The organism is Shewanella sp. BJSY2023SW005, assembly GCF_047314585.1.
Taxonomy (GTDB): Bacteria; Pseudomonadota; Gammaproteobacteria; order Enterobacterales; family Shewanellaceae; genus Shewanella; species Shewanella algae.
The window spans coordinates 1-55,571 of record NZ_JBKORJ010000055.1; the positions used below are offsets into that span (position 1 = coordinate 1).

General features: G+C 52.9%; 56 protein-coding genes and 1 pseudogene (1 of these 57 running past the window's edge). 40 read left to right on the top strand and 17 right to left on the bottom strand.

Going from position 1 to position 55,571, the window contains the following annotated elements; genetic code table 11:
• Positions 1-1,621 precede the first annotated feature (1,621 nt).
• From ACMHXI_RS17555 to ACMHXI_RS17575, 5 genes are all read left to right on the top strand, one after another.
• The gene (locus tag ACMHXI_RS17555; protein WP_368883010.1) at positions 1,622-2,440 is read left to right on the top strand and encodes a pentapeptide repeat-containing protein; all 819 of its coding nucleotides are present in this window, start codon (positions 1,622-1,624) and stop codon (positions 2,438-2,440) included.
• Complete coding sequence (locus ACMHXI_RS17560) at positions 2,440-3,069, top strand: nucleotidyltransferase domain-containing protein (protein ID WP_368873263.1); 630 nt, start codon at positions 2,440-2,442, stop codon at positions 3,067-3,069. The genes ACMHXI_RS17555 and ACMHXI_RS17560 overlap by 1 nt, the downstream gene beginning before the upstream one ends.
• The gene (locus tag ACMHXI_RS17565; RefSeq protein WP_368873262.1) at positions 3,062-3,349 is read left to right on the top strand and encodes a hypothetical protein; all 288 of its coding nucleotides are present in this window, start codon (positions 3,062-3,064) and stop codon (positions 3,347-3,349) included. Before ACMHXI_RS17560 ends, ACMHXI_RS17565 begins: the two co-directional genes overlap by 8 nt.
• 69 nt (positions 3,350-3,418) lie before the next feature.
• Positions 3,419-3,709, top strand: a complete 291-nt coding sequence (locus ACMHXI_RS17570; protein ID WP_039034289.1) for a hypothetical protein — start codon at positions 3,419-3,421, stop codon at positions 3,707-3,709.
• A 179-nt stretch (positions 3,710-3,888) separates the two neighbouring features.
• On the top strand, positions 3,889-4,251 hold the full coding sequence (locus tag ACMHXI_RS17575; RefSeq protein WP_345855833.1) for a hypothetical protein: 363 nt from the start codon (positions 3,889-3,891) through the stop codon (positions 4,249-4,251).
• 602 nt (positions 4,252-4,853) lie between these two features.
• On the opposite strand, the gene ACMHXI_RS17580 is transcribed toward ACMHXI_RS17575, so the two are convergent.
• The 3 genes from ACMHXI_RS17580 to lolB all read right to left on the bottom strand — a co-directional run bounded on the left by ACMHXI_RS17580 (position 4,854) and on the right by lolB (position 7,427).
• Complete coding sequence (locus ACMHXI_RS17580) at positions 4,854-5,801, bottom strand: ribose-phosphate pyrophosphokinase (RefSeq protein ID WP_028779717.1); 948 nt, start codon at positions 5,799-5,801, stop codon at positions 4,854-4,856.
• 79 nt (positions 5,802-5,880) lie between these two features.
• Positions 5,881-6,759: a 4-(cytidine 5'-diphospho)-2-C-methyl-D-erythritol kinase gene (ispE, locus tag ACMHXI_RS17585; RefSeq protein ID WP_144136037.1), complete on the bottom strand. Its 879-nt coding sequence runs from the start codon at positions 6,757-6,759 to the stop codon at positions 5,881-5,883.
• Positions 6,756-7,427: a lipoprotein insertase outer membrane protein LolB gene (gene lolB, locus ACMHXI_RS17590; protein ID WP_413735634.1), complete on the bottom strand. Its 672-nt coding sequence runs from the start codon at positions 7,425-7,427 to the stop codon at positions 6,756-6,758. The genes ispE and lolB overlap by 4 nt, the downstream gene beginning before the upstream one ends.
• A 238-nt stretch (positions 7,428-7,665) precedes the next feature.
• Here lolB and hemA point away from each other — a divergent pair, with 238 nt between their 5' ends.
• The 8 genes and pseudogenes from hemA to ACMHXI_RS17630 form a co-directional block, all read left to right on the top strand.
• Positions 7,666-8,916: a glutamyl-tRNA reductase gene (hemA, locus tag ACMHXI_RS17595; RefSeq protein WP_028779720.1), complete on the top strand. Its 1,251-nt coding sequence runs from the start codon at positions 7,666-7,668 to the stop codon at positions 8,914-8,916.
• 14 nt (positions 8,917-8,930) lie between these two features.
• Positions 8,931-10,016, top strand: coding sequence for a peptide chain release factor 1 (gene prfA, locus ACMHXI_RS17600; RefSeq protein ID WP_025011691.1), 1,086 nt, complete (start codon positions 8,931-8,933; stop codon positions 10,014-10,016).
• A gap of 11 nt (positions 10,017-10,027) precedes the next feature.
• Complete coding sequence (gene prmC / locus ACMHXI_RS17605; protein WP_219001877.1) at positions 10,028-10,873, top strand: peptide chain release factor N(5)-glutamine methyltransferase; 846 nt, start codon at positions 10,028-10,030, stop codon at positions 10,871-10,873.
• A gap of 156 nt (positions 10,874-11,029) precedes the next feature.
• The gene (locus tag ACMHXI_RS17610) at positions 11,030-11,425 is read left to right on the top strand and encodes a SirB2 family protein (protein ID WP_025889918.1); all 396 of its coding nucleotides are present in this window, start codon (positions 11,030-11,032) and stop codon (positions 11,423-11,425) included.
• Complete coding sequence (locus ACMHXI_RS17615; protein ID WP_096140857.1) at positions 11,425-12,216, top strand: tetratricopeptide repeat protein; 792 nt, start codon at positions 11,425-11,427, stop codon at positions 12,214-12,216. The genes ACMHXI_RS17610 and ACMHXI_RS17615 overlap by 1 nt, the downstream gene beginning before the upstream one ends.
• Before the next feature lie 79 nt (positions 12,217-12,295).
• Entirely contained in the window at positions 12,296-13,567 is a 1,272-nt protein-coding gene (locus ACMHXI_RS17620; RefSeq protein WP_371872575.1) for a DUF819 domain-containing protein, read from the top strand.
• A gap of 44 nt (positions 13,568-13,611) precedes the next feature.
• Complete coding sequence (gene kdsA / locus ACMHXI_RS17625) at positions 13,612-14,460, top strand: 3-deoxy-8-phosphooctulonate synthase (protein WP_345860776.1); 849 nt, start codon at positions 13,612-13,614, stop codon at positions 14,458-14,460.
• A 133-nt stretch (positions 14,461-14,593) separates the two neighbouring features.
• Positions 14,594-14,967 (top strand): annotated as a pseudogene (locus ACMHXI_RS17630) (EamA family transporter); the annotation flags it as partial.
• A gap of 1 nt (position 14,968) precedes the next feature.
• Here the strand turns inward: ACMHXI_RS17630 and ACMHXI_RS17635 are convergent.
• The gene (locus ACMHXI_RS17635) at positions 14,969-15,754 is read right to left on the bottom strand and encodes a substrate-binding domain-containing protein (protein WP_045283501.1); all 786 of its coding nucleotides are present in this window, start codon (positions 15,752-15,754) and stop codon (positions 14,969-14,971) included.
• Positions 15,755-15,839: 85 nt separating this feature from the next.
• Entirely contained in the window at positions 15,840-17,609 is a 1,770-nt protein-coding gene (locus ACMHXI_RS17640) for a flavocytochrome c (protein ID WP_144380435.1), read from the bottom strand.
• 285 nt (positions 17,610-17,894) lie between these two features.
• Between ACMHXI_RS17640 and ACMHXI_RS17645 the strand changes: the two genes are divergently transcribed.
• The 3 genes from ACMHXI_RS17645 to ACMHXI_RS17655 all read left to right on the top strand — a co-directional run bounded on the left by ACMHXI_RS17645 (position 17,895) and on the right by ACMHXI_RS17655 (position 21,140).
• Entirely contained in the window at positions 17,895-18,911 is a 1,017-nt protein-coding gene (locus tag ACMHXI_RS17645; RefSeq protein WP_240539408.1) for a porin, read from the top strand.
• A gap of 112 nt (positions 18,912-19,023) precedes the next feature.
• Positions 19,024-19,932: a LysR family transcriptional regulator gene (locus ACMHXI_RS17650; protein WP_107005946.1), complete on the top strand. Its 909-nt coding sequence runs from the start codon at positions 19,024-19,026 to the stop codon at positions 19,930-19,932.
• The gene (locus tag ACMHXI_RS17655) at positions 19,929-21,140 is read left to right on the top strand and encodes a DUF819 domain-containing protein (protein ID WP_413735639.1); all 1,212 of its coding nucleotides are present in this window, start codon (positions 19,929-19,931) and stop codon (positions 21,138-21,140) included. The genes ACMHXI_RS17650 and ACMHXI_RS17655 overlap by 4 nt, the downstream gene beginning before the upstream one ends.
• Here ACMHXI_RS17655 and ACMHXI_RS17660 read toward each other — a convergent pair.
• Positions 21,126-22,043: a ketopantoate reductase family protein gene (locus ACMHXI_RS17660; protein WP_413735641.1), complete on the bottom strand. Its 918-nt coding sequence runs from the start codon at positions 22,041-22,043 to the stop codon at positions 21,126-21,128. The two genes, ACMHXI_RS17655 and ACMHXI_RS17660, sit on opposite strands and share 15 nt — an antisense overlap.
• Before the next feature lie 5 nt (positions 22,044-22,048).
• On the bottom strand, positions 22,049-22,381 hold the full coding sequence (locus ACMHXI_RS17665; RefSeq protein ID WP_210736175.1) for a VanZ family protein: 333 nt from the start codon (positions 22,379-22,381) through the stop codon (positions 22,049-22,051).
• Positions 22,382-22,553: 172 nt separating this feature from the next.
• On the opposite strand from ACMHXI_RS17665, the gene ACMHXI_RS17670 reads away from it, so the two are divergent.
• On the top strand, positions 22,554-23,039 hold the full coding sequence (locus tag ACMHXI_RS17670) for a YajQ family cyclic di-GMP-binding protein (protein ID WP_028779730.1): 486 nt from the start codon (positions 22,554-22,556) through the stop codon (positions 23,037-23,039).
• On the opposite strand, the gene ACMHXI_RS17675 is transcribed toward ACMHXI_RS17670, so the two are convergent.
• The 4 genes from ACMHXI_RS17675 to ACMHXI_RS17690 form a co-directional block, all read right to left on the bottom strand.
• Complete coding sequence (locus ACMHXI_RS17675; protein WP_413735643.1) at positions 23,036-24,721, bottom strand: MFS transporter; 1,686 nt, start codon at positions 24,719-24,721, stop codon at positions 23,036-23,038. The two genes, ACMHXI_RS17670 and ACMHXI_RS17675, sit on opposite strands and share 4 nt — an antisense overlap.
• Positions 24,722-24,882: 161 nt before the next feature.
• On the bottom strand, positions 24,883-25,203 hold the full coding sequence (locus ACMHXI_RS17680; protein WP_025011704.1) for a hypothetical protein: 321 nt from the start codon (positions 25,201-25,203) through the stop codon (positions 24,883-24,885).
• Positions 25,204-25,270: 67 nt separating this feature from the next.
• Positions 25,271-25,855: a peptidylprolyl isomerase gene (locus ACMHXI_RS17685; RefSeq protein WP_123116771.1), complete on the bottom strand. Its 585-nt coding sequence runs from the start codon at positions 25,853-25,855 to the stop codon at positions 25,271-25,273.
• Between the two features lie 65 nt (positions 25,856-25,920).
• On the bottom strand, positions 25,921-26,487 hold the full coding sequence (locus ACMHXI_RS17690; protein ID WP_025889928.1) for a YajG family lipoprotein: 567 nt from the start codon (positions 26,485-26,487) through the stop codon (positions 25,921-25,923).
• Positions 26,488-26,649: 162 nt separating this feature from the next.
• Between ACMHXI_RS17690 and ACMHXI_RS17695 the strand changes: the two genes are divergently transcribed.
• The 4 genes from ACMHXI_RS17695 (at position 26,650) to grxB (ending at position 30,015) form a co-directional block, all read left to right on the top strand.
• Positions 26,650-27,234: a porin family protein gene (locus ACMHXI_RS17695; RefSeq protein WP_413735646.1), complete on the top strand. Its 585-nt coding sequence runs from the start codon at positions 26,650-26,652 to the stop codon at positions 27,232-27,234.
• A 127-nt stretch (positions 27,235-27,361) separates the two neighbouring features.
• Positions 27,362-28,423: a DUF2804 domain-containing protein gene (locus tag ACMHXI_RS17700; protein WP_345849289.1), complete on the top strand. Its 1,062-nt coding sequence runs from the start codon at positions 27,362-27,364 to the stop codon at positions 28,421-28,423.
• Between the two features lie 21 nt (positions 28,424-28,444).
• The gene (locus tag ACMHXI_RS17705) at positions 28,445-29,365 is read left to right on the top strand and encodes a sterol desaturase family protein (protein WP_052248094.1); all 921 of its coding nucleotides are present in this window, start codon (positions 28,445-28,447) and stop codon (positions 29,363-29,365) included.
• Positions 29,365-30,015, top strand: a complete 651-nt coding sequence (grxB, locus tag ACMHXI_RS17710) for a glutaredoxin 2 (protein WP_413735648.1) — start codon at positions 29,365-29,367, stop codon at positions 30,013-30,015. The genes ACMHXI_RS17705 and grxB overlap by 1 nt, the downstream gene beginning before the upstream one ends.
• A 141-nt stretch (positions 30,016-30,156) precedes the next feature.
• Here grxB and ACMHXI_RS17715 read toward each other — a convergent pair whose 3' ends face one another.
• The 4 genes from ACMHXI_RS17715 to ACMHXI_RS17730 form a co-directional block, all read right to left on the bottom strand.
• Positions 30,157-31,539, bottom strand: a complete 1,383-nt coding sequence (locus tag ACMHXI_RS17715; RefSeq protein ID WP_413735650.1) for a DUF3300 domain-containing protein — start codon at positions 31,537-31,539, stop codon at positions 30,157-30,159.
• 767 nt (positions 31,540-32,306) lie between these two features.
• A complete protein-coding gene (locus ACMHXI_RS17720) occupies positions 32,307-33,656 on the bottom strand; it encodes an ATP-binding protein (RefSeq protein WP_413735652.1) in 1,350 nt (449 codons plus the stop codon).
• Positions 33,656-34,345 carry a response regulator transcription factor gene (locus ACMHXI_RS17725; protein WP_413735654.1) on the bottom strand — a complete coding sequence of 230 codons (690 nt, stop codon included), beginning with the start codon at positions 34,343-34,345 and terminating at the stop codon, positions 33,656-33,658. Before ACMHXI_RS17725 ends, ACMHXI_RS17720 begins: the two co-directional genes overlap by 1 nt.
• 13 nt (positions 34,346-34,358) lie before the next feature.
• Complete coding sequence (locus tag ACMHXI_RS17730) at positions 34,359-34,697, bottom strand: PepSY domain-containing protein (protein WP_025011880.1); 339 nt, start codon at positions 34,695-34,697, stop codon at positions 34,359-34,361.
• A gap of 516 nt (positions 34,698-35,213) precedes the next feature.
• Here ACMHXI_RS17730 and ACMHXI_RS17735 point away from each other — a divergent pair.
• Entirely contained in the window at positions 35,214-36,056 is an 843-nt protein-coding gene (locus ACMHXI_RS17735; RefSeq protein ID WP_219159870.1) for a choice-of-anchor H family protein, read from the top strand.
• A 106-nt stretch (positions 36,057-36,162) separates the two neighbouring features.
• Here the strand turns inward: ACMHXI_RS17735 and ACMHXI_RS17740 are convergent, their stop codons facing one another.
• On the bottom strand, positions 36,163-37,293 hold the full coding sequence (locus tag ACMHXI_RS17740; protein WP_025887783.1) for a methyltransferase: 1,131 nt from the start codon (positions 37,291-37,293) through the stop codon (positions 36,163-36,165).
• Between the two features lie 151 nt (positions 37,294-37,444).
• On the opposite strand from ACMHXI_RS17740, the gene ACMHXI_RS17745 reads away from it, so the two are divergent.
• The 17 genes from ACMHXI_RS17745 to dinB all read left to right on the top strand — a co-directional run bounded on the left by ACMHXI_RS17745 (position 37,445) and on the right by dinB (position 54,553).
• Positions 37,445-38,107 (top strand): alpha-ketoglutarate-dependent dioxygenase AlkB family protein, encoded by a 663-nt coding sequence (locus tag ACMHXI_RS17745; RefSeq protein WP_144380332.1) that lies wholly within the window; start codon positions 37,445-37,447, stop codon positions 38,105-38,107.
• Between the two features lie 75 nt (positions 38,108-38,182).
• Positions 38,183-38,482, top strand: coding sequence for a BolA family protein (locus ACMHXI_RS17750; RefSeq protein ID WP_413735657.1), 300 nt, complete (start codon positions 38,183-38,185; stop codon positions 38,480-38,482).
• A gap of 124 nt (positions 38,483-38,606) precedes the next feature.
• Entirely contained in the window at positions 38,607-39,116 is a 510-nt protein-coding gene (gene luxS / locus ACMHXI_RS17755; RefSeq protein ID WP_025011876.1) for an S-ribosylhomocysteine lyase, read from the top strand.
• 132 nt (positions 39,117-39,248) lie between these two features.
• Complete coding sequence (locus ACMHXI_RS17760) at positions 39,249-41,294, top strand: TonB-dependent receptor (protein ID WP_101058201.1); 2,046 nt, start codon at positions 39,249-39,251, stop codon at positions 41,292-41,294.
• Between the two features lie 371 nt (positions 41,295-41,665).
• Positions 41,666-42,997, top strand: a complete 1,332-nt coding sequence (locus ACMHXI_RS17765; RefSeq protein ID WP_044735907.1) for a Na(+)-translocating NADH-quinone reductase subunit A — start codon at positions 41,666-41,668, stop codon at positions 42,995-42,997.
• On the top strand, positions 42,994-44,193 hold the full coding sequence (locus ACMHXI_RS17770; RefSeq protein ID WP_096140833.1) for an NADH:ubiquinone reductase (Na(+)-transporting) subunit B: 1,200 nt from the start codon (positions 42,994-42,996) through the stop codon (positions 44,191-44,193). The genes ACMHXI_RS17765 and ACMHXI_RS17770 overlap by 4 nt, the downstream gene beginning before the upstream one ends.
• On the top strand, positions 44,186-44,974 hold the full coding sequence (locus ACMHXI_RS17775) for a Na(+)-translocating NADH-quinone reductase subunit C (protein WP_025011873.1): 789 nt from the start codon (positions 44,186-44,188) through the stop codon (positions 44,972-44,974). Before ACMHXI_RS17770 ends, ACMHXI_RS17775 begins: the two co-directional genes overlap by 8 nt.
• On the top strand, positions 44,974-45,606 hold the full coding sequence (locus tag ACMHXI_RS17780) for an NADH:ubiquinone reductase (Na(+)-transporting) subunit D (RefSeq protein ID WP_025011872.1): 633 nt from the start codon (positions 44,974-44,976) through the stop codon (positions 45,604-45,606). The genes ACMHXI_RS17775 and ACMHXI_RS17780 overlap by 1 nt, the downstream gene beginning before the upstream one ends.
• Positions 45,607-45,611: 5 nt before the next feature.
• On the top strand, positions 45,612-46,220 hold the full coding sequence (gene nqrE / locus ACMHXI_RS17785) for an NADH:ubiquinone reductase (Na(+)-transporting) subunit E (RefSeq protein ID WP_025011871.1): 609 nt from the start codon (positions 45,612-45,614) through the stop codon (positions 46,218-46,220).
• A gap of 45 nt (positions 46,221-46,265) precedes the next feature.
• Entirely contained in the window at positions 46,266-47,522 is a 1,257-nt protein-coding gene (nqrF, locus tag ACMHXI_RS17790; protein WP_025011870.1) for an NADH:ubiquinone reductase (Na(+)-transporting) subunit F, read from the top strand.
• A 62-nt stretch (positions 47,523-47,584) separates the two neighbouring features.
• On the top strand, positions 47,585-48,616 hold the full coding sequence (locus ACMHXI_RS17795) for an FAD:protein FMN transferase (protein WP_107110653.1): 1,032 nt from the start codon (positions 47,585-47,587) through the stop codon (positions 48,614-48,616).
• A gap of 16 nt (positions 48,617-48,632) precedes the next feature.
• Complete coding sequence (gene nqrM / locus ACMHXI_RS17800; RefSeq protein ID WP_025011868.1) at positions 48,633-48,857, top strand: (Na+)-NQR maturation NqrM; 225 nt, start codon at positions 48,633-48,635, stop codon at positions 48,855-48,857.
• A 104-nt stretch (positions 48,858-48,961) separates the two neighbouring features.
• Complete coding sequence (locus tag ACMHXI_RS17805) at positions 48,962-49,942, top strand: GGDEF domain-containing protein (protein WP_028779749.1); 981 nt, start codon at positions 48,962-48,964, stop codon at positions 49,940-49,942.
• A gap of 161 nt (positions 49,943-50,103) precedes the next feature.
• Entirely contained in the window at positions 50,104-50,577 is a 474-nt protein-coding gene (bfr, locus tag ACMHXI_RS17810) for a bacterioferritin (RefSeq protein ID WP_025011866.1), read from the top strand.
• A gap of 10 nt (positions 50,578-50,587) precedes the next feature.
• The gene (gene bfr / locus ACMHXI_RS17815) at positions 50,588-51,055 is read left to right on the top strand and encodes a bacterioferritin (protein WP_025011865.1); all 468 of its coding nucleotides are present in this window, start codon (positions 50,588-50,590) and stop codon (positions 51,053-51,055) included.
• A gap of 260 nt (positions 51,056-51,315) precedes the next feature.
• On the top strand, positions 51,316-53,322 hold the full coding sequence (locus tag ACMHXI_RS17820; protein ID WP_144165627.1) for a methyl-accepting chemotaxis protein: 2,007 nt from the start codon (positions 51,316-51,318) through the stop codon (positions 53,320-53,322).
• Between the two features lie 154 nt (positions 53,323-53,476).
• On the top strand, positions 53,477-54,553 hold the full coding sequence (dinB, locus tag ACMHXI_RS17825) for a DNA polymerase IV (RefSeq protein ID WP_208184981.1): 1,077 nt from the start codon (positions 53,477-53,479) through the stop codon (positions 54,551-54,553).
• A gap of 527 nt (positions 54,554-55,080) precedes the next feature.
• Here the strand turns inward: dinB and ACMHXI_RS17830 are convergent.
• The gene (locus tag ACMHXI_RS17830; protein WP_243891941.1) at positions 55,081-55,269 is read right to left on the bottom strand and encodes a hypothetical protein; all 189 of its coding nucleotides are present in this window, start codon (positions 55,267-55,269) and stop codon (positions 55,081-55,083) included.
• On the opposite strand from ACMHXI_RS17830, the gene ACMHXI_RS17835 reads away from it, so the two are divergent.
• Positions 55,268-55,571, top strand: partial view of a SpvB/TcaC N-terminal domain-containing protein gene (locus ACMHXI_RS17835; protein WP_413735668.1) — the 5' portion only. It continues 923 nt past the right edge of the window; only the first 304 of its 1,227 coding nucleotides appear in the window; it begins with the start codon at positions 55,268-55,270; its stop codon lies off the right edge, out of view. The genes ACMHXI_RS17830 and ACMHXI_RS17835 overlap by 2 nt on opposite strands.

The window sequence follows — 55,571 nt, forward strand, 5'->3', positions numbered from 1 at the left end:
GAGCCAGGGATGGCGAGGCAGAGCTTACAGGGACGTACTCGCAGCGAGTCACAGGATCGCCTGTGCGAAAGGCGCACCGCAGGTGATGGGTTACAACTTAGCTAGCCGCTAGGACCAAGCTCATTGGTGAGTTTGGCTTAAAGCCATGCTAGCCGCTGTGCCAGCGGCGTAAAGTCGTGGTGTTCCACACCACACCGGGCAGGGGCTTTGCTTGTCCAAAGCCCCTTGCATCCCCAAAGACACCCCGACGTAGCCGAAATCCCCACTGGCTTATGAAGCAAATTGGCTACACTCAGGACTCGCCTCCTTGCTCGACCTTCGAGCCTCGACATCCCTGTCTCGGCAACGCCAATTTGCAACAACGCCAGCGGCGGCTCCGAAGGGGGAAATTGGTGCAATTCTGTTAGCGCTGAGTAGCTTGAAACATCTGAAGAGTCTGCAGACATACACCTCATTTCCAGGCACAGGCGGAACTGTGACCGTCGAAAACAGGGACGTTTTCGTCGAGGCTACATGGACGTATTCACGCCGTGTCACAGGATCGCCTGTGCGAAAGGCGCACCGCAGGTGATTGGCTACATCGTGGCCGGAAGCTCGGCCAGTACTAACTTAGGAACTTTTAGCTGGGAGCTATGATAGCCGCCGTGCCAGCGGCTTAAAGTCGTGGAGCAAGTGCATCCATGCACAAGGGCCAGTTCGCCATCCCTGGCTCTCGCTCGTAAGCATGTCGCTATGCGACACTCGCCCCTGATTCGACTGAGCTGCGTCAGCATCTGCCGGACAGGAGTCCCAATGCCGTGAAGGGCAGGACGCCCGTGAACGGCCATGCCTCGCTACGCGATTGTCATTAATGCCCTGTGGCCGCTTCGAGCGGGAGTTGCTGCAATTCTGTGAGAATGGAGTAGCTTGAAATATCTGAAGTGCTTACAGAAATGCAGCTCATTTTCAGGCTCTGGCTCCAGTTCTGGTGGGACTGTGACCGTTGAAAACAGGGAAGAATGCAAACACCCAGTCAATTCTGTTGCAAAAACAACCCAAATCAGGGTTTTGTTGCCTTTGTCAAAACTTGACCTTTGGCTAATTGTTTTAACATTCAATGCTGGCTATTGTATAACTAATTCAAATGCTTAGTTTTAGTACTTCCTTAAGCTTAAAGCCGAAAGCAGCAACACTTTTCCGTATTCAACGGAATGCTGGGACAAACGGAGTTTGGACCCGTGCGGTAGCCATGGTTTTACTCAACGTTTTTTGTAAGGCCTGGGTTGTAGGGCCCTTGGTTGTACTGCTTGAAGCGCTTATGACAAGCTCCTCAGAACTGATTTTCTATACAGTATTATTGACGTTCCGGACAAAATGCCGGAAATTTGCAGCTAAGTTTGCGCGTTATTTCTGTAACATTTTAGAAAATAACATTAAATTCATAACGTTAAAAAATACAGCTGGTAGATAATAGGTTTGGAAACCGCGCATGCGCGTTTAGCTGTAAGGGATATTAGGACTAAATTGCATTATATCCAGCTAATACAAACAGATAGAGATGCGCGTTTACACTCCTCCGAGGACTAAAACGCGCATGCGCACTATACAGCTGTTATACCGTATGAAGGATGAGTCTCACGGCATGAATGATCATTTTCGCCCTACGGGCAGGGAAACTATCCAAGACCAAGCTATCGCCCATGACCTTAAAGGCGTAAACCTGAGAAACAAACAATTTGAGCGTTTGGTTGCTAAAAAGAAGCGCTTCACAGATTGCGATTTCAGCTACTCTCAGTTCGACTCAGCATACTTGCATAAGTGTGTTTTTGATTCTTGCAAATTTGTTGGGTGTAAATTTACTAACTCAAACCTTAGAGGTAGTAAGTTTGATGGCTGCGTGTTTGATTACGCAGAGTTTTCCCAAACGCAAGTAGAGCCCGAGATTCTTGATACAGGATGCCCCGGACAGGAAAACCTTCAGCAGAAATTTGCGAGAACGCTTAGGGTGAATTTCCATCAAATTGGAAATTCAGTTGCTGCAAACAAGGCGATTAAAATTGAACTTGAGGCCGGTCGTGTTCATTTGTATAAAGCTTGGCGCTCTCGTGAGGCCTATTACCGAAAGCATTACCCAGGTGTAGCGCGAATTAAGGCTTTCTTAGAGTGGCTTGATTTTGTATTGCTTGATGCGTTCTGGGGGAATGGTGAAAGCTTCATAAAGCTGCTTAGAACGTTGCTTTTGGTAATATTGGCTATTGCATTGGGCGAGGTTTATTTCTTAAAGGATCCAGCCTCACTGACCAGTTACGCTGAGGCAGTAAAAAATGCTCCGCAAGTATTCCTTGGTGTCGCTAAGCCAGATGGGTTTTCAGGCCTGCTATTAGCAGGCATCGCGGCTTTGAGGTATGTAATGCTTGCCTGCTTGGTGTCAATTTTGGTTAAACGGTTTAGTCGTCGATAATGCATATCTACGCTTTTGGCTCAATTTGTCGCGGTGATATTTCTGTTGACTCTGATGTTGATCTGCTGGCCCTTGTGGAAGGTCGGGATTCTCGCCTCAATCCTGAGACATTTTCGATTTATTCGTATGCGAGAATACTTGAGCTCTGGAAAGCTGGTAATGCATTCGCTTGGCATCTGTCTCTCGAGAGCCGCCTGATTTACGCCGCTGATGGGGCTGACTTTCTGAAGAGCTTGGGGTCGCCGTCTAAATACTCGGGAGCAGTAGCCGATTGCTTGAAATTTCGAGATATATTTGAATCCTCATTCCAGTCTGTTCAAAAAGGCGCGCCGAGTCTCGTGTTTGAACTTTCAACCATTTTTCTAGCTTTGCGGAATATCGCAACCTGCTATTCGCTTTCGAGGATGGACAGCCCAACCTTCGGAAGGGATTCGGCGAGAAGGCTTGGCTCGAGAAGCCTGGATGTTGATGAGAATGTTTACTCTTTGCTAATGCAGGCTCGCCTGCTTTCAACGAGAGGAGCCGGGGACAGTATTGGTGATATCGATCTGGCGATTCTATTGCCGGAGTTGAAGCGCTGCCGATCTTGGATCGATGAACTATGCCATGAGGTAAATTTAAATGGATGAATTTGTTAGCCGAATGGCGACTCAAAGACATGTTCTGAACATGGTCAACTCAAGACTGGATCTTGACGAAAAGCTCTTCGGACTGTCCTCCAGTGCGATTGACCGTTGGGCGGTGAACAACCGACTTGGGCCATCTTCTAGAGTGGTTAACCTACTGAAGAATATCTCATCGGAGCTATTTTTTATGGCTACTCGTAGCCAAGAGCCAGTGAGTAGTGAATACGAGTTGAGAAGGGATAAAATTATTGAAGCCGTTGCCGCACTTGCGGGTGCGGTATAACCAGTGGCTGTTGTCGGACGCACCTATGCTGCGCTTCGGTGCGCCGCAAAGCCAAGCGTTAACTGTCATATGAGCTTCAGAGAAGAATTGGAAAAAAAGTGGAAGATTACTATCGCTTTGTTGAGTGAGGCTCGTGCAGTTCTTTGTGAATGCCCGGGTGTTGGCAAATATATCGCCGAGTACGATGAATACCTTGATCACAACGAGCTAGAACTAGCACTGGATATGCTAGAAGAAGCAGCACTTGAGGCAACAAGTAAGCCTCCAGAAGAAATTTGGGTAAAGCTCAAAGATGCTGCAAAGTCTATGGGCTTAGAGGAACGCTGTGAATTCTATAATCAGCAAATACAAAACAGTTAACAAAATAAAAAAATAACAAAGACACCCATTATTAATGGACAGATAGAGAAGTGCTGGCAACAACATAGACACCCAGCATTAGCTGAGCAAGAATTATGAGTGTCCTTATTTTGATTTTGCAGTCCGACACTTGCACAGGGAATCATTATGTCTAGGTAACCCCCAAGGAAGGGAATATTGTGAAATTTTTTAAATTTAGTTCTAAAAGCAAAAAAATTTTGATGCTGCTAATCATATTAGCTCTTACTCCATTTATACCTGAATTGCTCTTGTTTATGGATGTTGCTGGTGTAGAAGTAGCCTTTACATGTATCCTCATCATGATTAAGCCCATGAAACTTTGGATAGAATGCCAAATAGTTAAAATTAAAGAGTTAAGCCGTGTGATGATTCTTGCAGTAAGGCTGCACCCTGTAAGTGATGCTCGAGTGTTTGCAGGTCATTATTTTGCTTTTTCTTTAATATTCCTATTAACAAGCTCACTAATTATGTCAAGTTCAATATGGTTGCCGATTCTAGTCATGGGGAGGTATTGGGTCTAAGGATACTTAACAAGTGACTCTGGTATTTCGCCAATCATTATTTCGCTAATTGTGATAGCTATTATTTCCCGAGAGGAACTCCTTAGCCACGTTATTTGTGCCAACGGCTGTCGGCGACACCGAGGGGGGATTAGTGCAATTCTGTTAGCGCTGAGTAGCTTGAAACATCTGAAGTGTTTGCAGACATACGCCTATTTTCTAGGCACAGGTGGAACTGTGACCTTCCGAGCCAGGGATGGCGAGGCAGAGCTTACAGGGACGTACTCGCAGCGAGTCACAGGATCGCCTGTGCGAAAGGCGCACCGCAGGTGATGGGTTACATCTGTGGTCAAAAGCCCGGCAAGTATTGACGAGGGATTTAAGGCTTAAAGCAATGCTAGCCACTGTGCCAGTGACCTAAAGTCGTGGTGTTGCTATGCAACTCTCGCCGTGTCACTGTATCGCCTGTGCGAAAGGGCCTTTCTCGAACATCCTATTCTTCACGGCATTCAGGCTTCCTGCCTATCCACCCCGCAGCTGATGGGCCATATTATGGCAACCCAGATATCAAGCATAAAAAAACGCACCCAAAGGTGCGTTTCTTGTTAACTCTGCATGTCAGCTTAGTGCTGGAACATGGCAGAGATAGATTCTTCGTTGCTGACGCGGCGGATAGCCTCGGCCAGTACCGCTGACATGGTCAACTGGCTCACTTTGCCTGTCTTGAGCATTTCTGGGCTCAAGGGCACAGTGTCAGTCACTATGACTTCGTCAATCACTGAATTTACTATGTTGCTGGCGGCATTGCCGGAGAATACCGGGTGGGTCGCATAAGCAAAGACGCGGTTGGCGCCGTGTTCTTTCAGGGCTTCAGCAGCCTTACACAGAGTGCCACCTGTGTCGATCATGTCATCAACTATGATGCAGTCACGGCCTTGAACGTCACCTATGATGTGCATTACCTGAGCCACGTTGGCCTGTGGGCGACGCTTGTCGATGATCGCCAGATCTGAGTCGTCGAGCAGCTTGGCTACGGCGCGGGCGCGAACAACACCACCGATATCGGGGGAAACAACAACAGGGTTATCCAGTTTCTTGGCCAGCATATCTTCCAGCAGCACTGGGCTACCGAAGACGTTGTCTACCGGTACATCGAAGAAGCCCTGGATCTGCTCGGCGTGCAGGTCACAGGTCAGTACTCTGTCGACACCCACGCTGGAGAGGAAATCGGCAACCACTTTGGCGGTAATGGGTACACGGGCGCTGCGGACACGGCGGTCCTGACGGGCATAACCAAAGTAAGGGATAACGGCTGTGATACGGCCGGCTGAAGCGCGGCGCAGGGCATCAACCATTACGATCAACTCCATCAGGTTGTCGTTGGTTGGTGCGCAGGTGGACTGAATGATAAACACATCAGCACCACGTACATTTTCGTTTATCTGGACACTGATTTCACCATCGCTGAAACGGCCTACCTCTGCGTCTCCGAGTTTACAAAAAAGACGGTCGGCTATCTTTTTGGCGAGACTGGGGGTAGCGTTCCCAGCAAAGAGCTTGATGTCGGGCACTGTATGAACCTCAGGCGTTTGCTTTATTTTAGTGGCTGGGACAAAAAACGGCGGACCGCTTCATCCCGGAAGAAACTGTTCAGAGGCGAGCCAGTCGACTCTGAAGCGGCGATCTATTTATCCCTTTGGCAACAAAGCCTTTGAAAGATGGTGGCAGCTGTGCCAGACAATCGAGAGCTTGTTGCTGTTTTTCGAACTCCCCGAACACGCAGGCACCGGTTCCGGTCATTCTGGACGGCGCATATTCTAGCAGCCAGCCCAAGGCCTTGGCAACTTGAGGGTAATGGCGACATACCAGCGCCTGACAGTCGTTTTGCCAAGGGGCACTCAGCAGTTGCTCCAGAGAGAGCTTGGGAGTATCTCTTGGTAAATCAGGATCATGGAACACTTTTTCAGTGGAGACATGGGCCTCGGGAACCAGCACCAGGTACCAAGGTTCGGCCGGTTCCACCGGCTGAAGTTTTTCGCCGACCCCTTCGGCAAAGGCCGCCAAACCCTTAATGAAAACAGGAACATCAGCGCCGAGTTTTAAACCAATTTGCGCAAGTTCGGTTTCACTCAGGCCGGTTTGCCACAGGGCGTTGAGGGCCACCAGAGTGGTGGCCGCGTCCGACGAGCCGCCCCCCAGACCGCCGCCCATGGGCAGTTTCTTGTCGAGCCATATCTCGGCCCCCAGTTTACATCCGCTGGCTTGCTGCAATGATTTTGCGGCCTTGAGAATTAAGTTATCGCTATCCGGGACAGCAGCGCCGAGATTGGAGTGTAGTTTGAGCTCGCCATTGGCGGTGACTTTAAAGTCCAACAGATCGCCATGGTCGAGAAACTGAAACAGGGTCTGCAGTTCATGGTAGCCATCTTCCCGGCGACCATTGATATGCAAAAACAGATTAAGCTTGGCCGGGGCCGGCCAGCCAAGCGAAAGACTATTGGGTTTGGATGTTTGGTCTAGAGGACTCATGGCTGCTGGCTTTCCTTGGTGGTGAGTGTGCTCTGGGCTTCGAGTGCCTGCCACTCGGTTAACTGGATCTTGAGTTCGAGCGCGCCGCGATTGAGTTTGAGAAGGCGCGGAATATCGGCACCGCTTTGTTGCTGCCAGTTGAGATACTTCACCTGCCACGGAGGGCTGACGCTGCCATCTTCCAGGCTTTGGGGTTTACCGTCATTGTTTGTGAGCACGAGTTCAGTGTCGGCGGCGCTGAGGCCAAGCACCCAGCGGGGCAGGGCGTTAAGGGGGACGCTCCAACGGCTGAGGCCATCGAGTAAACGCTGCGGGTCTCGGTCGCGGTAGACTTCACCATCCAACTCCAGTAAGGCGCCGTCCGGGCCACTTTTCAGCAGCATCACACTGGTGCCCAACATGGTGGTGAGTCTCAGCTCTTCTGTCGTTGGGGTATGCAGCCAATAGAGATTGGTGCTGAATTTTTCCTCGGGAGTTTTTACCGCCAGCTTGCCTTTCAGCTCCCAGGCCTTGGCTTGTTCTGCGTGCTTGATTTGAGTCGCCTGCCAGCGGGCATCGGGCAGGCTGCTACAGGCGCTGAGCAGGCCAAGGAGCAGCAGGGGCAACAGCAGACGCAGGGTCGACAGAGGTGTAAAACAGGTTTTTGTGAAGTACTTCAAAATAATCATCTGTTGTTCACTGTGTTGGCCGCCTATGATACGAGGGCTTTGGCAGAATACCAATAAGCGCCGACCCCTCTGGTGTCGCCCTTGTGGCTTTTGCCAGCGCCTGTTCAGCTTAATTGATAAATTGGTTGAGAAGTTAGACCTTTATTCGGTTTTGTTAAGCGTATTCTGTTTTTAAGGTGGCCAATTCAGTAGAATGGCCGCATCCTACAGCGACGCCAAGAGTCCAGAACGAGTTCAGATGAGCCTTGTAGCAATTGGTATAAACCATAAAACCGCCACTGTTGACCTGCGTGAGAAAGTTGCCTTTGCCCCGGACAAGATCCATGAAGCCATGCGCAGCCTGGCCAAGGAGACTCAGAGCGGGGAAGCCGTCATCGTTTCCACCTGTAACCGCACCGAGCTTTACTGCAACACAGAAAATGCCGAGCAGGTTGTGCGTTGGTTGGAAGACTATCATGGCCTGAGCCATGAAGAGGTGGCCCCTTGCCTCTACCAACACTGTGGTCAACCCGCGGTGCAACACCTGATGCGGGTTGCATCCGGGCTCGACTCTCTGGTGCTGGGCGAACCGCAGATCCTCGGTCAGGTCAAACAGGCGTTTGCCAAGGCCAAGGAATCCGGCACAGTGGCACTGACACTGGATCGTCTGTTTCAAAATACTTTTGCCGTGGCCAAGAAGGTGCGCACCGAAACGGAAATCGGCACAGCGGCGGTTTCCGTTGCCTTTGCCGCCGTCAGCATGGCCAAACATATCTTCTCTTCTCTGGCTGCGACCAAGGTGCTGCTCATTGGCGCCGGTGAAACCATAGAACTGGTTGCCCGCCACCTGAAGGAAAACGGCGTCACCAGCATGGTGGTGGCCAACCGCACCATTTCCCGCGCCGAAGCCATGTGCGAAGAGTTCAATGCCCAGGCGATTACCCTGGAGCAGATACCAGATTTTCTCCCCAAGGCCGATATCGTGATATCCTCTACCGCCAGTCCGCTGCCCATCCTGGGCAAGGGCATGGTAGAAAAAGCGCTTAAGCAGCGCCGCCATCAACCTATGTTATTGGTTGATATAGCGGTTCCCCGTGATATTGAGGCAGAAGTCGGTGATTTGGACGATGCTTTCCTATACACGGTCGATGATCTGCAAAGCATAATCGAACAGAATATGGCCTCCCGTAGAGAGGCCGCCGAGCAAGCGGAAGTCATTGCCGAAGAGCATTCACACCAGTTTATGGAGTGGGTTCGCTCACTGGAATCGGTCGACAGCATTCGCGAATATCGTACCCAGAGCATGGCGATTAAAGATGAGCTGGTTGAACGGGCAATGAACAAGTTGGCGCAGGGAGCAGACACAGAGCAGGTGCTGCTGGAACTGGCCAACCGTCTGACCAACCGACTGATCCATGCACCGACCCAGGCCCTGACTGCAGCCAGTCGTCAGGGTGATCTCAATGCTTTGGGTCAATTGAGAACCGCGCTCGGCTTGGATAAACACTAAGGTTAGCGAGCTAAATGAAGGAATCCGTTATCCGCAAGCTGGAAGGCTTGCTTGAGCGTAATGAAGAAGTATTGGCCCTGCTCAGTGACGCAGATGTCATAGCGGATCAGGACAGGTTCAGAGCCCTGTCACGGGAATATGCTCAGCTTGAAGATGTGGTCAAAGGCTTTAAGGCCTACCAGCAGGCGCAGGCGGATCTGCAAACCGCACAGGAGATGCTGGCCGAGGAAGATCCTGAGCTGAAAGAGATGGCTCAGGAAGAGATCAAGGCGGCCCGCGCTCAGCTGGAGCAGCTGGAAGGCGAGTTGCAAATTCTGCTGTTGCCCAAAGATCCCAATGATGCCAGCAACGCCTTTCTGGAAATCCGTGCCGGTGCCGGTGGTGATGAAGCCGCTATCTTTGCCGGTGATCTTTTCCGTATGTACAGCCGTTATGCCGAGAGCCAGCGCTGGCAGGTCGAAGTCATGAGCGCCAGCGAGGGCGAGCATGGCGGTTTCAAAGAGGTGATTGCCAAGGTCAGCGGTGACGGTGTTTACGGCAAACTCAAGTTTGAGTCCGGTGGTCACAGGGTACAAAGGGTGCCGGAAACCGAATCTCAGGGGCGGGTGCACACCTCGGCCTGTACCGTGGCCGTTATGCACGAAGTGCCCGAGGCCCAGGCGGTGGAAATCAACCCGGCCGAGCTGCGTATCGATACCTTCCGCTCTTCCGGTGCCGGTGGTCAGCACGTTAACAAAACCGACTCGGCGATTCGTATTACCCACTTGCCCACAGGCTTGGTGGTGGAATGCCAGGATCAGCGCTCGCAGCACAAGAACAAGGCTCAGGCCTTGAGCGTACTGGCGGCCCGTTTGCAGGCGGCCGAAGATGAAAAGCGCCGCAGCGCCGAAGAATCTACCCGTCGCTCTCTGGTGGGCAGCGGTGACCGCTCAGAGCGGATCCGCACCTATAATTTCCCTCAGGGAAGGGTGAGCGACCACAGGATCAACCTGACACTGTACCGCCTCAACGAGGTGATAGAAGGAGACTTGGAGCAGCTGCTTGAGCCCTTGATGCAAGAGCATCAGGCCGACATGCTGGCGGCTCTGTCCGACGAATAAAAGGACTGTCTGTGACTAAACTCAATATTGCCGAGGCCCTGCAATGGGCCTCTTCTATGCTGGCCACATCGTCCGAGTCTGCCCATGCAGATGCCGAAGCCCTGTTACTGCATTGCTTGGGCAAGAGCCGCAGTTTTATCTATACCTGGCCCGAAAGAAGTTTGTCGGCCGAGCAGCACAAGCAGTTCACCCAGATGGTGCAGCGTCGCAGCCAAGGCGTGCCCGTGGCCCATATTGTCGGTGAGCGCGAGTTCTGGTCACTGCCTTTTATCGTCAACGAATCCACTCTTATTCCGCGCCCGGACACCGAAATTCTGGTGGAAACCGCGCTCAACCTGCCGCTTTCAGATGATATCGCCGTGCTGGATCTCGGCACAGGTACCGGCGCTATAGCGCTGGCACTGGCCCATGAGCGACAAGGCTGGCAGGTGACTGCTGTTGATAAGGTCGAGGCCGCGGTGGAGCTGGCCTGTGCCAACCGGGATAATTTGAAACTGCCGCAGGTGGAGATCCTCCAGAGCGACTGGTTTTCGGCGGTTCAGGGGCGTAAGTTCCAGCTGATTGTTTCCAACCCTCCCTATATCGAGGAGGATGACGAGCATCTTGAGATGGGCGATGTGCGCTTCGAACCCCGCAGCGCCTTGACCGCCGCCGATCAGGGCTTTGCCGACCTGTTCCATATCGCAGCCCATGCCAGGGAGCACCTGCTGCCGGGCGGTTATCTGCTGCTGGAGCATGGTTATGCCCAGGCCGTGAACCTCAGGGAAAAACTTGCCGAGCTCGGTTATCAGCAGGTGGCCACAGTGCGCGACTTTGGCTCCAATGATAGATGCACCCTGGGTTTTTGGCCCGGTTGAGTGTCTGTGCCCGGGGTTATCTCCCGGGCTTGAAAACCGCCGATATCGTCCCCATTTCCTGTCATAATTCCGCCTTTTCGACAGCGGCTTGGCCTTGGTGCTGAGCACTGCGATAGGGTACACTGTCGCCTTTGTTCACCTACAGATAGCTATCCGATGGAAACTTTTTACAGCCTGTATCCGGCAGTTAAACACCTGCACATGACCCTGATCGCCGTCAGCGTATTGCTGTTCATTGTGCGTTTCGTGCTTAAGCTGCGTCAGTCAGCCATTATGGACAAGAAACTGCTGAAGGTAGGTCCCCATGTGATCGATACTTTCCTGCTGCTGTCCGGATTGACTCTGTGTTTTATGATCAAGCAGTATCCCTTCGTCGATCCATGGATGACGGAGAAGATAGGCGCAGTGGTCGCTTACATACTGCTGGGCGTGATGGCGCTCAAGTCCAACCGTAATCTGATCTTCCGGATCTTCGCCTTCCTCGGTGCTCTGGGCTGGGTGGTTTATGCGGCAAAACTGGCACACTTCAAACAAGCGGTAATTCTGGGGTAATGCAACAATATTCTCTTAAGCAAGACGAACTCTCTCTGCCCGAGTCGGCATTTGAGCTTTGCCAACATCTGGGCTTTGGCCTGGCCAAACAGGCCAACTGGGCCTGGCTGGAACTGTCCGGCTCAGTGCTCAGTCATTATCTGGTCGATCAGCAGCGGCGCTTTCAGGCGCTGCTGAATTGGTTTTACAAGGATCTGGGGTTTGCCCCCAGAGAAGATTATTTTTCCCGGCAGGCGGCCGATCTCGGCCAGTGTATTCTCAGCCGCCAGGGGAACAGCACCACGTTGGCAACTGTGCTTATGTTGCTTGGCAAACAGCTGGACTTGAAATTCGACCCTGTGCTGTTGCCGGGCACCACAGTGCTGGCCTGCCACGTGGCCGGTGAACTCATCTATCTCGACCCGCTTCGGGGGGAGCGCCTCAGCAAAGAGCGCTTGCATGCCCTGGTTCGCGGCGAGCTTGGCAACAGTGCGCCGCTGAAGGCGTCTTACCTCAAGCCGGTTGGCACCCAGAGGCTGATGACCCGCATGCTGCATGAACTCAAGGCCGGTGCCATAGTCGCCCATGAATTTGAAGTCGCGATGGAGTGCTGCAATTTGCTGCTTGAATGGCATGCCGACGATCTCAGCCTGCATCGGGAGCGCGCCTTTATTGCCCAGCAACTGGGGGCGATTCATGTCGCCAGCGCCGATCTGCAGTATTTTGTCGACAACAGCCCGCACGACCCTGTGGTCGAGCTGGTGAAGATGCAACTCAGAGAATTGGGAGACGACCCTCAAACCTTCCATTGAACCTGCCCGTGAGGGCAGTGAGAAAAATATAAATATTAAAATAAAACAATAAATTGCAATCGCAAGGGAGATAGGACCTATGAGCAGTACCTCACAGGCGGCCACTGAAATGACTGCGTTGGTGACCAATGACGCCACCGCGCTCGGCATTCTGGCCGCCATTCTCGGCTTCGTTTTTTACACCAACAGCAGCAGCCATCCTTTCTGGCAAAAGTTTTACCGTTTCATCCCGGCCTTGTTGCTGTGTTACTTCCTGCCATCCTTGCTCAATACCTTTGGGATTGTCGATGGCAGTACCTCCAAACTTTACTATGTGGCGTCCCGTTATCTGCTGCCAGCCTGTTTGGTATTGTTGATCCTCAGCGTCGACCTCAAAGCCATTCTGGGGCTGGGTCCCAAGGCGGTAGTGATGTTTTTGACCGGCACCATGGGCATTGTCATAGGTGGCCCGATTGCCCTGCTTATCATGTCGGCAATCGACCCGACATTGACCGCTGGCCACGGCCCGGACGCAGTCTGGCGCGGCATGACGACACTCGCCGGCAGCTGGATTGGCGGTGGTGCCAACCAGGCGGCGATGAAAGAGATTTATGAAGTGGGCGGCAATATCTTCTCCGTGATGGTCACTGTTGATGTGATAGTCGCCAACATCTGGATGGCCGTGCTGCTGTTTATGGCATCCAGGGCCAAGGAGATAGATGCCAAGACAGGTGCAGATACCAGCGCCATTGAAAGCCTCAAGGCCAAGGTGGAGCAATATCATGCCGAAAACGCCCGCATTCCCAGCCTGCGCGACATTATGCTGATAGTGGCTGTGGGCTTTGGTATTACCGGTCTGGCCCATGTCGGCGCCGACCTGCTGGCTCCCTGGTTCGCAACCAACTATCCCTGGACCGAACAATACAGTCTGACCTCCGGATTCTTCTGGCTGGTGGTGATCGTCACCACCATAGGATTGCTGTTGTCATTCAGCCCTGCACGTCATTTGGAAGCGGCCGGCGCCTCCAAGATAGCCTCGGCCTACCTCTACATACTGGTGGCCACAATCGGTTTGCATATGGATGTATCCCAAATTCTGGATACGCCGATTTACTTCCTGGTGGGCATTATCTGGATGCTTGTGCATTCGGGATTGATGCTGCTGGTGGCCAAGCTTATCCGTGCGCCGCTGTTTTACATGGCGGTGGGCAGCCAGGCCAACGTTGGCGGCGCGGCGTCTGCGCCCGTAGTGGCTGCGGCCTTCCATCCGGCACTGGCACCCGTAGGTGTACTGCTGGCGGTATTCGGCTATGCTTTAGGCACTTATATGGCCTGGCTCTGTGGCCAGTTGCTGCAGGCCGTGGCCGGCTGATTTAAGTTAACGCCGCATGAGCGGCATTCAAGAGAGAAGTTGCGATGAGTAATAAAACCATACATCTGGGGGCTATCGAGATAGCCAATGACAAGCCCTTTGTGCTGTTCGGTGGCATGAATGTACTCGAGTCGCGGGACTTGGCGATGACCATTGCCGAAACCTATGCGGAAGTCACTCAGAAGCTGGGGATCCCTTATGTGTTCAAGGCCTCCTTCGACAAGGCCAACCGCTCATCCGTCAACTCCTATCGTGGCCCCGGCATGGATGAAGGTTTGAAAATCTTCCAGGAAATAAAGGATACCTTCAAGCTGCCATTGATTACCGATGTGCATGAGCCTTACCAGTGTGCGCCTGTGGCCGAAGTCGTGGACATCATCCAGTTGCCGGCCTTCCTGGCGCGTCAGACAGATCTGGTGGTGGCCATGGCCAAGACAGGGGCTATCATCAATGTGAAAAAGCCTCAGTTCCTGGCGCCCCATGAGATGCGGCATATCATCAAGAAATTCAACGAAGCGGGTAATGATGAGATCATTCTCTGTGAGCGTGGCAGCTGCTTTGGTTATAACAACCTGGTGGTGGATATGCTGGGCATGGATGAGATGAAGCAATCAGGCTACCCGGTGATCTTCGATGCCACCCATGCGCTGCAGCGTCCTGGCGGCCGTGAAGATTCTGCCGGTGGTCGTCGTGCCCAGGCAACCGAACTGGCCCGCAGCGGTATGGCGCTGGGACTGGCCGGGCTGTTTATTGAAGCGCACCCGGACCCGGATAATGCCAAGTGTGATGGCCCTTGTGCCTTGCCACTGCAGCAACTGAAAGGATATCTGAGCCAGATGAAGGCCGTTGATGATCTGGTGAAGTCTTTCCCGGCGCTGGATACCAGTCGCTGAGCCAAGCGCTTGGTTAACCTTGCATAAGCTGTTGCAAGCTGCGCCTTTGGTGGAATAGCGAATCACCTGGCTAGCGTGTTAGTCTCAAACGCCCGCGATTGCGGGCGTTTTTCGTTTCAGTCATGGCTTGCGGTTCATCGGGCAAGCAAGCCTGGTGCTGGGCTTGCCATTTCCTCACCGCGCCGCCTGGGTACTCTTGTTGGTTATTTTGCTGCAGACCTTGTTGCTGCTCGCCTGGCTTCTTATCAAAGATAAAGAGACCCTTAAAAACTCTGGCAAAGGCCCAGGTTGACCCTGGCCATCAGTATCAGCAGTTGTCTGGGTTCAATAGGTTGGTTCAGTGCCATGTCGCTCACGGCCGTGCCTTATGTGAAAACGCTCGTGCAGGTGGAAGTCTTCTTTATGATGCTGATCTCCAGCCTTTGGCTCAAGCAGCGGGTCAAGGTCAAGGATATGGGCGGCCTGGTACTGATTGCCCTGGCCGCGGTATTGGTGCTTTGGGGATGATTTACTCTGCTGCCACAGGATCCAGCCCTGAGTGGCGTATGCTGCTGAGTACATAAGGTTTATCCGAGGCCAGGTAGTCAATAAGACGTTTGGCTGCTTCAGGTTGCAGGCTGCTTTGGGTGATACCACTCGAGAAGGTGGTTACCTTCTGGAATTTGTCCGGGATCGGCCCGACAAATTCGGCGCCTGCGATAGGCAGTATTTCACTTATCTGCTGAAAACCTATCTGTAATTCTCCTCTGGCGACCACGGTGGCGACCCTTTCACTCAAAACCCTTTTGCTCTTGGGTTCTATCATTTGCCACAGCCCCATCTCTGGCCAGAGTTTGCTGGCCAGATAAGTGCCACTGGCGCTGGCCGAGTAACCTATCGAATCGGCTTGTTGCAGCACCTTGATAAAAGCTTCCTCTGTGCTGATGTCCGGCTTGGCTGTGCCCGCTTTAACGCACATGCCTATGCGGGAACGCACCAGATCCCTGTGGCTGTCACTGAGCACATAGCCCTTTTCTGTCAGCTTGTTGAGTGAGCTTTGGGACAGGATCAACACATCGAACGCTTCGTTGCGTTTGAGCCGCTCCGGAATGGAGTCATGGGCACCACCGGATGACGAGCCATATGAGATGATCAAATCCAGCCCGGTATCCTGTTCTATTTGCTTCTCCATCGCGGTCAGGGTGCCGGCAAAACCGCCGGAAGTGATCACTTTCAATGTCTCTGCCCAACTGCCGAAGCTCAGGGTACAGCCCAGGGCCAACAGCAGTAACTTGCTCTTGAACTTATGCTTCATATCTGTGTGTCCTTAGTGTGTTGGGGAGTGAGCCGGCCCGGGAGCGAGCCGGCTCAGAGTGCCGAGGGCACTCTTTGCAGGGAGCCTATTTGGCCAACGCGTTGTCGGCAGCATTCTTACCCGCGATACGACCGAAGATAACCGTATCGGCCACCGCATTACCGCCCAGACGGTTGTAGCCATGTACCCCACCCGTCACCTCTCCGGCGGCATACAGGCCTTTGATGGGCCAGCTTTGCAGGTTCAGTACCTCGGCTTTCTCATCTATGGCGACCCCACCCATGGTGTGATGAATGCCTGGAGCAACTTTCACCGCATAGAAGGGAGCCTGAGTCAGATCAAGCGGCATATTTTCACGGTTGAATTCGCTGTCTTTGCCGACTTTGAAAGAGTGGTTGTAACTACTCACCGTTTGCTCCAGTGCCTTGGGTTGCATGCCGGTGAGTTTGGCCAACTCGGCTACATTATCAGCCTTTTTCAACATCTTAAGGTGATCATAGCCGCGTACCATTTTGGCTTTTTTGTACAGTTGGTTGTCGAACACCAACCAGGCAAACTGTTCGGGTTGCTTGAGAATGGCATCCGATGCCCGGTCGCGGGTGGTCAACTCGTTGATAAAACGTTTGCCATCCTTGTTGACCATGATAGCCCCGACACCGCGCACGGTTTCAGAGATTAAGATGCGGCTGTCTTTGCCTATGGTTGGGTGTGCCTGGATCCAGTCGATATCTGTCATGCTGGCGCCTATGGACTTGGCCATTTCGATGCCATCGCCGGTTGCGGTAATATTGTTGGAACTGGTCATGCCTTTAAAGGTTGGGCGATAGTAGGCGATCATCTCTTTGTTCATGCCATAGCCACCGGTTGCCAGCACCACGGATTTGGCGCCCAACATGTAATAGCCAGAGTGTTTACCGTGGATCACTACCCCGAGTATCTGCTGCTCGTCATTCACTACCAGTTTCACTGCCCGTGAATTGAGGCGGGTTTCCACCTGATTTTTGTCTGCGGCCTTACGTAGTACATCTATGATATGTGGCCCGACGCTGAGCCCGCCTGATGGTCTGTGTGTCCTGTCCACCCGGGCGCCTCCGGAGCGTTTGAGATCATCCATATTGGCGCCGAGGGATTCAAGCCATTTGATACCGTCGGCTGACTGCTGCGCCAGAATTTGCACCAACTTGGGATCGTTGGCGTAGCGACCGCCTTTCATCGTATCTTCCACATACCAGGCCACCTGGTCGTCCACCTTGTGGGCGGCTTGTTGTTTGGTACCCACGGCGTTATAGCCACCGGCCGCCAGCATGGAGTTGCCGCCGGAGAAGGGGGCTTTTTCCAGCAATACCACCTTGGCTCCGGCCTGTTTGGCGCTGATGGCAGCGTTATAGCCGGCACTGCCGGCACCTATTACCACCACATCTGTGCTTTGTTTTGGTCCCGCGGCGATAGCCTGCTGAATTTTTTGCTGATCCCATTCTTTGTCCCAGGCCGGTTTGGCTTTGACATCGGCAAAGGGCATGGGTTTATGTTCAAAAGAGTGGCATTCATTGCAGTAAAATTTGGGTGCTTCGTGCCCCTTGTGGCAACTGGTACAGGCGATATCACCCAGGTGAGAGCCGTGGGGATCTATCTCCAGGGCTGGGTTCTTCAGGTCGCTGTAGTCTCCGTGACAGCTGCGGCACTGTTGATTTTCATGGGCCTCGCTGTCGTCAATCTTGTTAGGCGAAACATGGCAGGTTTTGCAGCCTTGCTGGCTGTCGCTGTGAAATTTGCCCAGATCCTGAGGTGCCGCCTGCACTCCGGCTGCACCGAAAAGGCAACAGACCAGCAGACCGCTGAGATAAGTGAGTTTCATATTGCTCCCTAAAATATTTGTTATTGGATTCGTTATTAGCATGAGCAAATAAAATGTAAAAAAAGGTGAGGCGGCTCAAGTTTGATGTCGAGTTATTAATTGTTGAAATAGGTTTCAAGTTTTCTTAATTCATGGTTTTGAATTCGCTTAATTCATTTTCAATAAAATTGAAAATGATGTCTCTGTTATGAGTGTGTGATCCAGTCAATGCTCAAATGGGTATAAAAGTTTTTACTATATTTCGGCGCTTACTCATATCTCAACTCATAAATATAAAGAGACAAAATGATGAACCTAAGAAAAACGATTATTGCTGGAATTACCTGCTCGCTGTTGCCGCTGGTCAGCCAGGCTGCACCCGACTTTTATGGCCGGGCTTGGCTTGGACTGAGTCACTCGGACAGCGGTTTGCTGTCAGATAGAAAGGAAAACGGTGCTTATCTGGAAAACTATGCCTCCTTTATCGGTGTCAAGGGTAAAGAAAAACTCAACGACAATATCAATATTGTTTATGTGATGGAGTTTGGTAATAACGGCGGCTACTTTGATACTTCTTCGCTGTTTAAATCCCGTAATACTTATCTGGGTGTCGAAAGCCAATTAGGTACACTGGTATTTGGTCGTAATGATACTGTGTTTAAAAAGACGGAAGGTAAGGTGGATTTATTCAATATCACTTCCAGTGATATGGCAAAAATTATCGCCGGGAATGACCGCCTGGGAGATTCAGCTACTTATTACTCACCCAAATGGTATGGAGTGCAGCTGGGCGTGAGCTATCAATTTGCCGATAACTTGCCGGAGCAAAATGGCTCAAACGGCAATTATGCACTGAGCCTGACAGCGGGTGATGCCAAATTGAAACAACATGCCTGGTATCTGGCGCTGGCCTATGCCGATAGTCTCAATGCCTTGGATGCGGTGCGAGCCGTTGCCGGTGCTCGCTTGGCCGGTGCCAAGTTGGGGTTTATGTATCAGCATTCCGAGTCGCAGAAATATCAAAATCTCAGTGGCAACAGTTTGCTTGCCAGCATGGAGATCCCTTGGCAGCAATACAGTTTCAAGGCGCAATATCTGTATGACAACTCAGGCAATGGCAAGGTGGTATCCAGCCTGGCTGATAAAGCCAGTGTGACAGATGCCTCCAGTTGGCAGGCGTCTTTGGGGTTGGACTATCGAGCTTCCAAAAGCACCACGTTCAGCTTGATAACCACCTATCTGGATGGCGATTTTACCGACGCAGGAGGCTATACGGAGTATGACGACAAGCTGATGACTCTGGCGATGAAACACATGTTCTGAGTCACAGTATTTGTAGCTGGTTTCCGAGCCTTATCGCAGGCTCGGCTGGATCAACTTTTCCCGGTAACGGGATTGCTAAAATACGCCAACCCAAACCGCGGCGATTTCCCTGATGAAGATAACTCTCAAACAACTGCTGGTATTCAAGTGCATACATGCCGAAGGGCAGATCTCCCGTGCTGCCAGGAAGCTGCATATGTCGGTTCCGGCCGTCAGTATGGCGCTGAAAGAGTTGGAGTCAGCGCTGGGGTGCCGCCTGTTTGAGCGCAGTGCGACAGGTTTGCTGCTCAACCCGCAGGGGGAGTTGTTGCTGCCATACGCCAACGGGATGTTGGCGTCAGAGCAGCAGGTACAGCAGTTATTTCACGCCAGTGCCAGTGGCGTGTGTGGCACACTGACGGTCGGCGCCAGTAAAACTGCGGGAAACTATGTGTTATCGCGGCGCTTGCCTGTGTTCCATCAATGTTTCCCGGCCACAGGAATTCGCTTGATGATCAAAGATTCAAGCCACATAGAGAGGATGGTCTCCGAACGGGAACTGGACCTGGCCTTTGTTGACGCCAAGCCGTCGCTGGCCAATCTCTGCTGTGAGCCTTGGCTCAGAGACAGGATCTGCATCGTTTGCGGCGCCGATAACCCCCTGGCTAAAGAGGTTGTCGATACCGAACGCCTGTCGCGTGAAGTCTGGTATCTGGATGAAAGCGCGACGGTTGCCCGCGTCAGGGCTATGCAGTTACTGCACAGCGTTGGCATTGTGCCATCGCAAACCATCACCATGGGAACTCTGGGGGCCATCAAGCGCGCCACGGCCACTGGCTATGGGGTCAGTATCTTGCCCTTTATGGCGATAGATGCCGAATTGGATCGTGGCGATCTGGTGGAGTTGGAACTGCCCGGCTGGGACTTTGAACGTAACTATTGGGTGATCCGCCGGGCCGAGGAAGTGCTTGCCCCGTTACCGGCCAATTTTCTGGAATTTATGTTGGATCAACGCGAGTTCGATGAGCAACGGCCGGCATGATCCAAACCGATTTTCAGCTGTTTGGCATTCTTTGCCTGATCTTGGGAGGCATATTCTACACCAGCGGTCTCAATAGCCCTTTCTGGCGTCGCTGTTATCGGTTATTGCCCGTGATGGTGGCCTGTTATTTCGTGCCATCACTGCTCAACACCATGGGGCTGATTGCGGTAAAAGACTCTCAGTTACCCAAGTTTGCCGTCGATTACCTTATGCCCATGTGTCTGGTGTTGATGCTGCTGGGGCTGGATATCGGCAGTATTTGGCGCTGTGGCGGTAAGCTGCTGCTACTGTTTTTTATCGGCAGTCTGGGGGTCTTTGTCGGGGGGCCGCTGGCGCTGTGGTTGGTGGGATACATACAGCCTGAGCTCTTGCTGCCGCAGGGGGAGGATAGCCTCTGGCGCGGCATGGCGACCCTGGCAGGTAATTGGGTCGGTGGCACCGCCAATCAGATGGCGATGAAAGAACTGTTCGGTGCCGGTGACAGTATCTTTGCGGTTTTTGTTACTGTGAATGTGGTGCTTTCAGGGATCTGGATGGCAATACTGTTGGCGCTGGCGCCCCACGAGACCAAAATCAATCGCTGGCTTCGAAGCCGCGAGCCGCAGGCGACTGTGCTGGATACGCCCTTGCCGGAACGGCGCCTGGCACAGAGCCATCATTGGTTATTGATCTTTTGCCTGCCGCTGATGCTGGGCGGCTTGGCACACTGGGGCGCCGATTGGACGGCGGAGCTGATTGTCCGCCACTGGCCTATGGCCAGAGCCTATCACCTGCATACTCCCTTTATCTGGCTGGTGGTCTGGTTAACGACGGCCAGCGTGCTCCTGTCGCTGACACCGGCGCGGCGGCTGGCGGTCTATGGTGCCGACAGAGTCGGTAATGCCTGTCTATATCTGATGTTGGCTATCATGGGGCTGAAGATGGATATCGGTATGCTCTGGTCTTTGCCCTGGTTTTTCGTTATCGGGGCTATCTGGTTGCTGGTGCATGTCTTCTTGTTGCTGCTGGCGGCGAGAGTGTTGAGACTTCCATTCGGTTATCTCGCCATTGCCAGTCAGTGTAATCTTGGCGGGGCGGCTTCGGCGCCTGTGGTCACCAGCGCCTATCGCCAGGCATTGGTGCCTCTTGCGGTTCTGATCGCGGTATTTGGCTACGCCTGGGCCAACTTTATTGCCTGGGCCTGCGGCCAGTGGTTAAAGCAGATTTGATTCAAGCGCCTTTATTTGGGCCACCAGTTCGCTGTTGATTGGCAGTGTGAGCCCATATTGCTCGGCGCGCTGCTGCAGGTAACCGTTGATATAGTCAATTTCCGTCTTGCGGCCGTGCTTGAGGTCCTGATACATGGAGGAGTAGTTGGCGGCGGTTAGCCGTATCACTTCCTTGACTCTGGTGTGCAGCGTATCGAACGTCAGCGCTATGCTTTCCTGCTTGGCTACCTGTAACAGCTCATCGAGAATGGCGCAGATTGTTCCCTCAAACTCGGGGGCGGCCAGGGCGCCGTTGTTGACTCTGTGAATGGCGGTCAGCGGATTGATAACGGCATTGACCGCCAGCTTTTGCCACAGGGCTTCGAGAATGGTATCACTCCACTGACTGCCGGGAATGGCATTGAGCAGAACGGTTTTCATCGCCTCTGGCATGGGGGCGCCGATTAAGTCACCTATCTGGGTCAGGCCGCTGCCGGTTTGGCGAATATGATTGCTGCTGAGTTTCAGCGCTCCCTGGCTGGTGGTGCCCAGGCTCAGCGGCCGGCCATTCAGCTTGGCAGCCAGGCTTTGATGGGGGCCAAGCCCATTGTGCAGCAGCAGGATGCGGCAATCCGGGTGAAGTTTTGGCAGCAAAGGCTCCAGCGCCGCTTCAACCTGATAGGCTTTGACCGTGACCAGCAAGAGCTCGAGCTGCTTGAGCTTGCTCGAGTCCTGCGCCAGACACAGAAAGGATGTTTGCAGACTCTGGTCGCCAAGCTCCAGGGTATAGACTTGCTTTTCGCCCTGCTCAGCCAATGACGGGGTGTTGGCTCTTGGTAATAACCAAGGTTCAAGCCCGGCTGTGGCCAGTTGCTGTGCCAGCAGTTGTCCTATTGCCCCAATGCCGAGGATCCCCGTCTGCATCCGGGTTACTCCCTCAACATGGCGGCGCGAAAATATCTGCGATAGCCCCAGAGTGAGAAGTAGAAGAGTACGACTCCGGCCATATCGGCGACAAAGTCGGCCACATCTGCGCTGCGGTAGGGCAGACGGGATTGCACCATCTCTATCAGAATGCCGTAGCCGGCCAGGGTAGCAAACATCAAGTACCAGCGGGGGCGGAACGCCAGGTAGGTCAGCCAGGCGAGGGCAAAGAAACTACCTATATGACCCACTTTATCCAGATTAGGGATGCTCTGTGGATAGTTAGGCTTGGAAAAAACCAGGTAGCTGATCACCGCCAGGGCAATCAACAAAGCCATTTTAAACAGCAACTGTCGGTTAATCACAAATCACGCAGGGTTGGAAAGCTTGGCGAACATCATAGTCAAAATAAAGCCTGGCTGTCATCAGCAGACGTGGATTTATTCAGCTCTGCTTCAACTTAGGGTAGACTGGCGCTATTGGTTTGACTGATAAGTAAAAGGCGACGAAATGCCCTCATTCGATATAGTGTCAGAAGTAGATGCCGTTGAACTGCGTAACGCAGTGGATAACAGCAAACGTGAATTGGATACCCGCTTCGATTTCCGCGGGGTGGAATTTGCGGTGGAGTATAAAGACTTTGTAGTGACCCTGTCGGCAGAGTCTGACTTTCAGTGTAATCAGATGGTGGATATTTTAAGAACCCAACTGAGCCGTCGTAATGTGGATCCCAAGGCGATGGAAGTGGATGAGAAGGCGATTCACAGCGGCAAGATGTTTTCTTTGAAGGTCAAGTTCAAACAAGGCATAGAGGCCGATGTGGCCAAGAAGCTGGTAAAACAGATCAAAGACAGCAAGATTAAGGTGCAGGCGCAAATCCAGGGCGACTCGGTACGGGTCACAGGCAAGAAGCGTGACGACTTGCAGGCCGTAATGGCGCTGGCCCGCAATGCCGAGCTGGGCCAGCCGTTCCAGTTCAATAACTTCCGCGACTAGTCGTTAATCTGCGACTTGAGCGTATCTTGAGCAGTATCGGCCCGCTTCGGCGGGCTGTTTTTTTGCACCAGCCAAATCAGCAGCAGCACGGGCAAGCCTATGATGCTGGCGCTGACAAAGAAATTCACATAGCCAAAGGCGTTGACCCAGGCGCCGGAGAAGCCGGCAATAAACTTGGGAAACAGTAACATCACCGAAGACAGCAGCGCATACTGAGTGGCACTGTAGCCACTGCTGGTGAGGCTGGAAAGGTAGGCGATAAAGGCCGCTGTGGCGATACCGCCGCTGAAGTTGTCCACCGAAATCGCCAGGGTCAACAGCGGCACGTTGTAGCCCACCATGGCCTGCAGGGCGAACAACAGATTGGTGGTGGCTACCAGGAAGGCGCCGACATAGAGGATTTTTATGGTGCCGAAGCGTGCCAACAACACCCCGCCGAATGCCGAGCCCACCAGGGTCATGATCAGACCATAGACCTTGCTCAGGGTGGCAACCTCTTCCTTGCTGAAGCCCATATCCACATAGAAAACATTGGCCATGATCCCCATGACGATATCCGAGATCCGGTAGCAGGATATCAGCATAAGGATCAGAATCGCGCTCTTGCCGTAGCGGCGAAAGAAATCGATAAAGGGCAGGGCCACGGCACTGTAAAGCCAGGAGATAAAGGCGGCCATCCTATCTGTGCCGGCCTGGGTCAGCTGCTTGGCTTCCTGCTCTTGAATTGCCCTGTCTTTACTTTTGACGCCGAAGATCAGCAACCAGAGCAGCAGAATGAGTCCCATAGATGCCAGAGTGACTGCATCTGTATTCAAGGCCTGACTTGGAAAGTAGGATTGCAGTACCTGGGTGAAAGGCTCAGCCAGGCTAAAACAGAAATAAAGCCCCAGCAGCAGGAGCAGTAACTTGCCATGGCGCAGGATAAACAGGTTGGTTGGTGCGGCCCAGACCGAGAGTCTGGGTGCCAGGTTGGCCCTGAGCCTGTCTCTGAGGCTCGCTTCCTCTTCCCCTATAGAGCTGATATCCACCGCCGGCTCTTTGGCAAAAAGTGTCGCCAGTATGCCTATGCCCATGAGGCCTGCCATTACCAGATAGGCGGTTTGCCAGCTCTGGAGATCATAGCTTTCCGGCTCGGGAGAAACCCAGGCGGCGATAGTCAATGAGCCTGCCGTGGCTATGATCATCGCGCTGCGATAGCCCACCTGATAGGCGGCGGCCAGTGCCGCCTGCATTTTTTCCGGCGCCGACTCGATACGAAAGGCATCGACCACTATGTCCTGGGTGGCGGAGGAAAAGGCCACCATCAGCGCAAAGAGTGCCAGATGGGTGAGATCTTCCATAGGGTCACTGCCGGACATTCCCAAAATGGCGGCTATCAGTAATAGCTGGGAGAACAGCATCCAGCCGCGGCGGCGGCCAAAGAGTTGGCTGAACAAAGGCAGGGGCATGCGATCGACCAGGGGGGACCAGGCCCACTTAAAGGCATAGATCAAGGCCACCCAGCTGAAATAGCCGATGGCGGCCCTGTCTACCCCGGCTTCCCTGAGCCAGAAAGACAGGGTGGAAAATACCAGCATCAGCGGCAGGCCGGCGGAAAAACCGAGCAGCAATAAGATGAGTACCCGCTTGTGGAAATAGATACTCAGGGCGTCTCGGGTGCTGGCAAAAAAAGATTGAGGCATGGCACGGCTTGGTGAGAGTCAAAGGCCTTAGAGTAAAAGCCCGCGCCTGCGACTTCAAGGCGTGCTTGGGTGTTTGCCCAATAAAAAATCCCCGGCAAAGCCGGGGATTGGTCGCCCGTGTCATTAAAGTGTCACCCGGGCGGGGTAGATTAACGTCTGTCTCAGGGCCTGACGCCGATACAGCCTTCGGGTATGGGGCCACCACCGAACAGGTATTCACAGCAGTCGTCCAGTTGCTGGCGCAAAAACTGGTTACCGCGCAATACCCAATCGGGCCATTTATCGAAGGCGTACAACAAGTGCCAAAATACGCGTTCGACATCCGTTTGCGCTTCCCCCTGCAAGTTCAGCTGATGCCATTCTTCCAGGGTATCCCACAGATACAATCTGACTTCATTAAATTCCAGCTTGTCGCTCAAGAATGCTTTGCCGTAATGAGCCAGTTGGGGCGCTTTCACATCGATGAACTCTTCCGGGGTCATCAGATCGCCTCCTTATGTTTGCCAGGTTCAGTATAGACAGCTTTTTGATACTGAACCGGGCCTGGGGTTAATTTCTGGGCAGAAGTGTGGCTTTCTTCAACAAAACCTGGGTCACCGGCACATCAGGCCAACCCAAGGTGCTGTTGGTGCCTGTCTCTACCAGCGCCATATTCTGCAGAACTTCAAGCCCCTGGCTGACTTCACCGAATACGGCATAGCCCCAGCGCCTGGAGGATGGGTCGAGCTTTTTGTTGTCGGCAACATTGAAGTAAAACTGGCGGGTGGCCGAATGGGGGTCATTCTCTCTGGCCATGGCTATAGTGCCTAGGCTGTTGGATAGGCCGTTGCCCGACTCATTGACTATCGGCTTGTCTGAAGGCAGTTCTTCATACTTGGGGCTGAGGCCGCCGCCCTGAACCACGAAATCGGCAATAATGCGATGAAACAATGTGTTGTTGTAGTCACCGCGCACCACATAGGTGAGAAAGTTGTCCACAGTGATGGGCGCCCGGGTGCGATCCAGCTCAACAACGATTTTGCCCATGCTGGTATCAAATTCCACTTGGGGGTAGAGATTGTCTTTTTGTATATCCAATGCCAGCGTCAGCTGACTGGTCAGCATCAATACGGCTGCGAGTATCCATCGGCTCATGACCAGATTCCTTATCATAGTGTTGCAGACGGGCCTGCCAGTGAGTCACAGACCGGTCCAATAAATTACTGCTGCAAAAAGCTGTGCAGCTCGGGGTCGTTGAGTATTTCGCCGCTCAACTGGGTGATCAGCTTATTCATGTCCAGTTCCAGTGAGGCGAAGTCGGCACTGAAAGGCCCCTTGAGCAGCCCCTTGGCCTTATAACGCTTGGTCAGGGTATGGCTGCTGTTTTTCGCCAGCAGATTGATGCTGACATTGGTTTTGGCTTCAAAGCCGAAGCTGGATTCATCCACATCTGTGAGCAATTCAATCAGCTGCAACTGTACCTCTTTCCCACTGGCGGGATCGATTCGGTATCCGGCCTTGGCAAAACCTTGACGGAACAGTTGATCCAATTGGGCCCTGGGTGGTTCGGCCGGGCTGACCAGACGTGCGGCTTTGCCATCTTCATTGAATCGCACAATAAAGTTGGCGGTGCGGGTATCCAGGGTTTGCAGCGCCAGAGCAGGCTCCAGCGAGGTCTGTGGCGTGACCGCAGGCAGTTCAGGGCTCAGGGCAATAAAGTTGGGGGTATGACTGGCGCAGCCAAAGAGCAGCGCCGACCCCAGCATCAAGGTAGCAAGCCGTTTCATAAAAATCCGAAGCTGTAAAAAAAGGTGGCATCAGGATAACCAGATTTGAGTCTGGCTTCCAGCATCTGACAATGGCAGATAACCGACTCTGGTTCAGTCAGGGTTCAGACAGCGAAGCGCAATATCCGCGCGTAAAACACTTATAAATCATGGGGGAATCGTATGAAGTACGTTATATTGGCAGTTGCACTGGTGATGCCGACCTTGATAGTACTGGCCGCCGGCGCCGCAGAAGGCAAACATGTTATCGGGGGCAGTATAGGCCTTGGAGTGCAGAATGATGATGACATCAGCCGCTTCAATCCCGATGCCGGTAACGCCGAAGACAACGACAGCTCAGACAGCTGGGGCACAGAGCTTTATTATCGCTATCATTTCACGCCAAACTGGGGTGTTGAAGCGGGTTACCTTTGGTCCGACGCCGGTATAGTCCATGCCTTTACCTCCGGCATTACCGAGTTGCAGATGGATAGCTTCGAGGCGGCGAGAGTGTCCCTTTATGGCCGCTGGGGCTTTACCGAGCGCAACAGCTTCTATGCCAAGCTGGGTGCTGCCAGGGTTAAACTCGAATATCAATATACCAAAGACGGCGCCGGCTTCAATGACACTGAAAATGGCCTGCATGCGGCAGCCGGTTGGGAATATCGTTTCCGCAACAATCTGGGTATCAATACTGAATACGTGTATCTGAAGACGGATAACTTCGACTATCAAGGGGTATTCGTCGGCCTCAGTTACCGTTTCTGAATGACACAGTAAACCGGATAAAACCCCGTATAGCGGGGTTTTTTCATTTTTGTAACATTCAAGACTTCAATCTCCGACGGCGACAGGGTAGAGTCAAGTTATTGCTCTAAAAACACCTGTTGGGAATATGTTGGAATTGAAATCCGGGCCTTTGCCGACGACTCAATCCGGGGTTGCAACCCAGGCGGCTCCTGACTCTTTGATAGATGTGCACGGCCGGCCTCTGTTTGGTCATTTCGACGGGCCGCCGAAAAGCCTGGGATTGGCAGACTTTCAGCTGTTCAATGAGATGGACCGCAGGGTTTCACGCCTGAAACAGCGTTGCAGTTATAAGCAGTTTGAGTTTATTGGCCTTAACAGTCCCAGATGGATGCTGGGCGTTGCCCTGGCGGATATCGCCTATCTTGGCAGTGGTTTCTGTTATCTGTTTGATGTGCAGAGTCGTCGCATGTACCAGCAGAACCTTCTGCGGCCACCCGCTGGTTTTAACCTGAGCCGTTCGCCATGGCAGGGGGAGAGCCGTATGGGAGGCATTCACTTTCGGCGTGAGCAGGGACAATGGCAACTGAGTCTGGATCTTAAACTACAGGGAATGCAACTTGAGGGGGAGCTGACCTTGGTTCCCGAACCGCTCAGCTTGCCGATGGCGCTTTGCAGTCCAACCGGTTACAGCGGTTGGACCTATACCCAGAAACACAATGCCCTCAAGGTCTCCGGCCAGTTGTCCTTCAATCATGAACCCCAGCCGTTGCTGCAGGCCAGAGCCGGTTATGACTTTTCCGCAGGCTTTATGCGCCGGGAAACCAGTTGGCGCTGGGCCTCTATCAATGCCGATATTGAGGGTAAGGGGTTGGGGCTAAATCTGGCGGCCGGAGTCAACGAGACCGGCTCTTGTGAAAACGTGCTCTGGGTCGATGGTGCCAGGCATTTGCTGTCGCCGGTGCATTTTGAGTTTGACCGCAGGGCAGCATCCGGCGGCCAATGGCGAGTTTGGTCTGAGCGCGGCGACCTGGAGTTGGCATTTTCGCCCTTGGGGTGCCGCAGCGAAAGGCTCAACCTGGGGTTGCTTAAAAGCAATTTTCGCCAGTATACCGGGCTGTTTTCCGGTTGGGTCAAAGACTCCCGGGGCAAGCGCCATGAGCTGGTGCAGCAGAGCGGCCTGACAGAAGATCACTTTGCCAAGTGGTGAGCTGGAATAAAAGGAATAAAAATGGATTTCAATTTACTTATTTCCCACCCTGAATGGCTGCTGCTGGTATTGGCGCCGCTGTTCTTCATCTGCATGGCATTGGAATGGTTTTTCGGTGACCGCCTCAGACGTTTGCCTGAGAATGCCCGCTATCGACCGGCGGAGGTTTTCTGTAACTTTGTGCTGGCAGGCATGCACCAGGGCGCCGATATTCTCACAGGGTTACTGCTGGCCAAACTGTATTTGTGGTTATTCGGCTGGCGTTTGTTCGACATTGAGATGAATGGCTGGACCTTTCTACTGCTGATGCTGGGGCAGGACTTTTGCTATTACTGGTTCCACCGGGCCAGCCACAGATGCCGCTGGATGTGGGCCGCCCATGTAGTGCACCACAGCTCGGAAAACATGAATTTTTCCACCGCCTTTCGTCAGAGCCTGATGTACCCATTGGCGGGCATGTGGCTGTTTTGGCTGCCCTTGGTGATCATAGGTTTCGACCCCAACTGGGTGGTATTTGTGGTGCTGCTTAATCTGGGCCTGCAATTTTTTGTCCATACCCAGGCCATCAAACGTCTTGGGCCCTTGGAGTGGATATTCAACACGCCGTCCCACCACAGGGTGCACCATGGCCGCAATCCTCAGTACATAGATAAGAACTACGCCGGGGTGTTGATCATTTGGGATAGATTATTCGGCAGCTTTGAGCCGGAGCGGGAAACCGTGCGCTATGGTATTACCAAGCCGGTGAACAGCTTTAATCCTGTGACAGTCACCTTTGCCGAATGGCGCGATATGTTGGCGGAAGTGAGCCGCCCCGGGCTTAGTTTCAGGCAGCGTTGGCGTTTGCTGTTTGCGCCGCCGGCCAGTCAGGAGTTGCCCAGCTCCGGCCTCGGAGGATATGCTGATGGCCCTGACAGTTCCAAGGAAGCTAAGGAGTACTGATGAAGCTTTTTGTGTTTGACCATTGTCCCTATTGCGTCAAGGCTATGATGCTGGTGGGGCTTAAGGCGTTGCCGGTGGAGCGGGTCTATCTGCAAAACCATGATGTGGAGTCCAGAATAGCTATGGTCGGCGCTAATATGGTGCCCATTTTACAAAAAGCCGATGGCAGCTTCATGGCCGAGAGCCTGGATATCGTCAGCTATCTGGATAATCTGGATGGTAAGCCAGTCATTACCCTTGCCAGCCAGGCCGATGCGGTCAGCCAATGGCAGGAGGCATCCGGTTATTTCAGCAGTCGCTTGCTCTATCCCCGCAGTGTGTTGCTCGGTCTGCCCGAATTTGGCAGCCAAGAGGCGATTGCCTGGTTTACCCAAAACAAGAGCGCCATGATAGAGATGTCTTTCGAGCAAGCGCTTGCGCAAACGGCCGATTATCTTGAGGGGCTGGCTAAGTGTTGGCCGCAGCTCGACTGGCTGCAATTGCCGTCGGAGCGGGGCAATAAGTTGACTATTGATGATATCAACCTGTTCCCCGGCCTGAGAAATCTGACCATGGTCAAGGGGCTGGTATTCCCGGCCAGAGTGCGTGCCTATATCGAAGAGGTGGCGGCGCTGACTCAAATCGACTTGTACGACGACAAAGCCGTCTGAGCGGCTTTATCTGAGCCAGATAACTACACGCAAGAAAGACAGGCCAGTGCTGGACCTGTCTTTTTCATTCGTTTTCACTTTAGGGCAAGTGCTACTTTTAAGCCGGCTTTTTCAACTCAGCTTTTTCAAACCTCTCTTTGTTCAGCGCTCTCTTTGTTGATGCACTGCACGTTGTCTGTGCTCCTGAGCGCGGCTGGGCTGGCGTCGCTCCGCCTGATGGCGCCGTGGCTGAGCTCGCTGCTGATGCTGCACCTTCGATTGACTCTGAGGCTGATAGCGTCTCTGTGGCTGATGTTGTTTATCTGCCTGTTGCCGGCGCTTTTCAGCTTGTCTATAAGTAGTGTTAGTGTGCTGGTTTGAGGCCTGTTGCAACTGTCTGTCTCTGGCCTGATGTTTAACCCGCATCGTTTTGTCGGCGGCGTTGGCACTGCTATTGGCACTCCTATATGACGGCTGCTGTGACAGTTGGCGAACTTTTTGTGGCTCGCCCTTATGCATCTTTTCCCTCTTGTCACCGGCGCGCCATTCACGGCTATTGTGTTCCCTGCGCTGCTTTAGCTCATGCTGCAACTGCTTTTGTTGCTTGTTTCTGTCCTGATGCAGCCTCTGGCTGTGGTTGAAGCTGCGGGCCTGGGATTCATAACGCTTGTGCGGCTTGTTGTATACCGCCTTATTGTAGCGTTGTTGCAGCGCCGGATGACGATAATGGGCGCCCCGTCTGTGGTGCGGGTTATGGCTCCAGCGCTGGGCTCCCTGGCTATAGGCCAGTCTTGGCCGGTAGTGATTATAGTGTTTGTGGCGATAATCGACCCAGATCACTCTGTCATGCCAATGAAAGGCGCTGAAGAAGAAGTTAAATGAAATGCTGACCCCGGCACTGCGCCAGTAAAACGGACTGGAGTGGTAGCGCACATATCCGGGGAAAGGGTCCCAATAGATAGGCGGATAGCTGCTCCAGTGCCAGTGACCATAGACACGGCGACTGTCGTAGTAAGGGACATAGATCACCTCGGTGCGGGTCGGTGCTATCACTATCTGACGTTCGTCGCGTCTGGCGTTGAGGTTACCCAGATCATTTAATGAATCGGCATCCCAAGCGGCTTGCCTCAGGGTTTGAATCCCATCCATCACCCGACCTTCATCGGCGATAAAGGCTTCGCCCAAACGGGCGGTCCAGTCCAGATCTGTGCTCATCTTGTTCAACACTTCCGGAAAGGCGATAAGCGCCATCACACTGGGATCCCAATCCTGGTTCTCGGCTTCGGCCATCAGGCGTTCATTGCTCCAATGGCTGCGCTGTTTGCGCCAGCGCTGGGCCTGCACCAGTTCCAGTGGATAGGTTGAGGCGATCAGCATATGGGTCAACAAGGTGTCCGGATAGAGAGCGATAGGGGAGAGCAGCTGCATCAGCTCGGGCTCCCGGATATCACTGCCGGATTCGGCGGCCTGCAGCGCCGTAGTTGGCAGGCCAAACAGACACAGAATAAGTACACTGTGCTGCAGCCAGATTTTCAGCTTGTTCATGGTTGCCTCCTTTAGGCCGGTATGGTTACCAGCCTGGCAAGTGAGCTAACTGAGGCCTTGCGATGCAATTCCCCATCAGTGGTTTCAGAATAAGTGGCCTTTGATGAACATAAGCTGAAGGCTTTTGGATGGCTAAATGATCTCCAAGCCGCTGCCTGGGGGAAGTGGGTAGTGGAACTCAGTCTTTTGAAATGACAGTAGTACGCCTATTTCCAGACACAGGCGGAACTGTGGCCGTTGAAAACAGGGACGTTTTCGTCGAGGCTACATGGACGTATTCACGCCGTGTCACAGGATCGCCTGTGCGAAAGGCAGTTCTCGGACGTCCTGTCCTTCACTGCATTCAGGCTTCCTGCCTATCCGCACCGCAGGTGATTGGCCACAACTTAGCTAGCCGCTAGGATCAAGTTCATTGGTGAGTTTTGGCTTGAAGCAATGCTAGCCACTGTGCCAGTGGCCTAACGTCGTGGAACAAATGCATTCATGCACAACGGCCAGCTCACCATCCCTGGTTCGCCCTCGAAAGCATGTTGCTGCGCAACTCTCGCCATGTCACAGGGGAGCCTGTGCGAAAGGGCAGTTCTCGGACATCCTGTTCTTCACTGCATTCGGGCTTCGTGCCCATCCCTGCGGCAGGCTGAAACATCCATTGCCGGAAACTTGGGCTGTGCTTGTTGGCACATCAAGGGGGGCATTATCGCCATTTGGCAAGATTAGCCTTGTTTGAAATCGGTAAGGATGGGGAATGAATGTACTATTTCCCAATCTCAACTTCTGGGTAAAAACAGAGTGAAGCGGGCGCCGCCCAGAGGAGATTGATCTATTTGCCACTGGCCTTGGTAGCTCTGCAGCAGATCTTTGACTATCGCCAGTCCTATGCCATGGCCTTGTTGGTAGTTATCGGCTCTGACACCGCGCTCGAACAGCTGGGTTTTCTGCTGCTCTGTAATGCCCGGGCCATCGTCTTCGATGCAGAGGTTCAGCCCTTTTTCGCTAACCCAGGTTTTGAGGGCGACCTTGCTGTTTGCTGCCTTGCAGGCGTTATCCAATAGATTGCCGAGGAGTTCGGCCAGGTCGGCTTCATCACCGTAAAACAGGGCATTTGTTGTCAGGTCAGCCTCAAACTCCAGTACCTTGTCCGCATAAATCTTGCCAAGGGTTCGCAGCAGTTTGTCGGCCACGATTTTGCTGTTCACCCCTTGGTGCCAAGCGCCGCTGCCGGCACTTTGGGCTCGCTTCAACTGGTGCCCTATGCTGGCGTTAATTTGGCTGATGGGCTCTTGGGCATCGCTCGGCAAAGACTTGAGGCTTTGCAGTACCGCCAGCGGCGTTTTCAGGCTATGGGCCAGATCCGACAGGGCGTTGCGATAACGTTGGCGTTGGCGCTGCTCGTTGCTTATCAGGGCATTGAGCTGGGTCGCGACCTGTTGCAGCTCCTTGGGATAGTCGCTGCCGAGATGTTGCCGTTTGCCTTGCTCAACCGCTTCGAGCTCGGCGCGAAAGCGCGCCAGTGGTTTGAGTGTCCACCAGAGCCAGCCACCTTGTACCAGTAACAGGAACAGCATCAATAGTCCCAGGTATTGCCAGAGCTGGCGGCTGAAGGCGCCTTGGGTTTGCTCAAAGCCGGTCTGATCTTTGATGATGTGTACGGTAAAGGGAATATCCCGGCCGTTATCCGATGCCGAGGCAAAGCTGGCGCTGAAGCTGTAACTGAAGTGAGGCTTGCCCAGGAGAAGCATTTCGCCAAAGCGGCCTTCTCCGAGTGGTGGGCTTGGAAGCTTGCCCGGAGGCGGCATACCGATAAAGGAAGGCGAATGCCATACCAGTTTGCCTTGGCTGCTGACCAGGGCGTAGAGCCCGGATTGATCTATGTTGAACTGTTTGTCCTGTAATTGATCCGGCAGAACCAGTTCGCCCTGTTCCACTTCTGCCAATGCCAATACTCCATAAAGGGCGGCGCTGAGTTCATCTTTTACCGCGTGGGTCAATTGGGCACGAAAGGCATCGCTCAGGGTCACGCCGATAAGCGGCAAGAGTACCAGATTCAACAGCAGGGCGCTGATCACCAGCCGGCCCTTGAGTGAACCGGGCAAAAGCCTTGCTGGCAAGGGTTTCATCAGGGGTTATCTCTGACAGGAAGCGCGTTGAGGCGATACCCCTGACCACGCAGGGTTTCAATAAGCCCAAGCGTGCCCTCGGGATCCAGCTTTTTGCGCAAACGGCGAATAAATACCTCAATCACATTGGAGTCCAGATCAAAGTCCTGATCATAGATGTGCTCGATAAGCAGACTCTTGGAAGTGACTTCGCCCTGATGCAGCATCAGATACTCGAGCAATTTGTATTCGGAGGCGCTTAGGCTGACGCTGTGTTTGCCGAGTCGTACTTCACCGCTGCTGGTATTCAGGGTGACAGGGCCACTTTGCAGCAAGGGGCTGGCCTTACCGGCGCTGCGGCGGATTAAAGCCTTGATCCTGGCGGTGAGCTCCATGGGGTGGAAGGGTTTGGTGAGGTAGTCATCACCGCCGGCATCCAGGCCTTCCACCTTGTCTTGCCAGCCATCTCTGGCGGTGAGGAGCAGCACAGGGTAATCCAGTCCCTTGGCACGCATCTGTTCAATCAGTGCTATGCCGCTGAGTTTGGGCAGGCCGATATCGATAATGGCGGCATCATAGGGATATTCCGCCGCCAGAAACAGGCCTTCTTCGCCGTCTGACGCCGTATCCAGATTGAAACCTGTCTCTTGCAGATGTTGTTTTAAGTTGGCCTGTAAGGCGGCATTATCTTCTACCAATAACAGTCGCATAAGCTGTTTCCTGTCAGTTTGCCTGCAGGCGGCCGCTGCGGGCATCCACAGAGACATAGACAATTCGGCCGCTGTCCTGCAGCAGTTTGACCCGATAACCCGGGTTGCCGTTGACCTTCACAGACTGCACCCTGAGTACCTTACCGCCATAAGCCTGCTTCACCAGTCTGGCGGCTTCATCGCCGCTGCGGACTTTCAGCTTGGCCTCCTGGCCCTGAGTCGTTCGTTCCGGCTTGGCAAAGGGGCCGGCATGCAGGGGCTGAGCGAAAGCCAGCGACAGCAATAGCATGCTTGCCGCGATAATTCCGCTTGAGTGATAAGCTTGATGCTTGATTTTACTGCCCCTTTTCATGGTTTTGCCCTTTTGGAAACACTTGGCCCAGTGTAAAAGATCCCCGCGGTGGATGAAATAGCCAGCCGGGTCTTCACTCTCTATCTGTCTTACCCCCGGTTTTCGCTCTGGCCCGGTCAGTTGTACTCCTTCCAAGATGAACATCGGCTGACAGAAACCGTTCATCTCATGTTCACCCAGGCTGACTTTTAATAATGCTAAGGAAGGTGCGAATAAGTCCTCGTGGCACTCTGGCTTGCACAGCAATTGGCGTTCAAGGCATCTGACTGAAGGCATGCCGGGGCCTGTCGAAGTCGGATAACGCAGAGAGCCGGTTGCTGTGAAAGCCCCGAAGGGCGTGGCTTACAGACCTGCCTGCTATGTTGTGCTTCTTGCAAAGGACTAGGGCCATTTGCTGCGAACCACGCCTTGCATCCAGGCCTGTAAGCCGACGCAGAGCACACATGGGACTTGTTCGCACCTTCCCTAAGTCAAATAACCCGGATAAGCGCAAGAAGCGCCCTGTGGAGAAGCACTATGAAATTATTATCTTACACTGTATTTAGCCTGTTGCTGTTTTTGGCTCTGTTTTGGGGGGCGCCTGCAGCCTATGCCAAGGAGCCTGTCGGCGGACAAGCCTCAATCGGCCAAAAAGCGCAGCAACCAAGCGATGAACAGGATAGCTCAGGCGCCGAGCTACGGGCGGCACAACACAGGCAGTTGCTCAAGCAACTGCAGCTGGAGTGGCAATCTACCGGAGCTCAAGTTTCCGGTGAGCGCATGACCCGCGAGCAGATGATTGCCAAGAAACAGAAACTGCCCGAGAGCCAAGCCGCGCCGCAGCGGATGGTTTCCATGGCGGCCCACAGCTATTATCATGAGTTCAGCTTTTATGAGGCGGCCAGCTACCTTTATGACGATTATGACTCTGATGGCTTTTATCGCAGCTTTGCGGTGCGCTTCGATGCCGATGTTTACGGCAATGATCCGGCCGAGTCTGTGCCGGTTTATGCCGAGCTTTATCTAAGCCGCAACGGCGGTGACTGGGAGCATTACTACAGCACTGAGGTGTTCTACATTCAGGGAGACAGTACCCAGGATGACTTTGAAGTGCTCACCACGTTGGAGAGCGGCTATCCCAGCGATCACTATGATGTGCTGATCGATCTCTATGAACCCGGCTACAGTGACATAGTGGCGACCATAAGTTCTTATGAAAGCAATAGCCTATATGCCTTGCCGCTGGAAAGTCGCGAATGGGACAGAGATGATGGCGCGACCGTGATAGTCGATGCCGGCGGCAGCCTGTCAGTGGTGGCGCTCGTAAGTCTGGTACTGCTTGGCGGCTTGCGTTACAGACGCGGCCGAGTTGCCCCCTGAAATCACAAAATTTAACTACACAGGCCGGGGTCTCCCCCGGCCTGCTTCTTTCCGGGTTCCCAACGGGGGCCGGAATGGGTCAACAAGGTTTACTCCTGTTGGCCTTTTATTTAGAGGCTTGCAGGATCACAAACTTACCATTGGAGGCTATGGTCTTGCAGTTGCCGAACAGGCGCTTGAGCTTGATGTGGTAGCCCAGGTGACGGTTGCCGACCACATGCAGTATGCCGCCGTTCACCAGACGCCGTCTGGCATCGAGGAACATCTGCCAGGCAATATGATCTGTGATGGCCTCTCCCTGATGAAACGGCGGGTTACAGAGCACCAGATCCGGTGCGACGCCGGCGCTCAAATGACTCAGACAGTCGTCCCAATAGAAGTGGCCGCGTTCGGCTTCAAAGCCATTGCCCTGCCAGTTGAGCCGGGCACTTTCCACGGCCATCTCTGAGTCATCGACAAAGTGAATGCTCGCCTCGGGATAACGCTTGGCCGCCGCCAGCCCCAAAACGCCATTGCCGCAGCCCAGGTCCACCACAGAGCTAAACTCACCTTCGGGGAGGTTGGCCAACATTAAACGGGCGCCGATATCCAGTTTGCCGGCGGCAAATACATTGCTGAGATTACAGATATTGAGGCCGAATTCGCCAAGGGGCCACTCGCTGGGGGCAGGCAATTCGCGTGCCTGGCCATCGGCGAAGGCGGTAATCACCCGGGTCTTTTTCCATGCCAGACTGGCGCTGGCCTGGCCCAGATGTTTGCCAATCAGGGCCAACAAGGCTTGATTGATGGATTTGGCCTTGGCGCCAATCAATACCCGGGTACCGGCGGGAAGCATATTGGCCAGCAGGGTCAGCTGCCAGGCAAAAAAGTTGAGGTTCTTGGGCAGCTTCAGCAATATGGTATCGGGTACACAAGCAGGTATTTCCCGACTGTTTAGCCAGTGAATGTCGGCAGTGCTGAGATGGTTTTTCTCAAGATTCTGTCGAGCGCCAAGGTGGGAGGTGCGGGCATCCGAGCTCCAGTGAACCTTTGCATCTGGGTAACCTTGGCGAATGGCGCACAGCAGGGCTCCAAAGCTGTCGTTGATAATAAGCACAGATTGAGGCGCCTCTTCCTCGGCGAGCTGTTTGAGCAGGTGTTCATCGGCGGCATCCCAGGCCTGGAGGTTGGATTCCTGCTCTTCGGGATAGCGGTGCAGAGTGAGCTGAATATCAGCGGCTGAGAACTGGCTGGTCATATAACTGGGCTTAAAGGACGAATTTGCGCGGATTATCGCAAATACTGGCGCTCAAGGCGATATTTGCGAAAATCTGCCTTGGTCATTATGTAATAAAGAAGGCTTAAGCCGGGCAATAAGCCACAGAGAAACAATGCCATGAAGTTCAAATATGAGTTCAAAAGAGATACAGCAGTCCTTGTTTGCGCTTGAGCCTGGGTCATCTGATGAGTCGGCGACAGGCGTGCAGCGGTTTGAGCAGCCGCCTATGTTGCTGGTGCGCGGTTATCTCAATCCAGCCCAGCAGGATGCCATTTGGCGTGAGGCGGAGCATTATCCCCTGACTCGCCCCGAGCTTGAGATATTCGGCAAGCGTCACGCCATTCCCCGTACTCAGGTGTGGTTTGGCGATCACGGCTGTGATTATCGCTACTCAGGGTTATTGGTCAGGGCGCTTCCCTGGCCCAAATATCTGTTACGGCTAAGGCAAAAGCTGGATCGGGATTGGCAGCTTGGCAGCAACGGCGTGCTGGTAAACCGTTATGCCGATGGCCGCGACGCCATGGGTTGGCACAGCGACGATGAACCTGAGCTGGCTGAGGGGGCTGATATCGCTTCAATCAGTCTGGGCGCCGGGCGCGATTTTGATTTGAGACACAAGCAAAGCGGCGAGAAGCTGCGGCTGAGGCTTAACTCGGGCGATCTCTTGTTGATGTGCTGGCCGATGCAGCAGGAGTGGCAACATGCATTGCCAAGAAGGCTGAAACTCACAGAGCCCAGGCTTAATCTCACCTATCGGCGGCTCAAACCGGGTTTTCATCTTCCTGGTGGTTGAAAATTGTCGGATTGATCTTTGTTCGCCGACGCAGTAACCTGCCGCCAATCCCAACAGCTTATATCAGGTTTTACCATGTCCGTTGCCCAGACCATAGAGCAGAAGTTGCGCCTCGCCCTGACGCCGAGTCATATAGAAGTCATCAACGAGAGCCACAATCACCATGTGCCGCCTAATTCAGAGACGCACTTCAAGGTGATCATTATCAGTGAAGCCTTTGATGGCAAGCGTCTGCTGGCTCGCCATAGAGAAGTGGCCCAAGCATTGGCGGAAGAACTGGCCAATGGCGTGCACGCGCTGTCCATGCATACTTATACTCAGGCCGAATGGGATGCTCAAAGCGCCGTGCCTGAGTCGCCCAAGTGCCGTGGTTAAAAGTCCTGGCTTGATAAACCGCCTCCAGGGGCTGCATTTGTGTTTTGGCGCTGTAATAATAGCGCTTTGAGACGCGAAACCATTTAACTGTGCAAGCCAGCTTGCCATCCAAGGGAGAATACCCATGCCATTGTTAGACAGCTTTACCGTGGACCATACCAAGATGGAGGCACCGGCAGTGCGGGTGGCCAAGACCATGAGCACACCAAAGGGCGATACCATTACGGTATTTGACCTGCGTTTTTGCGCGCCCAACAAGGATATTCTCAGCGAGCGTGGCATTCATACTCTGGAACACCTGTTTGCCGGCTTTATGCGCGATCACCTCAATGGTGACGGAGTGGAGATCATAGATATTTCACCCATGGGTTGCCGCACCGGCTTTTATATGAGCCTTATCGGGACACCGGCAGAAGGCCGGGTTGCCGATGCTTGGTTGGCAGCCATGGAAGATGTGCTCAAGGTACAAGATCAAAAGGCTATTCCTGAGCTGAACGAATACCAGTGTGGTACCTATCAGATGCATTCTCTGGAGCAGGCGCAGGATATTGCCCGCAATATTATTGCCGCCGGTGTCAGCGTTAACCGCAACGACGATCTCAAGTTGAGTGAGGAACTGCTGAAGCAGCTCTAATCCCGTCCGGCTTACCTCGCTCAATCAAGCGGCTTGATATTTACTCAAGTCGCTTTTTTTTTGTCCGCAAATCAGTTAGTTTACAAAAATATAACATCAAATATGCGGTAACTGCTGATAGGGGATTGGGATATGAGTCAGAGGCGTGGCTTGCTTAAGGTGAGTGCCGTGGCCGGTTTGGTGAGCGGGAGTTTGGCCGGGCCGTGGGCGCATGCTTCCGAACCTTTGGCTGCTGACCATCCGGTTTTTGAGCCCGCAGCAATCAATGCCATGTACTATGACTCGGCCGAGCGGCAATTGACCGCCGGTGGCGAGCTTATCCCAACCCTGCCTGGCAGTTTCAGTATCCGCGGCGCCGGTGGCAGCGGCCATTCCGGAATGGCGATTATCGAAGACAGGGTCAATCTGGCGCCGGCACCTTACTCTGCACCTTATCTGTGGCAACTGCCGGATCCTGATACCCTGGTTGCCAGTTCGGCCAATGCCGCCGGTAGCTTGCTCCATGGCGGTAGCGGCAGTTTTGGCGTTTTGGAAACGCAAAGCCTGGGGTTGCACGAATCTCCGGGCAAGAGTGTGCGGCTTCAGGGCAATGAAGATAAAGGTTGGGGCGCCGAGGGCCGCGGTCTTATTGATGCCGATGACTATAAGGTGTTGCTGCAGGCGAGCCACAGGCGCCAGCAACCCTGGCAGGAGCCGAGAAGCGCCGAGCAGGGGCAAGACGACAGCCAGACCAAGGTCCTTTTCAAGATAGCGGCCAACAGCTTGCCGGGTGCCCGCAGCCGACAACATACTGAATTCAAGTATCAGTATTCACAGCAGCGGCAGTTTTTGCCGGGAATGGGGCTGACGGCTGCCGATTGGCAACTGAACCCTGAGTTGGTGTATGGCGCTGCCACGCAGGATAGACTCAAGAGCCGCAGTCACAGATATCAGCTGTCACACCGCGTTGAGCCTACTGCCGGCTCCCGGGTGTTTACCGAGCTTTACTACCATAGCCATCATAGCTCGCAGTTGCAGATGAGTTTTGCCAATGGCGCCTTTATTCAAGGTGACGTGCTTGAGCAACTGGCGGCCTTGGATGCCGCTGCTATCGGCGCGGTTTCATTGGTCGACTTTCGCTGTGATGATGACTTCGAGGCTATGGGGCTCCAGACTCAGGCCATTACTCAATATGGTCGCCACAAGGTGAGTTACAGTGCCCGCTGGCACAGAGACAAGGCCGAGCTGGCACCCGGCCTGGGGAGTTGGTTATGGCAGGATGGACTACTGAGTGATACTGCGCAGAGTCTGAGTGTCAGGATTGATGACAAGGCCAGTGTCTGGAGCTCGGCGGTGACGGCTGAACTCAACTGGTCGGCCGTGACTCTGGAGCTCGGCGTCGGCTATGAAGATGTCAGCTTGGAGCGCAGTAGCGAAACAGTGCCGCTTTCAGCCGCGGATTTCTCCGAAAGTGAATGGTTACCCACGGCCAAGCTCAGTTGGCGCGGGGAGGCACTGAGCCTGTTCATCAGTGCCGGCAGAGCCTGGGCGGCGGCGAGCCCCGGCAACCTGGGGCAACGCTCCCAGCAAGCCTGGCAATATGAACTCGGTGGCCGCTTTGAGTCAGGTAGGCTGAAAAGTGCACTGAGCCTGTACCAGCGAGACTTCGACAATCTGCATTTTGATTGCACGGCAAATAGCTTCTGCGACCCAGCGCTGCGCCTCAATCAATACAATCTCGGGGAAGTGGATGTCAAAGGCGCCGAACTGGCGCTCGACTACAGCCTGGACTCAGGCACTGTCAATTGGCCCATGGGGCTCAAGTACCATTACACCCAAGCCAAGGCGCAGCACTCGGGTTGTCTTATGCTGAGCGGACCTTGCCTCATGGCCGATAAACAGCTGCCCTGGTTGCCCGAGCATGCCTTGAGTCTTCATCTTGGGCTGGAGTGGGACGGCTTTAAGGCCAGGGCTCTGGGGATATATCGTTCAGAAGTGGCAAGCCTTACCCCTCAGGTGACGGCAAAGGACAGCATGCAACTGGATCTGCTGCTGAGTTATGACTTCAACTCAAAACATCAGCTCTATTTTCGCGCCGAGGATCTGCTCGATGACGCGAGCCCGTTACGTGAAGATGACAGTGGCTTATTGGCAAGTGTTGGCAGACGTTTACAGCTGGGCTACCGAATGAAATTTTGAAGCAGAGCCTCCCCGGTAAGGCCGGGGAGGTGAAATAAGTATTTTCGACTATTTGGTTGATTAATTCTTTAAAAATGAAAAGTATAACTTTATGAGTCAGGACAAAATCCTGCCTTTCGCCCGCTTGCCGCTATCTCCGCTTGTTCAACTCCGCTCGATTCTCTCTTGGTCGCTTTGAAAGCAGGTTAAAACACTACAATTTTCGTGGCGATAGCGTTGCAATTGGGGTAAAATGCGCGCGACCAGCGTGATTGCGATCGCATTTCTGTGATAAATCTGCGCTAGCTCAACGCTCGATTTTTTGTGTGAGAGTCGGGGGTTAGCAGGAACGCGGCGCATTGTCTTTCCTTCAAAACGTAGTGCATGTGGATATGATTACAATTAAGAAAGGATTGGATTTGCCTCTAGCAGGCGGACCAAAGCAAGTTATCCATGATGGCCCAGCCATTAAACACGTAGCTACTTTGGGTGAAGAGTATATTGGCTTACGTCCAACGATGAAGATCAAAGTGGGCGATAAAGTGCAAAAAGGTCAGGTGATTTTTGAAGATAAAAAGAATCCTGGCGTCAAATATACGGCTTTGGCCAGTGGCACAATATTAGAAATCAACCGCGGCGCCAAACGTGTTCTGCAGTCAGTCGTCATAGAGATCGAAGGGGACGAAGCCGTCTCTTTTGCCAAGTATGATGCCCAGGCTCTGGATACTCTGGAACCGCAGCAGGTTCGCGACAATCTGATTGAATCAGGTATGTGGACCGCATTGCGCACCCGTCCTTTCAGTAAGGTGCCGGCAGTGGATGCGACAGCAGCGGCTATCTTCGTGACAGCCATGGACACCCAGCCACTGGCAGGTGACCCTCAAGTTGTTATCGCTGAGCATAAAGACGATTTCGTCAACGGCCTAAAAGTACTGGCCCGACTGACAGACAAAGTCTTCGTCTGTAAAGCACCAGGAGCAGACATTCCAGCGGGCAATGCCCAAGTGGAAGAGTTTGCCGGTCCCCATCCAGCGGGTCTGCCTGGAACTCATATCCACTTCTTGATGCCTGCCTCTGCCCGTCGCAGCGTATGGTACCTGGGTTACCAGGACGTCATCGCGATAGGTCAGCTGTTTACCACAGGTGAACTGAACAACCAGCGCGTTGTGGCCATCACTGGCCCTAAAGCCAAGAACCCTCGCTTGGTACGCACTCTGCTGGGTGCCAGCACTCAGGCCCTGACCCAAGACGAAGCCGATGGCCAAGTTCGGGTTATCTCAGGTTCTGTGCTCAACGGCCGTACTGCAACAGGTCCCCATGCTTATATGGGACGCTACTTCCAGCAGTTGACCCTGATTGAAGAAGGCACAGAGAAAGAGTTCTTCGGTTGGGTAATGCCTGGAGCCGATAAATTCTCCATTACCCGTGCTTTCCTGGGTCACTTGAGTCCTTCCCGTCTGTTCAATATGACCAGCAGTACCGGTGGTTCCGAACGGGCCATGGTGCCAATCGGCAACTATGAGCGGGTGATGCCTCTGGATATTCTGCCCACTATGTTGCTGCGTGATCTGATCTCCGGTGATACCGATGGCGCCGTGGCATTGGGTGCGCTGGAGCTGGATGAAGAAGACCTGGCACTGTGTACTTTCGTATGTCCCGGTAAGTATGACTATGGTTCATACCTGCGTGACTGCTTGGAGACCGTCGAGAGGGAAGGCTTATGAGCTTGAAAGATTTTCTTGAGCGTATTGAACCGCAATTTGAAAAGGGCGGTAAATACGAGAAGTGGTATGCGCTCTATGAAGCCGCAGCGACCATTTTTTACACCCCGGGTAAAGTGAACAAGGGCAAGACCCATGTGCGCGATAACCTGGATCTGAAACGCATGATGATTACCGTCTGGGCCTGTACTTTCCCCGCCATGTTTGTCGGGATGTACAACGTGGGTCTGCAGGCACAAATCGCCCTGGCCGCCGGCTTCGGTACTCCCGATGTTTGGCAGGTGGGTCTGTTTGAACTCTTCGGTACTCAGCTGACAGCCGATTCCGGCTGGGCCACCTTGATGTGGTATGGCGCCTGTTTCTTCCTGCCTATATATGCCGTGACCTTCGCGGTCGGTGGTATCTGGGAAGTGCTGTTCGCCTCGGTTCGTGGCCATGAAGTCAACGAAGGTTTCTTCGTGACCTCTGTGCTGTTTGCCCTGACGCTGCCTGCAACTATCCCATTGTGGATGGTGGCACTGGGTATCAGCTTCGGTGTGGTTGTGGCCAAGGAGGTGTTCGGTGGTACCGGGCGTAACTTCCTCAACCCTGCACTGGCCGGTCGTGCCTTCCTGTTCTTTGCCTATCCGCTGAACATGTCCGGTGACAACTCCTGGGTGGTTGCTGACGGTTTCTCCGGCGCCACTGCGCTGAGCCAAGCGGCTTCAGGTACCCTGGACTATGCCTTCAACCAGAACTGGTGGGATGCCTTCTTCGGCTTTATTCCTGGTTCTGTCGGTGAAGTTTCCACTCTGGCTATCCTGCTCGGTGGTCTGGTTATCATCTATACCCGTATCGCTTCCTGGCGCATCGTCGGCGGCGTGATGGTTGGTATGATTGCCGTGTCACTGCTGCTGAACCTGGTCGGTTCTGAAACCAACCCCATGTTCGCCATGCCTTGGTACTGGCACCTGGTTCTGGGTGGATTTGCCTTCGGTATGATGTTTATGGCCACTGACCCTGTGTCGGCTTCCTTCACCAACCAGGCCAAATGGGCTTACGGTATCCTGATAGGTGCCATGGCAGTGTTTATCCGTGTTATCAACCCTGCATTCCCAGAGGGCATGATGCTGGCGATTCTGTTTGCCAACCTGTTTGCGCCACTGTTTGACCATTTTGTAGTCCAGGCAAACATCAAGCGGAGGATTGCTCGTGGCTAGTAATAAGGATTCGTTCGGAAGAACGCTATTTGTCGTCGTTGGCCTGTGTCTTATCTGCTCGATTTTCGTATCGACCGCAGCAGTACTGCTCAAGCCAACCCAGCAGGAAAACAAACTGCTGGATAAGCAGAAATTTATTCTGGAAGCCGCCAACCTGATCGACACCAAATCCGGCAAGGTCAGCAAAGATGTGGTTCTGGAAACTTACAAAAAGTATGTTGAAGCCAAGGTTATCGAGCTGAAAACCGGTGACGAAGTGACCGATATCAACGGCGATACCTATGATCAACAGAAAGCCTCTCGTGATCCAGCCACCTCTGTGGTGCCTGAGCATGACATTGCTTCGGTTAAGCGGATTGCCAAAAATGCCGTGGTTTATCTGGTGCGTGATGATGCCGGTAAAGTGACCAGCGTGATCCTGCCGGTTCATGGCTATGGCCTGTGGTCAACCATGTACGCCTTCCTGGCGCTGGAACCGGACATGAACACCATCCAGAACCTGGTTTATTACAACCAAGGTGAAACCCCTGGACTGGGCGGCGAAGTTGAAAACCCAAGCTGGAAAGCCAAATGGCAGGGCAAGAAGCTGTTTGACGAGCAGGGCAACATAGCTATCACAGTGACTAAAAACCCAGCCGTAGCCGAGACAGACCATGGTGTTGATGCCTTGTCCGGCGCGACCCTGACCAGTAATGGTGTTCAGCACTCGCTGACATTCTGGCTGGGCGATGAAGGTTTTGCTCGCTTTATTGAAAAAGCACGCAATGGAGGATTGAGCTAATGGCCGACAGTAAAGAACTCAAACAGGTTCTCACCGGACCTATAGTCAGCAATAACCCTATTGCGCTGCAGATCCTCGGGGTATGTAGTGCCCTGGCGGTAACCAGTAAGCTGGAAACCGCATTGGTGATGACCATAGCACTGACGGCGGTAACAGCGTTTTCCAACCTGTTTATCTCCATCATACGTAACCATATTCCTGCCAGCGTGCGGATTATTGTGCAGATGACCATTATTGCCTCGCTGGTAATCGTGGTGGATCAGGTGCTGCAGGCATACGCCTACGACATCTCCAAACAGCTGTCGGTATTCGTTGGTTTGATTATTACCAACTGTATCGTGATGGGCCGTGCCGAGGCCTATGCGATGAAGACGCCACCACTGATGAGCTTTATGGATGGTATAGGTAACGGCCTGGGTTATGGTCTGGTGCTGATGAGCGTAGGTTTCGTCCGTGAACTCTTTGGTAACGGTTCGCTGTTTGGTGTTGAGATACTCTCCAAAATCTCAGACGGTGGCTGGTATCAGCCCAACGGCCTGTTACTGCTGCCGCCAAGTGCCTTCTTCCTGATCGGTATTCTGATTTGGATAATCCGCACTTATAAGCCAGAGCAAGTAGAAGCAAAAGGGTAAGCGCGATGGAACATTATATCAGTTTGTTAATTCGCTCTGTTTTCATCGAAAACATGGCACTGGCCTTCTTCCTGGGGATGTGTACCTTCCTGGCCGTTTCCAAGAAAGTGAAGACGGCCATGGGTCTCGGGGTTGCGGTTATTGTGGTACTGACTATTTCAGTACCAGTTAACCAGATGATCTATCAGGGTATCCTGGCTCCTGGTGCATTGGCTTGGGCCGGTGTACCGGATGCCGATCTGAGCTTCCTTAAGTTCATTACCTTTATCGGTGTTATCGCAGCCTTGGTTCAGATCCTGGAAATGGCTCTGGATAAGTACTTCCCGCCACTGTACAACGCCCTGGGGATCTTCCTGCCGCTGATCACAGTAAACTGTGCGATTTTCGGTGCGGTATCCTTCATGGTTGAACGTGACTACAACCTGGGTGAGAGCCTGGTGTTCGGTTTCGGTTCCGGTTTGGGCTGGGCATTAGCTATCGTCCTGTTGGCCGGTATCCGTGAGAAGCTGAAGTATGCTGATGTGCCTAATGGTCTGCGTGGTCTGGGTATTACCTTTATCACTGCGGGTCTGATGGCCTTAGGTTTCATGTCGTTCTCTGGTGTGTCCCTTTAAGGGACACCAAGCGGCTTCCGAAATTGAACCTCTAAGGATAAGTTAATGGATATTCTTGGTATTTTTAAGTCTACTCCACTCGAGGTTTACCTCGGTGTGAGTATGTTTACCGCGATAGTTCTGATCCTGGTATTGGTGATCCTGTTCGCCAAATCCAAGTTGGTCTCCAGCGGTGATATTACTATTGGCATCAACGGTGACCCAGAGAAGGCGATTACCACTGCTGCCGGTGGCAAGTTGCTGGGCGTTTTGGCCAACAACGGTATTTTCGTGTCATCTGCCTGTGGTGGCGGTGGCTCTTGTGGTCAGTGTCGTGTCAACGTTAAGTCCGGTGGCGGTGATATTCTGCCAACCGAACTGGATCATATCAGCAAGGGTGATGCCCGTAAGGGTTGCCGTCTGTCTTGTCAGGTTAACGTCAAGTCAGATATGGAAATTGAGCTGGACGAAGAGATCTTCGGCATCAAGAAGTGGGAATGTACTGTTATCTCCAACGATAACAAGGCGACCTTCATTAAAGAGCTTAAGCTGCAGATCCCTGATGGCGAGTCTGTACCTTTCCGTGCTGGTGGTTATATTCAGATTGAAGCCCCTGCTCACCATGTGAAGTACAAAGACTTCGATATTCCAGCAGAGTATCGTGGTGACTGGGAACACTTTGGCTTCTTCAACCTGGAATCCAAGGTTGATGAAGAAACCATTCGTGCATACTCTATGGCCAACTATCCGGAAGAGTTTGGCATTATCATGCTGAACGTGCGGATTGCCACACCTCCACCACGGAATCTGAGTCTGCCTTGTGGTAAGATGTCGTCTTACATCTGGAGTCTCAAGCCAGGTGATAAAGTCACTATCTCCGGTCCATTCGGTGAGTTCTTTGCCAAAGATACCGATGCTGAAATGGTCTTTATCGGTGGTGGTGCAGGTATGGCGCCTATGCGTTCTCATATCTTCGACCAGCTCAAGCGTCTTAAGTCCAAGCGTAAGATGAGCTTCTGGTACGGTGCCCGTTCCAAGCGCGAAATGTTCTATGTTGAAGATTTCGATGGCCTGGCGGCTGAGAATGATAACTTTGTCTGGCATGTGGCCCTGTCCGATCCTCAGCCTGAGGATAACTGGGATGGCTACACAGGCTTCATTCACAACGTGCTTTATGAGAACTATCTCAAGTCGCACGACGCCCCTGAAGATTGTGAGTTCTACATGTGTGGACCTCCAATGATGAACGCAGCGGTAATTGCTATGCTGAAAGATCTTGGCGTTGAAGATGAAAACATCCTCCTGGATGACTTCGGTGGCTAAGCATTAGTTCATTCCCTGGCACTGCCTTTTGGCAGTGCCAGTTTGTAAGGGAAATTCATAGTATGCAGTTCAAGACCGCTAAGTTTACAACGCTGGCAAATTGGCTGGTCCTTATGGGATTGGCCTTTTTTGTTTCTGGTTGCAGCAGTCAGGATGAAGTGATTGCGCTCTCCGGCAGTACCATGGGCACCACTTATCATATTAAGGTGGTTAACAGCAAAAGTTTGCCGGATGCCCAGTTGTTGCAGGCTGAAATCGATATGGCACTGGAGCAGGTGAACGACCAGATGTCGACCTACAGACCCGACTCCGAGCTTTCGCGTTTCAATCAGCTCCAGCAAGGCCAGAGTTTGACAGTTTCAGCCGATACCATTACCAATATCCGTGAAGGTATCAGGTTATATCAGCTCACTGACGGCGCGCTCGATATCACCCTGGGGCCCTTGGTCAACCTGTGGGGCTTTGGCCCGGACAAACGGCCTCTGGAAGTGCCTTCTGCCGAGCAGATAGCCGAGGCCAAGGCGCGAATGGGGATAGATGCCATTCAGATAGAAGGGGACCTGCTCAGCAAGAGTCAGTCCAGCGTCTATGTGGACTTGTCATCCATAGCCAAAGGATTCGGGGTCGATAAAGTGGCTCGTTTGCTGGATAAGTATCAGCCCAAAGGTTATCTGGTGGAGATTGGCGGTGAGATCAGCGTCAAGGGAACCAAAGACGATGGCAAACCCTGGCGGGTGGCGATAGAGCAGCCGGCGGATAATGGCCGGGCAGTGCAACAGGTGATAGAGCCGGGCACCATGGCCATGGCTACCTCGGGCGACTATCGCAACTACTATGAGGAGGACGGACAGCGCTTCACTCATATTATCGACCCACGCAGTGGCTTTCCGGTAGAGCACAGACTGGCCTCTGTCACTGTGTTGCACCCTGAGTGTATGACGGCCGATGGTTTTGCCACTGCCATGATGGTGATGGGCACAGAAGCCTCGCTGGCCTTGGCCGAAAAGGAAAAGCTGGCCATCATGCTGATTGAAAAACAGGACGAAGGGTTTAAGGTATACTATAGCTCTGCGTTTAAAGCCTTCGTCCACTAGAGTAATTGGAGCCTTTATGAGTACTTTTATTGCGGCCTTTGTGATTCTGCTGGCGTTCTTCCTGCTGATGTCTGTGGGTTATTTAATCAAGCGCAAGGCGGTACAGGGCAGCTGTGGTGGCCTCGGGGTTTTGGGTATAGAAAAGGCCTGCGACTGTGATGAGCCCTGCGATAAACGCAAGGCCCGTGAAGCGGCTGAAGAAGCCCGGCGCGAGCGTTTAACCAAAGATAGAATTATTTGAAAAAGGGCCTCTTCGGAGGCCTTTTTTTCGTCCGCTCCGCCCGTTAATTCCTGCTGTACTACACTCTGTGGCATGGACAAGCGCTCTGTAGAGGAGATATGCCGATGAGCAGAGAGCCGGAAGCTATTCTCGATTCAGTGGTACAGTTGACCGAGCAGCGGCAGTTGGATTCTCTTGCCGAGAGCCTTGTGTCCACAGTATCGCAAATGCTCAACATAGATGAGGTGTGTATCCTGGATGTGGATAAGCTCACCAAGCGTAAAGGGGGCCTGGATGGCCAGCGCAATGTCAACGGCGCCACGCTGGCTGTGTCGGTCAAACTCTGTATCGAACAACAAAGGGAGATCTGTTTCTCCAACGGTCTGCACCAGGAGTTGGCCGTTCCCATCATCATCAACGATAAACTCACCAAGGTGCTCTTGGTCAGCGCGCCTTTATTGACTGAGCAAGATATGGTTTTGCTCAGAGGTTTTGCCAAAGTCTATGAGAACTATTTCCACATAGTGGTGGAGAGTGAAACCGACAGCCTTACCAATCTATTGAACCGCAAAGCCTTTTTGCCACAGTTATACAGTTCGGTGGAAATTGCCTGTGAACTCAAGCAGGAACAGGCGAGTATGGACGCCGAAGAGGAACTCAAGCTGTGGATTTGCATCTTCGATATAGACTATTTCAAGAAAATCAACGATACCTTCGGCCACCTCTATGGCGATGAAGTCCTGTTGCAGGTTTCGGCGCTGATGAAGCAGGTGTTTAACCCTCAGGATCTCATGTTTCGTTTTGGCGGTGATGAGTTTGTTATCCTGCCGGCGCCGCGTACCCGCAGTGCCTTGCTTAAGCTGTGTCAGGAGTTTACCCACAGGCTGGCCAAATTGCAGCAGGAGCGGTTGGGCGGGATCCGCATCTCTATGGGCATTGTGGGGATAGATCCCCGGGTTGAGCCCGGAACCTTGCTCAATCAGGCCGACAACGCACTGTATTTTGTCAAAGGCAATGGTCGCAACCAAGTGGCGTTTTATGGGCAACTGTTGGAAGAAGGCAAGCTCCAGGGGCCACAGATAGAAGATGATATCGAGCTTTTTTAATCACTTGTGCTTAAAAGTAGCTTGCTAACCTTAGTTAAAATGATAATGGTTATCTTTTGTAAGTTTGTGAAATTAAAGGTTAATTTGTAATGCGTCCCGCTTTGGGCTAGGCTGGAAACATTGACTTGGATCAAGTTTAATCAAAGCTAAAGGACGAGATAATGAAAGGTCATCCCAAAGTGGTGTCCCAGCTCAACAAGGTGTTGACCTGTGAGCTGACAGCCATCAATCAGTACTTCCTTCATGCCCGCATGTTCAAGAACTGGGGCCTGGAAGGACTCAACCACAAAGCCTACAAGAAATCGATTCAGGATATGAAGCACGCCGACAAGCTTATCGAGCGGGTGTTGTTTCTCGAAGGCCTGCCCAACTTGCAACAGTTGGACAAGTTACGCATAGGTGAACACAGCGAAGAGATGCTGGCCTGTGACAAACAGATGCTGGAAGAGCAACTGACAGTGCTGCGAGATGCCATTGCCCTGTGTGAGACTGAGCGTGATTATGTCAGTCGCGATATCCTCGAGGATCTGCTGGAAGATGAAGAGGAACACCTGGATTGGCTGGAAGCTCAGTTTGAGCTGATAAGCCTGACCGGACTGGCGAACTATCTGCAGTCACAGATTGAGAAAGAATAAGGAGACAGGTATGAAAGGCCATCAGCAAGTCATAGATGTGCTCAACAAGCTGCTGACCGGGGAACTGTCGGCAATGGATCAGTACTTTGTGCATGCTCATATGTATGAAGACTGGGGGCTAAATGAGCTCTATGAGCGGATCAAGCATGAGTCGGACGATGAAAGAGAGCATGCCGCCAAGTTGATTGCACGGATCCTGTTTCTGGAAGGCACTCCGGATGTTGCCAGTCGCGACGCCCTCACCATAGGCAAGAATGTGCAGGAGATGCTGCACAACGACTTGCAATATGAATATAAGGTTGCCGCCAACTTGAGAGAAGCCATCACCTTGTGTGAGCAACTCAAGGACTATCAGAGCCGGGAGTTGTTGGAGCTATTGCTGGAAGAAACCGAAGACGATCACATGTATTGGCTGGAGAAACAGCTGGGCCTTATCGACAAGGTTGGGTTACAGAATTACATCCAGTCCAAGATGTAACGGTATCTGTAACGGTATCAAAGCCGTCACGACAGGAGCCGCTATTACGGCTCTTTTGCTATCTGGTGTTGCATTGAGCCTGAATTGAATTTGAATGCACTTGAGTTGGGCAATAAGGCACTGAATTGCTTCGGTTTGGTGCAGTGGATTGTTTACATAGAAAATTATATTGTTTCTTGTCATTTAGTATTCAAAATTGTTAACAGATTCTGATACATTGCTGGTTTCCTTAAATAAAAATATAACAAATAGGACTCGCAATGGAGCAGATAAGACGTTCTCTCAGTTTGCAACTTGTATTGGCTATCGTCGGTGCCCTGGCGCTGTTGTTGTCTATAGTGGCCGCCGTGATGGTCAAGAGCAGCAGCGACGATACCCGTGCCCGCATAGATCAGGACATATCGGCGCTGATCACCCTCAAGGCCAATGAAATCGGCAATTACTTCTACGCCAAGGGGCAGATTATTCACTCTGTCTTTGCTAACCCTGCCATCAATAACTGGTTTGCCAAATACCATAGCCGTGGCTCGGATCTCAGCCTCGATCCCGGCTATCAACAGCTGGTGGATTACTTCCACTTTTTCTCCGAGCAGGACAAGGAGATCAAGTCGGTGTTCTTCGGCTCGGCCAATACCTTCGAGTACTTTGATCTCAATGGCCGTTACGATGGCGATCCCGACTACTACACCAACAAACGTCCCTGGTGGCAGGAAGCGATAGACAGAAATGGTTTGTTTGTCGGTGACCCGGCCGTGGATGCCAATGACGGCTCAATCTCGGCCACGGTCAAGACTGTAGTCAAGGATGCCAATGGTCGCCTGATAGGCATAGGCGGTATGGATATTCTCATCGATACCATAGGTAAAAACCTGCTGGCGCCAATCAAATACCGGGGCGAAGGCCAGGCGTTTTTGATGACGGAGCAGGGAAAGCTGGTGTACTTCCCGGGTTTTAACCAGGGGTTTCCCGCCGGCTCTGATGCGGCCGTTATTGACAATCTCAGCGGCGACAATCAGGGTTTTAGTGAACTGAAACGTGAAATGCAAACCCGGGATGCCGGTATTGCCGAAGTCACTTATCAGGGAGAGTTGCAGCGGGTGAGCTACATTGCCATTCGCGGTGACTATCCCAAAGTGCGCTGGTATTTGGGGTTCATGTTGCCCAATGAAGTGTTTCAGGCACCGGTGAAGCAAAGCCTTTGGCAAACCAGCCTGGTCTCAGTGGGGATTATTTTACTGGTGGCGTTAACCGTTTTCCTGATGATGTTGCCGTTTCGGCGTAATCTCAATAGCCTGCTGCACACCATGGAAGATATCGCCGAGGGTGAGGGCGACTTGTCACGGCGCATTGAAATCAACCGCGCCGATGAACTTGGGCGTCTCGGCGCGGCATTCAACCGTTTTGCCGCCAAGGTGCAGAGTCTGTTGCTGGAAACCCGTGAACTCAGTGGTCGGGTGGATAATGGTGTTGCCGCCGCGGCTGAGGTGTGTGACAACGCACTGGCCTCTGTCAGCGCCCAGAAACAGGAAATTGCCTCAGTGGCCACAGCCGCTACCGAAATGGCCCACACAAGCCAGGAGATGGCGACCAGCGCCCAACGAGCCGCCGAGTTTTCCGAGACGGCGTTGTTGCAGTCCAGAAACGGCGCAGATGTGGTGCAGCTGGCCAGTCAGGGAATGCACTCACTTTCCACACAGGTCAACCAGGCTGCGGGGGTTATTCGGGCGCTCAGAAGCAGCTCAGAGGAGATAGGCGAGGTGCTCAGTGTGATCCGCGCCATTGCCGAGCAAACCAATCTGCTGGCACTCAACGCCGCCATTGAAGCGGCTCGCGCCGGCGAGCAGGGAAGGGGCTTTGCGGTTGTGGCCGATGAGGTGCGCACCCTGGCATCCCGCACTCAGGACTCCACGACCAATATTCAGGGTATTATCCAGACTCTGCAGCAACAGGCACAACAAGCCGAACAGGTGATGGAAGCCGGAGTCAGGGAGGCCAACCAGGGCCAAAGTCTGACTCTGGAAGTGGAGCAGGCACTGACGGAAATAACCGCGGCAGTGGATGCCATCCAGCTGCAAACCATGGAGATCACTGCGGCGATAGGCCAGCAGGCTGTGGTGGCCGAAGAAGTGGCCTGCAACATTGAAAATGTTCGTGGCCGCTCCGATGAATCCCTGAGCGCCAGCGAAGAGCTGTCACATCAGATGCTGGCATTCCAACAGTTGGCCACGGCTCTGGGGCGCAACATAGGTCAGTTCCGCATCGATTAAGACGAGCTTTAAATCCATTAAGGAGAGCCTTGGCTCTCCTTTTTTGCTCTCGATTGATCTGCTTTTTCGTTATCCTGGCTTGTTAACTGTGTTTTTATACAGTACTCTGTTTGTGTCCGGCTCGACCGAGCCCTTTGAGATCCGGAAAGCAAGCTTGAGAAAGATCATACATATCGACATGGACTGCTATTTTGCCGCGGTGGAGATGCGTGATTTTCCAGAATATCGTGGTCGACCTCTGGCCGTCGGCGGCAGCAGTGACAGACGCGGGGTGATAAGCACCTGCAATTATGAGGCGCGTAAATTCGGCGTTCGCTCTGCCATGGCCTCGGCCTATGCGTTAAAGCTTTGCCCGGATCTGCTGCTGATCCCCGGGCGCATGTCTGTCTATAAGGAAGTCTCGGCAGAGATACGGGCCATCTTCGCCCGCTATACCTCACTGATTGAACCTCTGTCGCTGGATGAAGCCTACCTGGATGTATCCGATAGCTCACTATACCAAGGCTCGGCCACCCTAATTGCCGAGGCTATTCGCGCCGATATCCTGGCGGAAACCGGCCTGACTGCCTCGGCAGGTATCGCCCCGGTCAAGTTTCTCGCCAAGGTGGCATCGGATCTCAACAAGCCCAACGGCCAGTATGTGGTCACGCCACAGGCACTGCCCGAATTTGTAAAAAACCTGCCGCTTATCAAGATCCCCAGCGTCGGTAAGGTCACCGCCCAGAAGCTGGCCGATATGGGGTTGCATACCTGCGCGGATGTGCAAAAGGTGCCGCTGGCCAAGTTACAACAGCGGTTTGGAAAGTTTGGTACCTTGCTTTATGAAAGGGCTCAGGGGATAGACGAGCGTGAACTGACCATCAACCGAGAGCGCAAGTCTGTTGGGGTAGAAACCACGCTGGCAGAGGATATCCATACCCTGGCTCAGTGTCGTCAGGTAATGCCACCGTTGGTGCAGGAGTTGGCCCGCCGTCTGGAGCGCGGAGCCAAAGACAGGCAAATTCATAAGCTGGTGGTCAAACTCAAGTTCAGTGACTTTAAACAGACCACCATAGAAACCCGCTCGAGTGAGTTATCTGTGCGCCTGCTGGATGACTTGCTGACCCAGGCATTGCAAAGAGCCAACGGCCGTGGCATCCGTCTGCTGGGGGTGGCTGCCGGGCTGGTCAGCCAGGATGATAGCCACTCACCGGCAGAGGAAGCTCTGCAGCAGTTGGATCTGGCTTTCTAATCCCCAATTGATGGTTTGCACTCAGCGAGGGGATAAACAAGCTCCATTTCTGTTCCATATGGGCTCTTTATAGTAGGTTTTCAGCGTATTCCGACTCACAAGCATAGCTGGCGATACCTTGCCACTGTCGCAGTGTAAGTCTTACTGTATATACGTAATTATAAGCTCGATACAAGCTTTCTGTTGAATTTCTGCGAATTTCAAATTCTAAAAAACCAAAATCTATTTTTAATAGATTTCTATATTAGAGTGAATGGGCTCTACTTAGTTACGTTTTGAGATCTTTGTAATAAGTTTTAAATCGATTTGATGTGGTGATGGTTTTATAAGAAGCATTTAACTTGCTTGATGGGAAATATTCTTTGAATTTTCGCGTTTTCTTGGTGAGTGTTTCTGTTTGTATCCTTCTTAACTCTTTGAGCTTTCTGAGTAACACCTGAAGATTGGTAATGTAAAAGTTAATTATTTTAATGTTTGGTTTTTTGTGGTAGGTTGTTTGGATAACAAAAAGTTTGCTTTAAGTTGGCTTAACCCGTTTTTTTGGGACTATTGATAATAATTAAAACATGGAGTGTTTTATATGAAGTACGGGCTCCCCATTTCCCTTTTTTGCTCTCTATTGCTACCCAAAACAATGTATTTGCTTCATCCAGCGTCCCTTTAAGTGGCTCTTTTCGGGTTAGTGAGCAAGGTGCGGCAACATATACCATCCCCATAGATACTCCCGCAGCCAGAGGCAAGTTAAAGCCCGCCGTAGAGCTGAGTTATTCATCAGGTGGCGGAGAAACCATTATGGGATTGGGGTGGGGGCTTCAAGGGCTTTCCGCCATCAGCCGCTGCCCAAAAACCATTGAACAGGATGGCTATTTACAAGGTGTAGAGCTTACCAACAAGGACAGTTACTGCCTTGACGGTGCTCGTCTGGTTTTAACCGCCGGAACCCATAGTCTAAATGGCGCCGAGTACTGTAAGGAGCTGGATGATGCCTCTGTGGTGACTGTGATTGGCCAGGCGCCTG

What these genes read in the sequence shown, in the direction of transcription:
- luxS (WP_025011876.1), top strand. Translation starts at nt 38,607, where the DNA reads ATGCCATTGTTAGACAGCTTTACCGTGGACCATACCAAGATGGAGGCA.
- grxB (WP_413735648.1), top strand. Translation starts at nt 29,365, where the DNA reads ATGAAGCTTTTTGTGTTTGACCATTGTCCCTATTGCGTCAAGGCTATG.
- ACMHXI_RS17770 (WP_096140833.1), top strand. Translation starts at nt 42,994, where the DNA reads ATGAGCTTGAAAGATTTTCTTGAGCGTATTGAACCGCAATTTGAAAAG.
- ACMHXI_RS17615 (WP_096140857.1), top strand. Translation starts at nt 11,425, where the DNA reads ATGCAACAATATTCTCTTAAGCAAGACGAACTCTCTCTGCCCGAGTCG.
- kdsA (WP_345860776.1), top strand. Translation starts at nt 13,612, where the DNA reads ATGAGTAATAAAACCATACATCTGGGGGCTATCGAGATAGCCAATGAC.
- ACMHXI_RS17735 (WP_219159870.1), top strand. Translation starts at nt 35,214, where the DNA reads ATGAAATTATTATCTTACACTGTATTTAGCCTGTTGCTGTTTTTGGCT.
- ACMHXI_RS17650 (WP_107005946.1), top strand. Translation starts at nt 19,024, where the DNA reads ATGAAGATAACTCTCAAACAACTGCTGGTATTCAAGTGCATACATGCC.
- ACMHXI_RS17715 (WP_413735650.1), bottom strand. Translation starts at nt 31,539, where the DNA reads ATGAACAAGCTGAAAATCTGGCTGCAGCACAGTGTACTTATTCTGTGT.
- ACMHXI_RS17690 (WP_025889928.1), bottom strand. Translation starts at nt 26,487, where the DNA reads ATGAAACGGCTTGCTACCTTGATGCTGGGGTCGGCGCTGCTCTTTGGC.
- ACMHXI_RS17610 (WP_025889918.1), top strand. Translation starts at nt 11,030, where the DNA reads ATGGAAACTTTTTACAGCCTGTATCCGGCAGTTAAACACCTGCACATG.
- ACMHXI_RS17570 (WP_039034289.1), top strand. Translation starts at nt 3,419, where the DNA reads ATGAGCTTCAGAGAAGAATTGGAAAAAAAGTGGAAGATTACTATCGCT.
- ispE (WP_144136037.1), bottom strand. Translation starts at nt 6,759, where the DNA reads ATGAGTCCTCTAGACCAAACATCCAAACCCAATAGTCTTTCGCTTGGC.
- ACMHXI_RS17745 (WP_144380332.1), top strand. Translation starts at nt 37,445, where the DNA reads ATGAGTTCAAAAGAGATACAGCAGTCCTTGTTTGCGCTTGAGCCTGGG.
- ACMHXI_RS17780 (WP_025011872.1), top strand. Translation starts at nt 44,974, where the DNA reads ATGGCCGACAGTAAAGAACTCAAACAGGTTCTCACCGGACCTATAGTC.
- ACMHXI_RS17655 (WP_413735639.1), top strand. Translation starts at nt 19,929, where the DNA reads ATGATCCAAACCGATTTTCAGCTGTTTGGCATTCTTTGCCTGATCTTG.
- bfr (WP_025011866.1), top strand. Translation starts at nt 50,104, where the DNA reads ATGAAAGGTCATCCCAAAGTGGTGTCCCAGCTCAACAAGGTGTTGACC.
- ACMHXI_RS17640 (WP_144380435.1), bottom strand. Translation starts at nt 17,609, where the DNA reads ATGAAACTCACTTATCTCAGCGGTCTGCTGGTCTGTTGCCTTTTCGGT.
- ACMHXI_RS17555 (WP_368883010.1), top strand. Translation starts at nt 1,622, where the DNA reads ATGAATGATCATTTTCGCCCTACGGGCAGGGAAACTATCCAAGACCAA.
- ACMHXI_RS17740 (WP_025887783.1), bottom strand. Translation starts at nt 37,293, where the DNA reads ATGACCAGCCAGTTCTCAGCCGCTGATATTCAGCTCACTCTGCACCGC.
- ACMHXI_RS17635 (WP_045283501.1), bottom strand. Translation starts at nt 15,754, where the DNA reads ATGAAGCATAAGTTCAAGAGCAAGTTACTGCTGTTGGCCCTGGGCTGT.
- ACMHXI_RS17730 (WP_025011880.1), bottom strand. Translation starts at nt 34,697, where the DNA reads ATGAAAAGGGGCAGTAAAATCAAGCATCAAGCTTATCACTCAAGCGGA.
- ACMHXI_RS17665 (WP_210736175.1), bottom strand. Translation starts at nt 22,381, where the DNA reads ATGGCTTTGTTGATTGCCCTGGCGGTGATCAGCTACCTGGTTTTTTCC.
- ACMHXI_RS17695 (WP_413735646.1), top strand. Translation starts at nt 26,650, where the DNA reads ATGAAGTACGTTATATTGGCAGTTGCACTGGTGATGCCGACCTTGATA.
- ACMHXI_RS17670 (WP_028779730.1), top strand. Translation starts at nt 22,554, where the DNA reads ATGCCCTCATTCGATATAGTGTCAGAAGTAGATGCCGTTGAACTGCGT.
- lolB (WP_413735634.1), bottom strand. Translation starts at nt 7,427, where the DNA reads ATGATTATTTTGAAGTACTTCACAAAAACCTGTTTTACACCTCTGTCG.
- ACMHXI_RS17820 (WP_144165627.1), top strand. Translation starts at nt 51,316, where the DNA reads ATGGAGCAGATAAGACGTTCTCTCAGTTTGCAACTTGTATTGGCTATC.
- ACMHXI_RS17620 (WP_371872575.1), top strand. Translation starts at nt 12,296, where the DNA reads ATGAGCAGTACCTCACAGGCGGCCACTGAAATGACTGCGTTGGTGACC.
- ACMHXI_RS17700 (WP_345849289.1), top strand. Translation starts at nt 27,362, where the DNA reads ATGTTGGAATTGAAATCCGGGCCTTTGCCGACGACTCAATCCGGGGTT.
- ACMHXI_RS17565 (WP_368873262.1), top strand. Translation starts at nt 3,062, where the DNA reads ATGGATGAATTTGTTAGCCGAATGGCGACTCAAAGACATGTTCTGAAC.
- ACMHXI_RS17680 (WP_025011704.1), bottom strand. Translation starts at nt 25,203, where the DNA reads ATGACCCCGGAAGAGTTCATCGATGTGAAAGCGCCCCAACTGGCTCAT.
- nqrM (WP_025011868.1), top strand. Translation starts at nt 48,633, where the DNA reads ATGAGTACTTTTATTGCGGCCTTTGTGATTCTGCTGGCGTTCTTCCTG.
- nqrE (WP_025011871.1), top strand. Translation starts at nt 45,612, where the DNA reads ATGGAACATTATATCAGTTTGTTAATTCGCTCTGTTTTCATCGAAAAC.
- ACMHXI_RS17805 (WP_028779749.1), top strand. Translation starts at nt 48,962, where the DNA reads ATGAGCAGAGAGCCGGAAGCTATTCTCGATTCAGTGGTACAGTTGACC.
- hemA (WP_028779720.1), top strand. Translation starts at nt 7,666, where the DNA reads ATGAGCCTTGTAGCAATTGGTATAAACCATAAAACCGCCACTGTTGAC.
- prfA (WP_025011691.1), top strand. Translation starts at nt 8,931, where the DNA reads ATGAAGGAATCCGTTATCCGCAAGCTGGAAGGCTTGCTTGAGCGTAAT.
- ACMHXI_RS17760 (WP_101058201.1), top strand. Translation starts at nt 39,249, where the DNA reads ATGAGTCAGAGGCGTGGCTTGCTTAAGGTGAGTGCCGTGGCCGGTTTG.
- ACMHXI_RS17725 (WP_413735654.1), bottom strand. Translation starts at nt 34,345, where the DNA reads ATGCGACTGTTATTGGTAGAAGATAATGCCGCCTTACAGGCCAACTTA.
- nqrF (WP_025011870.1), top strand. Translation starts at nt 46,266, where the DNA reads ATGGATATTCTTGGTATTTTTAAGTCTACTCCACTCGAGGTTTACCTC.
- ACMHXI_RS17720 (WP_413735652.1), bottom strand. Translation starts at nt 33,656, where the DNA reads ATGAAACCCTTGCCAGCAAGGCTTTTGCCCGGTTCACTCAAGGGCCGG.
- ACMHXI_RS17645 (WP_240539408.1), top strand. Translation starts at nt 17,895, where the DNA reads ATGATGAACCTAAGAAAAACGATTATTGCTGGAATTACCTGCTCGCTG.
- ACMHXI_RS17795 (WP_107110653.1), top strand. Translation starts at nt 47,585, where the DNA reads ATGCAGTTCAAGACCGCTAAGTTTACAACGCTGGCAAATTGGCTGGTC.
- bfr (WP_025011865.1), top strand. Translation starts at nt 50,588, where the DNA reads ATGAAAGGCCATCAGCAAGTCATAGATGTGCTCAACAAGCTGCTGACC.
- ACMHXI_RS17560 (WP_368873263.1), top strand. Translation starts at nt 2,440, where the DNA reads ATGCATATCTACGCTTTTGGCTCAATTTGTCGCGGTGATATTTCTGTT.
- ACMHXI_RS17830 (WP_243891941.1), bottom strand. Translation starts at nt 55,269, where the DNA reads ATGGGGATGGTATATGTTGCCGCACCTTGCTCACTAACCCGAAAAGAG.
- ACMHXI_RS17660 (WP_413735641.1), bottom strand. Translation starts at nt 22,043, where the DNA reads ATGCAGACGGGGATCCTCGGCATTGGGGCAATAGGACAACTGCTGGCA.
- ACMHXI_RS17765 (WP_044735907.1), top strand. Translation starts at nt 41,666, where the DNA reads ATGATTACAATTAAGAAAGGATTGGATTTGCCTCTAGCAGGCGGACCA.
- ACMHXI_RS17750 (WP_413735657.1), top strand. Translation starts at nt 38,183, where the DNA reads ATGTCCGTTGCCCAGACCATAGAGCAGAAGTTGCGCCTCGCCCTGACG.
- ACMHXI_RS17705 (WP_052248094.1), top strand. Translation starts at nt 28,445, where the DNA reads ATGGATTTCAATTTACTTATTTCCCACCCTGAATGGCTGCTGCTGGTA.
- ACMHXI_RS17675 (WP_413735643.1), bottom strand. Translation starts at nt 24,721, where the DNA reads ATGCCTCAATCTTTTTTTGCCAGCACCCGAGACGCCCTGAGTATCTAT.
- ACMHXI_RS17685 (WP_123116771.1), bottom strand. Translation starts at nt 25,855, where the DNA reads ATGAGCCGATGGATACTCGCAGCCGTATTGATGCTGACCAGTCAGCTG.